Annotated in this window: 45 protein-coding genes and 2 pseudogenes (2 of these 47 cut by a window edge); 24 read left to right on the top strand and 23 right to left on the bottom strand. The window is 72.3% G+C overall.

Features of this window, described 5'->3' with window-relative positions; all coding sequences use genetic code 11:
• The 4 genes from K2224_RS26820 to K2224_RS26805 form a co-directional block, all read left to right on the top strand.
• Positions 1–849, top strand: the 3' portion of a protein-coding gene (locus K2224_RS26820) for an MFS transporter (RefSeq protein ID WP_221909152.1). It extends 801 nt beyond the left edge of the window; 849 of the gene's 1,650 nt are visible here — the last part of the coding sequence; its start codon lies beyond the left edge, outside the window; it ends in the stop codon at positions 847–849.
• Positions 846–1,511, top strand: coding sequence for a TetR/AcrR family transcriptional regulator (locus K2224_RS26815; protein WP_221909151.1), 666 nt, complete (start codon positions 846–848; stop codon positions 1,509–1,511). The genes K2224_RS26820 and K2224_RS26815 overlap by 4 nt, the downstream gene beginning before the upstream one ends.
• Before the next feature lie 307 nt (positions 1,512–1,818).
• Positions 1,819–2,739: an endonuclease/exonuclease/phosphatase family protein gene (locus K2224_RS26810; protein WP_398198771.1), complete on the top strand. Its 921-nt coding sequence runs from the start codon at positions 1,819–1,821 to the stop codon at positions 2,737–2,739.
• Positions 2,740–2,927: 188 nt separating this feature from the next.
• Positions 2,928–4,163: an MFS transporter gene (locus K2224_RS26805; protein WP_260693347.1), complete on the top strand. Its 1,236-nt coding sequence runs from the start codon at positions 2,928–2,930 to the stop codon at positions 4,161–4,163.
• Between the two features lie 21 nt (positions 4,164–4,184).
• On the opposite strand, the gene K2224_RS26800 is transcribed toward K2224_RS26805, so the two are convergent.
• Both K2224_RS26800 and K2224_RS26795 read right to left on the bottom strand, forming a co-directional pair.
• Positions 4,185–5,939, bottom strand: coding sequence for an NAD+ synthase (locus K2224_RS26800; protein ID WP_221909149.1), 1,755 nt, complete (start codon positions 5,937–5,939; stop codon positions 4,185–4,187).
• A gap of 89 nt (positions 5,940–6,028) precedes the next feature.
• Positions 6,029–8,074: a multicopper oxidase family protein gene (locus tag K2224_RS26795; RefSeq protein WP_221909141.1), complete on the bottom strand. Its 2,046-nt coding sequence runs from the start codon at positions 8,072–8,074 to the stop codon at positions 6,029–6,031.
• A gap of 367 nt (positions 8,075–8,441) precedes the next feature.
• Here K2224_RS26795 and K2224_RS26790 point away from each other — a divergent pair, with 367 nt between their 5' ends.
• From K2224_RS26790 to K2224_RS26775, 4 genes are all read left to right on the top strand, one after another.
• Entirely contained in the window at positions 8,442–9,221 is a 780-nt protein-coding gene (locus K2224_RS26790) for a DUF998 domain-containing protein (protein WP_399019786.1), read from the top strand.
• Complete coding sequence (locus K2224_RS26785) at positions 9,218–10,069, top strand: alpha/beta fold hydrolase (protein WP_221909140.1); 852 nt, start codon at positions 9,218–9,220, stop codon at positions 10,067–10,069. Before K2224_RS26790 ends, K2224_RS26785 begins: the two co-directional genes overlap by 4 nt.
• A 309-nt stretch (positions 10,070–10,378) precedes the next feature.
• Entirely contained in the window at positions 10,379–11,740 is a 1,362-nt protein-coding gene (gene glnA, locus K2224_RS26780) for a type I glutamate--ammonia ligase (protein WP_221909138.1), read from the top strand.
• Between the two features lie 52 nt (positions 11,741–11,792).
• A complete protein-coding gene (locus K2224_RS26775) occupies positions 11,793–14,816 on the top strand; it encodes a bifunctional [glutamine synthetase] adenylyltransferase/[glutamine synthetase]-adenylyl-L-tyrosine phosphorylase (RefSeq protein ID WP_221909136.1) in 3,024 nt (1,007 codons plus the stop codon).
• A 52-nt stretch (positions 14,817–14,868) separates the two neighbouring features.
• Here K2224_RS26775 and K2224_RS26770 read toward each other — a convergent pair whose 3' ends face one another.
• The 3 genes from K2224_RS26770 to K2224_RS26760 all read right to left on the bottom strand — a co-directional run bounded on the left by K2224_RS26770 (position 14,869) and on the right by K2224_RS26760 (position 18,576).
• The gene (locus tag K2224_RS26770; RefSeq protein WP_221909134.1) at positions 14,869–15,720 is read right to left on the bottom strand and encodes a phosphatase PAP2 family protein; all 852 of its coding nucleotides are present in this window, start codon (positions 15,718–15,720) and stop codon (positions 14,869–14,871) included.
• A gap of 116 nt (positions 15,721–15,836) precedes the next feature.
• On the bottom strand, positions 15,837–16,901 hold the full coding sequence (locus K2224_RS26765) for a LacI family DNA-binding transcriptional regulator (protein WP_221909132.1): 1,065 nt from the start codon (positions 16,899–16,901) through the stop codon (positions 15,837–15,839).
• A 25-nt stretch (positions 16,902–16,926) separates the two neighbouring features.
• Complete coding sequence (locus K2224_RS26760; protein WP_221909130.1) at positions 16,927–18,576, bottom strand: glycoside hydrolase family 13 protein; 1,650 nt, start codon at positions 18,574–18,576, stop codon at positions 16,927–16,929.
• A 221-nt stretch (positions 18,577–18,797) separates the two neighbouring features.
• Between K2224_RS26760 and K2224_RS26755 the strand changes: the two genes are divergently transcribed.
• From K2224_RS26755 to K2224_RS26735, 5 genes are read left to right on the top strand one after another with little or no spacing between them, the layout of a single operon-like run.
• Entirely contained in the window at positions 18,798–20,078 is a 1,281-nt protein-coding gene (locus tag K2224_RS26755; RefSeq protein ID WP_221909129.1) for an extracellular solute-binding protein, read from the top strand.
• Complete coding sequence (locus tag K2224_RS26750) at positions 20,075–21,010, top strand: carbohydrate ABC transporter permease (RefSeq protein ID WP_221909128.1); 936 nt, start codon at positions 20,075–20,077, stop codon at positions 21,008–21,010. Before K2224_RS26755 ends, K2224_RS26750 begins: the two co-directional genes overlap by 4 nt.
• 2 nt (positions 21,011–21,012) lie before the next feature.
• Positions 21,013–21,849, top strand: a complete 837-nt coding sequence (locus K2224_RS26745) for a sugar ABC transporter permease (protein WP_221909121.1) — start codon at positions 21,013–21,015, stop codon at positions 21,847–21,849.
• Between the two features lies 1 nt (position 21,850).
• Positions 21,851–23,461, top strand: a complete 1,611-nt coding sequence (locus K2224_RS26740; RefSeq protein WP_221909120.1) for a glycoside hydrolase family 13 protein — start codon at positions 21,851–21,853, stop codon at positions 23,459–23,461.
• Entirely contained in the window at positions 23,449–24,501 is a 1,053-nt protein-coding gene (locus tag K2224_RS26735) for a LacI family DNA-binding transcriptional regulator (protein WP_221909119.1), read from the top strand. The genes K2224_RS26740 and K2224_RS26735 overlap by 13 nt, the downstream gene beginning before the upstream one ends.
• Here the strand turns inward: K2224_RS26735 and K2224_RS26730 are convergent.
• Positions 24,473–24,724 carry a DUF397 domain-containing protein gene (locus K2224_RS26730; RefSeq protein ID WP_221909117.1) on the bottom strand — a complete coding sequence of 84 codons (252 nt, stop codon included), beginning with the start codon at positions 24,722–24,724 and terminating at the stop codon, positions 24,473–24,475. The two genes, K2224_RS26735 and K2224_RS26730, sit on opposite strands and share 29 nt — an antisense overlap.
• Complete coding sequence (locus K2224_RS26725; protein WP_221909107.1) at positions 24,721–25,566, bottom strand: helix-turn-helix transcriptional regulator; 846 nt, start codon at positions 25,564–25,566, stop codon at positions 24,721–24,723. Before K2224_RS26725 ends, K2224_RS26730 begins: the two co-directional genes overlap by 4 nt.
• Before the next feature lie 156 nt (positions 25,567–25,722).
• Between K2224_RS26725 and K2224_RS26720 the strand changes: the two genes are divergently transcribed.
• Positions 25,723–26,175, top strand: coding sequence for an ATP-binding protein (locus K2224_RS26720; RefSeq protein ID WP_260693346.1), 453 nt, complete (start codon positions 25,723–25,725; stop codon positions 26,173–26,175).
• Between the two features lie 12 nt (positions 26,176–26,187).
• On the opposite strand, the gene K2224_RS26715 is transcribed toward K2224_RS26720, so the two are convergent.
• Entirely contained in the window at positions 26,188–27,060 is an 873-nt protein-coding gene (locus K2224_RS26715) for a cyclopropane-fatty-acyl-phospholipid synthase family protein (RefSeq protein WP_221909081.1), read from the bottom strand.
• 281 nt (positions 27,061–27,341) lie between these two features.
• Between K2224_RS26715 and pulA the strand changes: the two are divergent.
• Positions 27,342–29,951, top strand: a pseudogene (pulA, locus tag K2224_RS26710) (pullulanase-type alpha-1,6-glucosidase); the annotation flags it as partial.
• Between the two features lie 61 nt (positions 29,952–30,012).
• Here pulA and K2224_RS26705 read toward each other — a convergent pair.
• The 8 genes from K2224_RS26705 to K2224_RS26670 form a co-directional block, all read right to left on the bottom strand.
• On the bottom strand, positions 30,013–30,525 hold the full coding sequence (locus K2224_RS26705) for a GNAT family N-acetyltransferase (RefSeq protein ID WP_221909070.1): 513 nt from the start codon (positions 30,523–30,525) through the stop codon (positions 30,013–30,015).
• A 50-nt stretch (positions 30,526–30,575) separates the two neighbouring features.
• Positions 30,576–31,277, bottom strand: coding sequence for a TetR/AcrR family transcriptional regulator (locus tag K2224_RS26700; RefSeq protein WP_221909062.1), 702 nt, complete (start codon positions 31,275–31,277; stop codon positions 30,576–30,578).
• Between the two features lie 99 nt (positions 31,278–31,376).
• Entirely contained in the window at positions 31,377–32,645 is a 1,269-nt protein-coding gene (locus K2224_RS26695) for a PDR/VanB family oxidoreductase (RefSeq protein ID WP_260693345.1), read from the bottom strand.
• A gap of 1 nt (position 32,646) precedes the next feature.
• Entirely contained in the window at positions 32,647–33,600 is a 954-nt protein-coding gene (locus K2224_RS26690; RefSeq protein WP_260693344.1) for a metal-dependent hydrolase, read from the bottom strand.
• 85 nt (positions 33,601–33,685) lie between these two features.
• Entirely contained in the window at positions 33,686–35,686 is a 2,001-nt protein-coding gene (locus K2224_RS26685; RefSeq protein ID WP_221909060.1) for a hypothetical protein, read from the bottom strand.
• Between the two features lie 91 nt (positions 35,687–35,777).
• Positions 35,778–36,023 carry a DUF397 domain-containing protein gene (locus K2224_RS26680; protein WP_018539589.1) on the bottom strand — a complete coding sequence of 82 codons (246 nt, stop codon included), beginning with the start codon at positions 36,021–36,023 and terminating at the stop codon, positions 35,778–35,780.
• A gap of 252 nt (positions 36,024–36,275) precedes the next feature.
• Positions 36,276–36,923 (bottom strand): response regulator transcription factor, encoded by a 648-nt coding sequence (locus tag K2224_RS26675; RefSeq protein WP_221909059.1) that lies wholly within the window; start codon positions 36,921–36,923, stop codon positions 36,276–36,278.
• Complete coding sequence (locus K2224_RS26670; RefSeq protein WP_221909051.1) at positions 36,914–38,185, bottom strand: histidine kinase; 1,272 nt, start codon at positions 38,183–38,185, stop codon at positions 36,914–36,916. The genes K2224_RS26675 and K2224_RS26670 overlap by 10 nt, the downstream gene beginning before the upstream one ends.
• A 128-nt stretch (positions 38,186–38,313) precedes the next feature.
• On the opposite strand from K2224_RS26670, the gene K2224_RS26665 reads away from it, so the two are divergent.
• Both K2224_RS26665 and K2224_RS26660 read left to right on the top strand, forming a co-directional pair.
• A complete protein-coding gene (locus K2224_RS26665) occupies positions 38,314–39,129 on the top strand; it encodes a GNAT family N-acetyltransferase (protein ID WP_221909049.1) in 816 nt (271 codons plus the stop codon).
• A 137-nt stretch (positions 39,130–39,266) separates the two neighbouring features.
• Positions 39,267–40,061, top strand: a complete 795-nt coding sequence (locus tag K2224_RS26660) for a 1-acyl-sn-glycerol-3-phosphate acyltransferase (RefSeq protein WP_260693341.1) — start codon at positions 39,267–39,269, stop codon at positions 40,059–40,061.
• Here K2224_RS26660 and K2224_RS26655 read toward each other — a convergent pair.
• The 3 genes from K2224_RS26655 to glnII form a co-directional block, all read right to left on the bottom strand.
• Complete coding sequence (locus K2224_RS26655; protein ID WP_221909047.1) at positions 40,037–40,699, bottom strand: winged helix-turn-helix domain-containing protein; 663 nt, start codon at positions 40,697–40,699, stop codon at positions 40,037–40,039. The genes K2224_RS26660 and K2224_RS26655 overlap by 25 nt on opposite strands.
• A gap of 438 nt (positions 40,700–41,137) precedes the next feature.
• On the bottom strand, positions 41,138–41,860 hold the full coding sequence (locus tag K2224_RS26650) for a rhomboid-like protein (protein ID WP_221909046.1): 723 nt from the start codon (positions 41,858–41,860) through the stop codon (positions 41,138–41,140).
• Positions 41,861–42,134: 274 nt separating this feature from the next.
• Positions 42,135–43,157 carry a glutamine synthetase gene (gene glnII, locus K2224_RS26645; RefSeq protein ID WP_221909045.1) on the bottom strand — a complete coding sequence of 341 codons (1,023 nt, stop codon included), beginning with the start codon at positions 43,155–43,157 and terminating at the stop codon, positions 42,135–42,137.
• Between the two features lie 505 nt (positions 43,158–43,662).
• Here glnII and K2224_RS26640 point away from each other — a divergent pair.
• From K2224_RS26640 to K2224_RS26625, 4 genes and pseudogenes are all read left to right on the top strand, one after another.
• Positions 43,663–45,237, top strand: coding sequence for an AMP-binding protein (locus K2224_RS26640; protein WP_221909044.1), 1,575 nt, complete (start codon positions 43,663–43,665; stop codon positions 45,235–45,237).
• A gap of 182 nt (positions 45,238–45,419) precedes the next feature.
• Complete coding sequence (locus K2224_RS26635) at positions 45,420–45,692, top strand: hypothetical protein (RefSeq protein WP_221909043.1); 273 nt, start codon at positions 45,420–45,422, stop codon at positions 45,690–45,692.
• A gap of 832 nt (positions 45,693–46,524) precedes the next feature.
• Positions 46,525–48,546: a restriction endonuclease gene (locus K2224_RS26630; protein ID WP_221909041.1), complete on the top strand. Its 2,022-nt coding sequence runs from the start codon at positions 46,525–46,527 to the stop codon at positions 48,544–48,546.
• A gap of 38 nt (positions 48,547–48,584) precedes the next feature.
• Positions 48,585–49,562, top strand: a pseudogene (locus K2224_RS26625) (mobilization protein); the annotation flags it as partial.
• A gap of 92 nt (positions 49,563–49,654) precedes the next feature.
• Here K2224_RS26625 and K2224_RS26620 read toward each other — a convergent pair.
• The 4 genes from K2224_RS26620 to K2224_RS26605 form a co-directional block, all read right to left on the bottom strand.
• Positions 49,655–50,233: an HAD domain-containing protein gene (locus tag K2224_RS26620; protein WP_221909040.1), complete on the bottom strand. Its 579-nt coding sequence runs from the start codon at positions 50,231–50,233 to the stop codon at positions 49,655–49,657.
• Between the two features lie 28 nt (positions 50,234–50,261).
• Positions 50,262–50,954 (bottom strand): bifunctional 2-polyprenyl-6-hydroxyphenol methylase/3-demethylubiquinol 3-O-methyltransferase UbiG, encoded by a 693-nt coding sequence (locus K2224_RS26615; RefSeq protein WP_221909038.1) that lies wholly within the window; start codon positions 50,952–50,954, stop codon positions 50,262–50,264.
• Positions 50,955–51,866, bottom strand: a complete 912-nt coding sequence (locus K2224_RS26610) for a phosphotransferase (protein WP_221909036.1) — start codon at positions 51,864–51,866, stop codon at positions 50,955–50,957.
• Positions 51,867–51,946: 80 nt separating this feature from the next.
• Positions 51,947–52,696, bottom strand: a complete 750-nt coding sequence (locus tag K2224_RS26605) for a hypothetical protein (RefSeq protein WP_221909034.1) — start codon at positions 52,694–52,696, stop codon at positions 51,947–51,949.
• Positions 52,697–52,920: 224 nt separating this feature from the next.
• On the opposite strand from K2224_RS26605, the gene K2224_RS26600 reads away from it, so the two are divergent.
• From K2224_RS26600 to K2224_RS26590, 3 genes are all read left to right on the top strand, one after another.
• A complete protein-coding gene (locus K2224_RS26600; protein ID WP_221909032.1) occupies positions 52,921–54,288 on the top strand; it encodes a tetratricopeptide repeat protein in 1,368 nt (455 codons plus the stop codon).
• Between the two features lies 1 nt (position 54,289).
• Positions 54,290–54,823 (top strand): NUDIX domain-containing protein, encoded by a 534-nt coding sequence (locus tag K2224_RS26595; RefSeq protein WP_221909022.1) that lies wholly within the window; start codon positions 54,290–54,292, stop codon positions 54,821–54,823.
• Between the two features lie 222 nt (positions 54,824–55,045).
• Positions 55,046–57,671, top strand: partial view of an ATP-binding protein gene (locus K2224_RS26590; RefSeq protein WP_221909020.1) — the 5' portion only. Its footprint extends 1,985 nt past the window's final position; 2,626 of the gene's 4,611 nt are visible here — the first part of the coding sequence; its start codon is at positions 55,046–55,048; its stop codon lies off the right edge, out of view.

Raw genomic sequence — 57,671 nt, 5'->3', positions numbered from 1 at the left:
GTGCTGACCGCGTTCGTCGTCCACCAGAAGCGCAGCGACCACCCGTCCATCGACATCGGCCAGTTCCGCAAACCGGCCTTCTCGGCCGCCGTCGCCGCCATCGCGCTGGTCTTCTTCGCGCTGATGGGCGTCACGTTCTTCATCGTCTTCTACGTCCAGAGCGTGCGCGGCTACAGCCCGCTGGAGTCCGGGCTGCTGATCCTGCCGCTGGCCGCCGCCCAGTTGGTCTTCGCGCCCCGGGCCCGGCTCGCGGTGGACCGCTTCGGGGCCCGCGCGGTGTGCACCGTCGGCATGCTGGTGGTGGCCGTCACCATGGCCGGGATGCTGCTGCTGGGTACCGACACCCCGATCTGGGTGCTGGAGCTGCTGTTCTTCCTCCAGGGCACCGGCATGGCGCACATCATGCCGCCGGTCACCGTCACGATCATGCAGTCGCTGCCGCGTGAGAAGGCCGGCTCCGGCTCGGCGCTCAACAACATCTTCCGGCAGGTCGGCGGCACCCTCGGCGTCGCCGTCCTGGGTTCGCTGCTGTCGACCAGCTACCGCACCGGCATCCAGGGCAGCCTCGACGCGCTGCGCGGGGTCCCCGACCCGGTGCGGGCCGCGGCCGGCGAGTCCATCGAGGCCACCCTCGGCCTCGCCGCCCGGCTGCGCCCGCTGCCCGCCCGCGTGCTGACGATCAAGGCCGACGACGCCTTCCTGCACGCCATGCACGTCACCGCGCTGGGCTCGGCGGCCGTCTCGGTGCTCGGGGCGGTGATCGTCGCCGCGTTCCTGCCGGGCAAAATGGGCCCGGCCCCGCACGCCGCGGAGCCGAGGGACGGACGGAAGGCGGGCGCAGCACGATGAGCCGGGTGGCGGAAGACCGCGGACGGGTGGCCGGGGCGCGAGCGGGTGCGGTGGCCCCCCGGCGTCCGGGCCGCCCGCGCAGCGCCGCGGCCGACTCCGCCATCGTCGAGGCGGTGCTCCGGCTGATCGAGGACGGCGTGGCGATAGGCGAGCTGTCCATGGAGCGGATCGCCCGGGAGGCGGGGGTGGGCAAGGCCACCCTCTACCGCCGCTGGTCCGGCAAGAGCGCGCTGATGCTCGATGTGATGCGGTCGCTGGACGCGCCCTGCCCGCCGCTGGACGGCGGTTCGGTCCGCGAGGACCTGGTGCGGCTGCTGGAGTTCCTGCGCCGCCGCGGCCTGTCCCAGCGCAGTTCGGCCGTGCTGCGCACCGTCGTCAGCCACGTCCGGTCCCAGCCCGAGCTGTGGGCGGAGTACCACACGACGGTCGTCCGGGCCCGGCACGAGGCGCTGCTCGCGGTGCTCCGGCGCGGGGTGGCCGGCGGCGAGATCCGCGCCGACCAGGACCTGGAGACCCTCGCCGACCTCTTCGTCGGCCCCTTGCTGGCCCGCGCCCTCCTGCACGAGTGGAAGGAACTGCCCGAGGGGCTCGCCGAGGACATCGTCGACGCGGTGCTGGACGGCGTCCGGCCGCGGGCGACGGCGGAGCCCGGTCGCGTATGACCGGACCATGCCCGTTCTGTCACAGCCGCCGTCACGAACGCCCGCATCGGAACCCGGTGCCACGGGCCCACCGTCCTCTCCAGCGGGAACGCGGAGCCGGATGCGTCGCAAGACGGATCTAAGAACGCGTTTCACGGCCATCACCTAGGGTCGAAGATCACAGGTGAGGCGCACCGGAGCAGGGCGGCAAGGCAGTGAGGACAGCGGTATGGCGCAGGCGTACATGACGGAGCCGGGACAGGGCCGGGGGCCCGAGCGGGCCGGTTCCCGGTCCGGGCGGCTGCGGAACTGGTGGCGCCGCGAAGGGATGTGGCGGCGCGGCATCGTCCTCGCGGTGCTCGCGGTGCTCCTCGGGCTGGCGCTGCTGCTGCACGCCCGGATCCCCAACTCCGTGGGAAACCTGGGGAGTCTGCTGGAGACCTTCCTGCCGTGGCTGGGGCTGGGCATCCCGCTGCTGCTGCTCTGCGCCCTGCTGCGCCGCTCGGCGACCGCGCTGGTGGCGCTGGTGCTGCCGGTGTTCGCCTGGGTCAGCCTCTTCGGCGGACAGATCACCGACAAGTCCGGCACCGGCGGCAATCTGACGGTGCTCAGCCACAACGTCGACGCGGACAACGCCGACCCGGCGGCCACCGCCCGGGACGTCGTGGCGTCCGGCGCCGACGTGGTCGCCCTGGAGGAGCTGACCGGCCCCGCACTTCCCGTGTACCGCAAGGGACTTGCCGCCGCCTACCCGTACCACACCGTGCAGGGCACCGTCGGCCTGTGGAGCAAGCGGCCGCTGGCCGACACCCGCCCCGTGGACATCAAGATCGGCTGGGTGCGGGCGCTGCGCGCCACCGTCAGCGCCCCCGACGGCCGGCAGGTCGCGGTCTACGTCGCCCACATGCCCTCGGTGCGGGTCCACGTCGACAAGGGCTTCACCGCCAACCAGCGCGACGGCAGCGCCCAGGCGCTGGGCGAGGCGATCGCCGCCGACCCGGTCCACCAGGTCGTGCTCCTGGGCGACCTCAACGGCACCATGAACGACCGCTCGCTGGCCCCGCTCACCTCCCAGCTGCGCTCCGCCCAGGGTGCCGCGGGCGACGGCTTCGGCTTCAGCTGGCCGGCCGGCTTCCCGATGGCCCGGATCGACCAGATCCTGGTGAAGGGCATCGACCCGGTCAGGGCGTGGGTGCTGCCGGCCACCGGCAGCGACCACCGGCCGGTGGCGGCCACCCTGAAGATCTGAGCCCGGTCCGCGCGCACCGCCCGCGCCGGCAGGACGGCCCCGGCCGCCCCTGCCGGCGCGGGCTTTTCCTCTCCCGTTTTCACGGCGGAATACTCGGCCTGGGACACTTTGTTCCGAAACAGAACTTGGAAATCCGCGCGCCCGCACCGCGCACCCCCACCCCCACCCCCGCCCCCGAAAGGTTCTCCATGCCCTTGGCGCTGCTCGCGCTCGCGGTATCGGCTTTTGGCATCGGCACCACCGAGTTCGTGATGATGGGCCTGCTGCCCGACGTCGCGGACGATCTGGGCACCTCCGTGCCCACCGCCGGCTACCTCGTCTCCGCCTACGCCCTCGGCGTCGTCATCGGCGCACCCCTCCTGACCGCGCTCGGCTCCCGCGTTCCCCGCAAGCGGATGCTGGTGGCGCTGATGGCGGTCTTCACGGTCGGCAACCTCGCCTCCGCCCTCGCCCCCACCTTCGGCCTGCTGGTCGCCGGCCGGCTGCTGGCCGGGCTGCCGCACGGCGCGTTCTTCGGCGTCGGCGCGGTGGTCGCCGCCCGGCTGGTGAAGGAGGGGCGCCAGGCCCGTGCGGTGGCCACCATGTTCCTCGGCCTGACCATCGCCAACATCGTCGGCGTGCCCGCCGCCACCCTGCTCGGCCAGCACCTCGGCTGGCGCGCCACCTTCCTCGTCGTGGCCGCCGTCGGCCTGGTCGCGATGGCCGCCCTGGCCCGGCTGATCCCGCCGCTGCCGGCTGAACGGCACACCGGCCTGGCCCGCGAACTGCGCGCCCTGGGCGACCGCCAGGTGCTGCTCGGCCTGCTCACCACCGTCTTCGGCTTCGCCGGGATCTTCGCCGTCTACAGCTACCTCGCCTCGATGATGACCGAGGTCACCGGCTTCGCCGCCGGCTCCGTGCCGCTCGTCCTCGCCCTCTTCGGCATCGGCATGACGCTCGGCGCACTGGCCGCCGGACCGCTCACCGACCGGGCCCTGCGCCCCACCCTCTACGGGTCCCTCGGCGCGCTCGCCCTGGTCCTGGTGGCCTTCCACTACACCGCCCCCGTGAAGTGGGCGGCGCTGGTCACCGTCGTCCTCGTCGGCGGCATCGGCTTCCTGACCACCACACCGCTACAGATGCTGGTGATGAACAAGGCGCGGCAGGCGCCGACGCTGGCCGCCGCCTCCAACCAGTCGGCCTTCAACCTCGCCAACGCCGGCGGCGCCTGGATCGGCGGCCTCGTCCTCTCGGCGGGCTGGGGCTGGACCTCGCCCACCCTGGTCGGCGCGGTGCTGGCCGCCGCGGGCCTGGTCGTCGCGCTGCTGGCCGGCTTCCTGGACCGCGGCGCACCCGACCCGGCACGGATCGTGGCCCGCGGCGGCGAGCCCGCGCCGGAGCAGGCGGCCACGGCCGCGACTGCGACGGACGCCGCCGTCCGCTAGGGCCCCTGCGCCGCGCTCGCCTCAGGCGCCCTCGCGCCAGTGGTTGGTGATCGGCAGCCGCCGGTCCTTGCCGAAGCCCTTCGCGGAGATCTTGGTGCCGGGCGGGTACTGCCGGCGCTTGTACTCGGCGTGGTCCACCATCCGCAGCACCCGGGTCACCAGCGCCGCGTCGAAGCCCTGCGCCACGATCTCCGCATGGCCCCGGTCGCGGTCGACGTACAGCTCCAGGATCCGGTCCAGCACCGCGTAGTCCGGCAGCGAGTCGGTGTCGACCTGGCCGGGCCGCAGCTCCGCGCTGGGCGGCTTGGCGATCGTGTGCTCCGGGATCGGCGGGGTCGTGCCGCGCTCGGCGGCGGCCTCGTTCCGCCAGCGCGCCAGCTCGTAGACGACGGTCTTGTAGACGTCCTTGATGGGGCCGTAGCCGCCGACCGAGTCGCCGTAGAGGGTCGAATAGCCGCACGCCAGCTCGGACTTGTTGCCCGGCGCGAGGACGAGGTGGCCCTCCTGGTTGGACAGGCCCATCAGGAGCGTGCCGCGCAGCCGCGACTGGAGGTTCTCCTCGGCGAGCCCGGTCAGCCCCAGCGCCGCCATGTAGGAGTCGAACATCGGGCCGATCGGCACCGTACGGAAGTGCAGCCCCGTGCGCCGGGCCAGTTCGGCGGCGTCGCCGATCGAGTGCTCGGAGGAGTAGCGCGAGGGCATCGCGACCGCGTGCACCTGCTCGGCGCCGACCGCGTCGCAGGCCAGCGCGGCGACCAGCGCGGAATCGATGCCGCCGGACAGCCCCAGCACCACGCTGCGGAAGCCGTTCTTCGCGACGTAGGCGCGCAGCCCGACGACCAGCGCGGTGTAGATCTCCTCCAGGTCGCCCAGGCGCTCGGCCTGCCCGCCGAGGGTCTGCGGCGGGTACGGCGGCAGGGGTTCGGCGGAGAGCACCACGTGCTCCACCCGCAGCCCGTCGTCCAGCACCCCGGACGGCGCCTGTGACGCGGCGGCGGGCAGCTCCAGATCGACCAGGACGCACCCCTCGGCGAACTGCGGGGCGCGCGCGATCACTTCGCCGTCGCCGTCCACCACGATCGAGTCGCCGTCGAAGACCAGCTCGTCCTGCCCGCCGATCATCGCGAGGTAGGCGGTGCTGCAACCGGCCTCGCGGGCCCGCCTGCGGACCAGCTCCAGCCGGGTGTCGTCCTTGTCCCGCTCGTAGGGCGAGGCGTTGACGGAGAGCAGCAGCCCGGCACCGGCGCTGCGCGCGGCGGGCACCCGGCCGCCCTCCTGCCAGAGGTCCTCGCAGATGGCCAGCGCCACGTCGACGCCGTGGACCCGGACGACGGGCAGGGTGTCGCCGGGGACGAAGTAGCGGAACTCGTCGAAGACGCCGTAGTTGGGCAGGTGGTGCTTGGCGAAGGTGAGCGCGACGCCGCCGCGGTGCAGCACCGCGGCGGCGTTCTGCGGGGCGCCGGCGGGCCGGCCGTAGCGGGGCAGCTCCTGCGGGCAGCGGTCGAGGTAGCCGACGACGACCGGGACGTCCCCCAGCCCCTCCGCGGCCAGCCGGGCGGCCAGTTCGGTCAGCGCGGCCCGGCTCGCCTCGACGAACGAGGGGCGCAGCGCGAGGTCCTCGACGGGGTAGCCGGTCAGTGCCATCTCGGGGAACGCGACGAGGTGCGCGCCCTGGCCGGCGGCGTGCCGGGTCCAGTGCACGATCGTCTCGGTGTTCCGGGCGAGGTCGCCGACGCAGGAGTCGATCTGGTTGAGGGCGAGACGTAGTTGAGGCACCCCGTCAGTCTAATCGTCTTTCTGACGCAATGGGGGTGCCGGGGCCCGGCCGGAGCGGTTGGGCGCACCGGGCCCGGCCGGGCCGGCGGTCAGTCCCGCAGGTAGCCGAGGATCGTCATCATCCCCGACTCCGAGTGGTAGACGTTGTGGCAGTGCAGCATCCACAGCCCCGGGTTGTCGGCGTCGAACTCCACCGCGAGGCGCTGGCCGGGCTGCATGACCGTGGTGTCCTTGCGCGGCCCGCCGTCGGGCAGCCAGAAGCTGTGCCCGTGCAGATGCATCGGGTGCCACATGTCGGTGTCGTTGCGGAACACCAGCCGCACCCGCTCGCCGCCCCGGATCGGATAGCGCTGCGACGGGGTGTACGGGCGCCCGTTGATGGCCCAGTCGAACTTCGCCATGGTGCCGGTGAGCTTCATGGTCAGGATGCGGTCCGGCTGCCGCCTCCGGGCCCGTACGCTCTCGTGCGCCCGGAGCCGCTCCGCGGTCATCAGCGGCCCGTCCAGCTCCCTGGGGTGGACCGAGGGGTCCCCCGTGCGGCCGCCCGCGGTGCGCAGCACGGCCAGTGCGGTCTTGTTCCGGCCCTTGCCGTCGGCGACGGCGACCAGCGGGAAGACCCCGGACCTGGCGGTGACCATGACGTCGTAGCGCTCGGCCATGCCGATGAGCAGCTGCTCGGCGCGGACGTGCTCGACCGGGTTGCCGTCGGTGTGCGTCACCGTCATCCGGTGGCCGCCCAGCGCCACCCGGTAGGCGGTGTCGCCGCCGGCGTTGATGAAGCGGATCCGGACCCGGTCGCCGGGGCGGCAGCGGAAGGTCTCCGGGTCCCACTTCGTACGGCCGTTGATGAGGTGGTACGGGTAGTTCACGTTGCCCGGCATGCCGCCCAGCACGCTGCTGCGGCTGCCGGACGGCAGGAGCCGGGACGGCCCGCTGCGGCCGTGCTTGCCGTGCCCGGTGCCGTCGTCGCGGCGCGCGCTGCGGCTCGCCCGTGCGGTGGCCATGGACGCGGCGCCGGCGGACGCGGAGGTGGCGGCGGAGGCGGTCATGCCGTGCGGGGGCACGCTGCCCAGACCGGCGCTGTTCAGGCCCGAGTTCGCCAGGCCGAGGCCCAGGCCCAGGCCGTCCAGGGCCGGACGGTTGACGTGGGGGACGAGGCCGTCCAGGAGCGGCGGGAGTCCGGGGCGCCCGGCCGGGCCGGCGTCCGTCGCCCCGCCGTCGAAGCGGCCCTGACCGCCGTGGCTGACGGGTTCGTGGTGTCTGCCGGTGCCGTGGGCCGCGGCGTGGCTGGAACTGTGGCTGGAGCTGTGGCTCTCGTGGCTCGACGTCCGGCCGTCGGTGTCCTTGCGGGTGTGCCCGGCGCCGGACCCGTGGCCGCTGCCCGAGCTGTTTCCGTCGTGGCCGGAGCCGTGCCCGTCGTGGCCGGAGCCGTTGCCGCCGTGCATGGCGCCCCGGCCGTGGTTCAGCTCGTCCAGCACGGCGTCCGGGTTGCTGCCGTCCACCCCGTCCAGCCAGTCGTCCAGCACCACGACCCACTCGTGGTCGTACTCCAGCGGCTCCCGGGGGTCGTCGACGATCAGCGGGGCGTAGAGCCCGTGGTCCTGCTGGACGCCGACGTGCGGATGCATCCAGTAGGTGCCGGGCCGGGTGACCCGGAAGCGGTAGTGGAAGGAGGAGCCGGGTTGGACCATGCGCTGGGTGACGTCGGGGACGCCGTCCATGTCGTTGCGCAGGTCCAGTCCGTGCCAGTGCACGGTGGTGGACTGCGGGAGGCTGTTGGCGAGCACCACCGACAGGGTGTCGCCCGCGGTGACCCGGACCACGTCGCCCGGCAGCCGGTCGCCGTACACCCAGGTCGGGACGGTCCGGCCGCCGATGTCGATCCGCTCCCTCCGGGCCTCGAGGTACAGCCGCCGCACCCGTCCGGAGCTGGCGCGCCGGCTCTCGGCGTCGGCGACCTCCGGGCCGTGCGGGTCGACGTAGCGACCGCTTGAGGCGCGGTCCTGTTCGGGCCGGCTCTCCGGTGCGGTGGACGCGCCGGAGGACCCGGCGGAGGCGGCGAGCAGACCGCCGCCGGCGACCGCGATGCCCGCGCCGAGCACGGCGCGGCGGGAGTGCGTATGAAGGGAATCCATGGGGGCAGCACCTCGTGGCGATATGGGAGCGGGGGAGGGGCGCAGGTCCGGGGAGGCCGGGGCGGGCCCGGCCGGCGGTCAGAGGCGCGGCGCGGCCGGCGCGGAGACCGGGGATATCGACCAGGGTCCGCGCACCGGGCGGCCGGGCCGGGCGGCGGCCTTGCGCTGTTCACCCATCGCGGACCTCTCGACGGCCGGGGATCTACGGACGCAGCCTTGCTCCCGGGGCGCCGGCCCCCGGAGGTGGCCCATCGCGCCGCGCTCGCCGCGTCCGGTGGACCGTCTGCCTATTCTTGGTCCTCCCACCCCTACGGCATATCCGGCATTTCGGACGCGCCGTCGGGATCACCCGAACACCAGGATGTCCGTGAGCCCGATCCGTGCCGCCGCAGACGCCCGCACCGGCCCCGCCGCACCGGCCGCCGCCGGCCTGCTGCTGCTCGGCGCGCTCGCCTACACAGCCTGGGTGCTGGAGCTGGTGATCGCCACCGGCCTGGACCCGGTGCGCGCCTACGTGAGCGAGCTGGCCGCCGCCGACCAGCCGCTCGGCGGCCTGTTCCGCGCCACCGACCTGGTCGCCGGACTGCTGGTGCTGGCCGGCGCGCTCACCGCGCTGGCCGCGGTCCGCCGCCGGCCCTGGACGGTGGCCGGCCTGGGCGCGCTGGCCCTCTTCGGCGCGGCCACCGCGCTGGACTCCCGGCTGCCGCTGAGCTGCGCCCCCACCAGCGACCCGGTCTGCGCCGCCCGGGAGACCGCCGGACTGGTCCCGGCCACCCACACCGCACACGCCGTCAGCAGCACGCTGGCCATGCTCGGCGCGCTCGCCGCGCTCGTCCTGCTGACCGTCGCCGCCCGCCGCCACGGCCACTGGCCCGCGCTCGCCCGCCTCGGCCCGCCCCTGGTGCTCGCCGAACTCGCCGCCACCGCCTGGACGCTGGCCGAGGTCGCCGCCCTCACCGCGGGCCGGGGCACCTGGGCGCTCGGCGTCGGCCAACGCCTCCAGGTGCTGCTGGTAGCCCTCTACGTCGCCCTGCTCGCCGGCTGCCTGGCCCGCGACGCCCGCGCCGCCCACACCGTCCGGAACACCCGCGACGCCCGCACCCGCACCCCGTCCGCGCCCCAGGACCCGCCCCGAGGAGCCCCATGAACCCCCGCCCCGCCCCCGGCCGGATACTGCGCGTCGGCGGAGTGCCGCTGCACGTGCTCAGCGAGGGCGCGGGCCCGGTCGTGGTGCTCGGTGCCGGCCTCGGCATGGCGTGGTTCGACTGGGACGCGGTCGCCGCCCGGCTCGTCCCGCACCGCACCGTCGTCCGCTTCGACCGGCCCGGCCTGGGCTTGAGTGCGCCGGCCGCCGCGCCGCCCGACCTCGCCGCCGAGGCGGACCGGATCGCCGCCGTCCTGGACGCCCTCGGCCACCAGGCGCCGGCCACCGTCGTCGGCCACTCGCTGGCCGGCTTCCACGCCGAGGCGTTCGCCCGGCTGCACCCCGCCCGCTGCGCCGGCCTGGTCCTCGTCGACGGCAGCATCGAGGAGGACCCCCGGCCGCGGCTGCCGCGGGAGGTCCGCACCGCCTGGGCGCGCGGCGCGGCCGGCGCGCTCTCCGCCGCCGGCCTGCCCCAGCTCCTCGGCCCCGCCGCGCGCCGCCTGCTCGCCCGCGCCGGGACGCTGGGCCGCCACCCGCGGCGGGGCTGGGAACGCGCCGGCTACCGCACCAGCCGGGTGCTGCGGGCCTGCGCCCTGGAGAACGCGAGCTACCCGTACCAGGCCGCGGACCTCGCCGCGCTGCGCCGGCTGCGTCCGCTGCCCGCGGTCCCGGTCACCGTCCTGGCCGCCCACGACGGCAGCGAGTCGCGCAGTGCGCTGCGCTGGCTGGCCCGGCAGCGGGCGCTCGCCGCGGAACTGGGCGGCCGCTGCACGGTCGCCGCGCCCGCCGGCCACCTGGTCATGGCGGACGCGCCGGACGCCGTGGCCCGGGCCGTACTGGACCTGGGCTGAGGGCCGTCCGCGGCGCGCCGCAGACCGGCCGAACACCGCCACACGGACCGCTCAACACCTGGTCAACAGGCGTTCTGCGGCCGTCCAAGACTGGGCCAAGGCCCTCGATTCCCGTGCCTCCGTGTGCTGACCCTGGTCGCGGCGGGGAAGATGCGGGCAGAAGTCGGCGAGGGGGTCACGGTTCGACGGTTCTGATTCAGGCCAAGGGTGCGTAATGTGACGGTAACCCGCCGGCGTGATACTGGTGGGCCCGAACGCGATGATCCCCGCGCGTGGACAGGCCGAATGACCTGCAAGGATTGGTGAACCATGGACAAGCAGCAGGAGTTTGTGCTCCGGACGCTGGAAGAGCGCGACATTCGCTTCGTCCGGCTGTGGTTCACCGACGTCCTCGGATTCCTGAAGTCCGTGGCGGTCGCCCCGGCCGAGCTTGAGCAGGCGTTCGACGAGGGCATCGGCTTCGACGGCTCGGCCATCGAGGGCTTCGCCCGGGTCTACGAATCCGACATGATCGCCAAGCCCGACCCCGGCACCTTCCAGATCCTGCCGTGGCGCGCCGAGGCCCCGGGCACCGCCCGGATGTTCTGCGACATCCTGATGCCGGACGGCTCGCCCTCGTACGCCGACCCGCGGTTCGTCCTCAAGCGCATCCTCGCCAAGACCTCCGACCTCGGCTTCACCTTCTACACCCACCCCGAGATCGAGTTCTTCCTGCTCAAGGACAAGCCGGTGGACGGCTCCCGGCCGATCCCCGGCGACTCCTCCGGCTACTTCGACCACACCCCGCAGAACGTCGGGATGGACTTCCGCCGCCAGGCGATCACCATGCTGGAGTCGATGGGCATCTCGGTGGAGTTCAGCCACCACGAGGGCGCCCCCGGCCAGCAGGAGATCGACCTGCGCTACGCCGACGCGCTCTCCACCGCCGACAACATCATGACCTTCCGGCTGGTGATGAAGCAGGTCGCGCTGGAGCAGGGCGTGCAGGCCACCTTCATGCCCAAGCCGTTCTCGGAGTACCCGGGTTCGGGCATGCACACCCACCTCTCCCTCTTCGAGGGCGACCGCAACGCCTTCCACGAGTCCGGCGCCGAGTACCAGCTCTCCAAGGTCGGACGCTCCTTCATCGCCGGTCTGCTCCGGCACGCCGCCGAGATCTCCGCCGTCACCAACCAGTGGGTCAACTCCTACAAGCGCATCTGGGGCGGCGCCAACCGCACCGCAGGCGCCGGCGGCGAGGCCCCCTCCTACATCTGCTGGGGCCACAACAACCGCTCGGCCCTCATCCGCGTCCCGATGTACAAGCCCGGCAAGATGGGCTCCACCCGCGTCGAGGTCCGTTCCGTCGACTCCGGCGCCAACCCCTACCTCGCCTACGCCGTCCTGCTCGCGGCCGGCCTGAAGGGCATCGAGCAGGGCTACGAGCTCCCGGCCGGCGCCGACGACGACGTCTGGGCGCTCTCCGACTCCGAGCGCCGGGCGATGGGCATCGAGCCGCTGCCGCAGAACCTCGGCGAGGCCATCGAGCTGATGGAGCGCAGCGAACTGGTCGCCGAGACCCTCGGCGAGCACGTCTTCGACTTCTTCCTGCGCAACAAGAAGCAGGAGTGGGAGGAGTACCGCTCCGAGGTCACCGCCTTCGAGCTGCGGAAGATGCTGCCGGTGCTGTGAGCCCGGACCACCCTCCCGTGTCCGAGCCGACCCGCCGTCGAGAGGCCGCCCCATGGCACTACCCGCTCCGCAGGGACGGCGGAGCAGCACCTTCACCCGGCTCCTGAGGCACGGTTTCACCGACCCCTCCGCGGCCGGCACGCTGCTCGACGCCCCCGAACTCGCCCCGGTGCGCGACGACTCGGTGCTGCTGGAGGCGCTCGGCGCCACCCCCGACCCCGACCTGGCGCTGCGCGGCCTGGTGCGGCTGGTGGAGGCGCTGTCGCCGGCGGAGCGGCAGGAGCTGCTGGCCACCGTCGCCGCCGCCAAGCCGCTGCGCGACCGGCTGCTCGGCGTGCTCGGCGCGTCCGAGGCGCTCGGCGACCACCTGGCCCGGCACCCGGGGGAGTGGCGGTCGCTGGTCACCTACGAGTCGGTCGATCTGCACCCCACCACACCGGAGTTCGAGCAGGCGCTCGCCGACGGCGTCTGGGGCGGGCGGGGCGCCGACCGGCCGCGGGCGGACGCCCTGCGCGTCGCCTACCGCCGCTGTCTGCTGGGCATCGCGGCCCGTGACGTGTGCGGCACCACCGACGTCGCCGAGACCGCCGCGGAACTCGCCGACCTGGCCACTGCCACCGTCCGCGCCGCCCTGGAGATCGCCTACGAGGAGCAGCCCGGCGACGCCGCGCAGTGCCGGCTGGCGGTCATCGGCATGGGCAAGTGCGGCGGCCGGGAGCTGAACTACGTCTCCGACGTGGACGTCATCTACGTCGCCGAGCCGCGCGAGGGCGCCGAGGAGGCCAAGGCGCTGCAGGCCGCCACCCGGCTCGCCTCCCGGATGATGCGGCTGTGCTCGGACAGCACCGTCGAGGGCACCATCTGGCCGGTCGACGCCAACCTGCGCCCCGAGGGCCGCAACGGCCCACTGGTGCGCACCCTCTCCAGCCACCTCGCCTACTACCAACGATGGGCCAAGACCTGGGAGTTCCAGGCGCTGCTCAAGGCCCGCCCGATGGCCGGCGACCTGGCGCTGGGCCAGGAGTACGTCGACGCGCTGGCGCCGATGGTGTGGGACGTCGCCGAGCGGGAGAACTTCGTCGCCGACGTCCGCCAGATGCGCCGCCGGGTCGTGGCGAACATCCCCGCCGCCCAGGTCGACCGGGAGCTCAAGCTCGGCCCCGGCGGGCTGCGGGACGTCGAATTCGCCGTCCAGCTACTCCAGTTGGTGCACGGCCGGACCGACGCCACGCTGCGCAGCGCCACCACCCTGGACGCCCTGGCGGCGCTCGCCGCCGGCGGCTACGTCGGCCGCCAGGACACCGCCGCGCTGGACGCCGCCTACCGCTTCCTGCGCACCCTGGAGCACCGGATCCAGCTCTTCCGGCTGCGCCGCACCCATCTGATGCCCGAGGACGAGTCCGAACTCCGGCGCCTGGCACGGTCGTTGGGGCTGCGCACCGAGCCGGTCGAATCGCTGCGCCGGGAGTGGAAGTGGCACGCCCGCGAGGTGCGCCGGCTGCACGAGAAGCTGTTCTACCGGCCGCTGCTGGACGCTGTCGCCCACCTGGAACCCGGCGAGGCCCGGCTCTCCGCCAAGGCCGCCGGGCACCGCCTGGAGGCCCTGGGCTACGCCGACCCGGTCGGCGCGCTGCGGCACCTGGAGGCGCTGGCGTCCGGCGTGACCCGCAAGGCCGCCATCCAGCGCACGCTGCTGCCCGTCCTGCTCGGCTGGTTCGCGGACTCCGCCGACCCGGACGCCGGCCTGCTGGGCTTCCGCAAGGTCTCCGACGCGCTCGGCAAGACCCCGTGGTACCTCCGGTTGCTGCGCGACGAGGGCGCCGCCGCGGAGAACCTCGCCCGGGTGCTGTCCGCCGGCCGGCTCGCCCCCGACCTGCTGCTGCGCGCCCCCGAGGCGGTCGCCCTGCTCGGCGCCGCCGACGGGCTCCAGCCGCGCGGCCGGGCCGCCCTGGAGCAGGAGGTGCTGGCCGCGGTCGGCCGCGCGGACGGCGCCGAGGCGGCGGTGGCGGTGGCCCGCGGGGTGCGCCGCCGAGAGCTGTTCCGGACCGCCGCGGCGGACGTCATCGGCGCGTACGGCACCGAGTCCAGCCCCGCCGAGACCGACCACGGCCACGCCGTCGACACGGTCGGCACGGCGGTCTCCGACGTCAACGCCGCCACCCTCGCCGGCGCCCTGCGGGCCGCCGTCCGCGAACACTGGGGCGACACCCTGCCCACCCGGTTCACGGTGATCGGCATGGGCCGCTTCGGCGGCCACGAGCTGAGCTACGGCTCGGACGCCGATGTGCTCTTCGTCCACGAGCCGCGCGAGGGCGCCGACGAGCAGGAGGCCGCCAGGGCCGCCCACGCGGTCGCCAACGAGATCCGCCGGCTGCTCCAACTCCCCTCCACCGACCCGCCGTTGCCGATCGACGCGGACCTGCGCCCGGAGGGGAAGTCCGGCCCGCTGGTGCGCTCCCTGGCCTCGTACGCGGCGTACTACCGGCGCTGGTCGCTGGTGTGGGAGGCACAGGCGCTGCTGCGCGCCGAGCCGGTGGCCGGCGACGCGGAGCTGGGGGAGCGGTTCGTCGAGCTGATCGACCCGCTGCGCTATCCGGTCGAGGGGCTGGGTGAGGACGCGGTCCGCGAGATCCGCCGGCTCAAGGCCCGGATGGAGTCCGAGCGGCTGCCCCGCGGCGCCGACCCGACCACCCACGCCAAGCTGGGCCGCGGCGGGCTGAGCGACGTGGAGTGGACCGTCCAGCTGCTACAGATGCAGCACGGCTGGGAACTGCCCGGACTGCGCACCACCCGCACCCGGGACGCGCTGGCCGCCGCGCACGCCGCCGGGCTGATCGGCACCGACGACGCCCGGACGCTGGACGAGGCGTGGGTGCTGGCGGCGCGGGTGCGCAACGCGGTGATGCTCGTGCGCGGCCGCCCCGGGGACACCTTCCCGGCGGACGGCCGGGAGCTGGCGGCGGTCGGCCGCTACCTCGGCTACGAGGAGGGGCACGTCGGCGAGATGGTCGACGACTACCGGCGGATCACCCGGCGGGCACGCGCCGTCGTCGAGGAGCTGTTCTACGGGGCGTGATCCGCCCGCGGCCCGCAGCCGTGCCGTGTGCGGGGTCACACCGCGCGCGGGGTCATGCCCGGAGGGGCTCGGCCACCACCGCGTAGCGCGCCAGCCGGTGCGGCAACCGTCCGTACCAGGCGCGGGCCAGCGCGTAGCCGAACGCCAGGCACAGTACGCCGCCCAGCGCGTCCAGCCAGAAGTGGTTGGCGGTGGAGACGATCACCGTCAGCGTCGTGGCCGGGTAGAGCAGGCCCAGCACCCTCGCCCACAGCGGCTTGGCCAGCAGCGCGATGGTGATGCCGCACCACAGCGACCAGCCGATGTGCATCGACGGCATCGCGGCGTACTGGTTGGACATCGATGCGAGGTTCCCGGACGCCATCGAGCCCCAGGTGCCGTGCTCGATCAGGGTGTCGACGAAGCCGCCGTCCGGCATCAGCCGGGGCGGCGCCAGCGGATAGAAGTAGTAGCCGACCAGGGCGACGCCGGTGGTGGCGAAGAGCGCCAGCCGGGCCGCCGCGTACCGCCCGGGATGCCAGCGGTAGAGCCAGACCAGCACCCCGATGGTCACGATGAAGTGCAGCGTCGCGTAGTAGTAGTTCATCGAGACGATCAACCATGTGACCGAGTTCACGGCGTGGTTGACGGTGTGCTCGACGGCGATGCCCAGGGCGTGCTCGGCCCGCCAGATCCAGTCGGCGTTCCGCAGGGCCTGCGCCTTCTGCTCGGGCACCGCGTTGCGGATCACCGAGTACGTCCAGTAGCTGACCGCGATCAGCAGGATCTCGAACCAGAGACGGGGTGCGCGGGGGGTCCGCAGCCGGGCCACTCGCCCCTTGTCGACCGGACGCTCCGTGTGCTCCCCACTCGCCGGTGGGGCGGCTGACAGGTCGTCCAGAGTCGTCACGTGCGCTTCACCCATGGGAGGACAGTCTGCCAGAAAGGGTTCAGCGCCCGATCATCCTCCGGTCGGGTAAACGACACCTCGCCTCGACCTGGAGGAGGACCGGAGATCCCCAGGGCCCGTAAGGGGCGCCCCTACCGTGCGGCCCGCTGCGGCCGGGGCACCTTCGCGGTGCCGGACGCCGGGGCGGGCGCGGACGCCGTGGAGCCCCGCACCACCAGCTCGGGATGGAAGACGAACTCGCTGTGCGGCGCCGGGGTGCCGCCGATCTCCTCCAGCAGCGCCCGCACCGCGGCCTGCCCCATGGCCTGCACCGGCTGCCGGATCGTGGTCAGCGGCGGATCGGTGAACGCGATCAGCGGGGAGTCGTCGAAGCCCACCACGGACATCTCCCGCGGCACGTCCAGCCCGCGCTGCCGGGCCGCCCGGATCGCGCCCAGCGCCATCATGTCGCTGGCGCACACGATCGCCGTCACCCCGCGCTCGATCAGCGCCGCCGCCGCGGCCTGGCCACCCTCCAGGGTGTAGAGCGAGTGCTGGACCAGCGGCTCCGCCTCCGCGGCGGCCATGCCCAGCTGCTCCTGTGCGCAGCGCAGGAATCCCGCGATCTTCCGCTGGACCGGCACGAACCGCTTGGGCCCCACCGCCAGACCGATCCGCCGGTGCCCCAGCGCGGTGAGATGGGTCACCGCCAGCTCGACCGCGGCCCGCTCGTCGGGGGAGACGAACGGGGCCTGCACCTTGTCGGAGAAGCCGTTGATGAGGACGAACGGCACACCCTGGCCGCGCAGCTGCTCGTAGCGCCCCATGTCGGCGGAGGTGTCGGCGTGCAGCCCGGAGACGAAGATGATGCCGGCCACCCCGCGGTCCACCAGCATCTCGGTGAGCTCGTCCTCGGTGGAGCCGCCCGGGGTCTGGGTGGCCAGTACCGGGGTGTAGCCCTGGCGGGTCAGGGCCTGGCCGATGACCTGGGCGAACGCCGGGAAGATCGGGTTCTCCAGCTCCGGCGTGATCAGCCCCACCAGCCCCGCGCTGCGCCGCCGCAGCCGCACCGGCCGCTCGTAGCCCAGCACGTCGAGGGCGGCCAGCACGGACTGGCGGGTGGTGGCGGAGACACCGGGCTTCCCGTTGAGAACCCGGCTGACGGTGGCTTCGCTGACACCCGCCTGTGCTGCGATGTCGGCCAGCCGTGCGGTCATGGGAGTGGACTGTACCGGGCGCATGTCAGATTGCCCACCAGGTGCAGCTGTCCCCCGGCAGCACCGCAAAGGCGCCGTCGACCGCCACCGGCGCACTGGCGAGCAGCAGTTCCCCGGGCAGCGGGATCTCGGCCTCCTGGAGACGGGTGTTGACCGCGCACAGCACCCCTGGCCGGCGGAACGCCAGCACACCCTCGGGGGCCGCCTCCCAGGTCATCTCCCCGTCGCCCAGGCCCGGCAGACGGCGCCGCAGCTCCAGCGCGCTGCGGTAGAGCTCCAGGGTGGAGGACGGGTCGCCGGTCTGCGCCGCGACGCTCAGCGGGGCCCAGTCGGCGGGCTGCGGCAGCCAGCTGCCGCCCGGCCCGAAGCCGTACGGCGGCAGTTCGCCGGACCAGGGCAGCGGCACCCGGCAGCCGTCCCGGAAGCCGTCCTGGCCGCCGGCGCCGGAAGCGCCGTCCGCCTCCTGCCCGTCGCCGCCGATGCGGCCGCGGAAGAACGCCGGGTCCTGGCGCACCTCCGCGGGCAGGTCGGTGACCTCCGGCAGCCCCAGTTCCTCGCCCTGGTAGAGGTACACGGACCCGGGCAGCGCCAGCATCAGCAGGGTGGCGGCGCGGGCCCGGGCCAGGCCGCCGCCGAGGCGGGTGGCGTGCCGGACGACGTCGTGGTTGGAGAGCACCCAGGTGGTGGGCGCGCCGACGGCGACGCCGGCGGCGAGCGAGGAGTCGACGACGCCGCGCAGCGCCGCGGCGTCCCACGGGGTGCTCAGGAACTGGAAGTTGAACGCCTGGTGGAGCTCGTCCGGGCGGACGTAGAGGGCCAGCCGCTCGACGCTGGGCGCCCATGCCTCGGCGACCCCGATGACGGCCCGGCCGTGGGCCTCGCCGTAGGAGTCCAGCAGCCGGCGCCAGTTGCGGTGGATGGCGTGCACACCGTCCTGGTCGAAGAACGGCAGCACCTGACTGCCGATCAGCCGGGCCTGTTCGCCGTGGCCGATGTCGGGCAGGCCGGGCGCCTTGACCATGCCGTGCGCCACGTCGACCCGGAAGCCGTCCACGCCCAGGTCCAGCCAGAAGTGCATGATCGCGGCGAACTCCTCGTGCACCTCGGGCCGCTCCCAGTCGAGGTCGGGCTGCTCGGGCGCGAAGAGGTGCAGGTACCAGTCGCCGCGGTCGGTGCGGGTCCAGGCCGGGCCGCCGAAGACCGACTCCCAGTCGTTGGGCGGGAGTTCGCCGTGCTCGCCGCGGCCGGGGCGGAAGACGTAGCGCTGCCGGGCCAGGTCCGGGTCCTGGAACCACGGGTGCCGGTCGGAGGTGTGGTTGGGGACGATGTCCACGATCACCCGCAGCTTCAGCTCGTGCGCGGCGCGGATCAGCTCGTCGGCGTCCTGGAGGGTGCCGAAGAGCGGGTCGACGGCGCGGTAGTCGGCGACGTCGTATCCGCCGTCGGCCTGCGGGGAGGCGTAGAACGGGGTGAGCCAGACGGCGTCCACGCCCAGTGCCTTGAGATAGGGGAGCCGGTCGCGCACCCCGCGCAGATCGCCGATGCCGTCGCCGTCGCTGTCGGCGAAGGAGCGGACGTAGACCTGGTAGATGACGGCGTCGCGCCACCACCCCTGGGATCGGTCGTGTCCGGCGGCCTGGGGGGCGGGGCTGGGGGAAGTGAGCTCCTGGGTCATCTGCCGTCCCTGTCAGGTCATGAGGCGAAGGTGTTTCCACGGAGTCAACGCTCGGCGGGGCGGGGGGTGACGGTGCGTCGGCACTCGGGAGGGCCCGTTCCGGCCAAGGGGCCGCAATCCCTTCCAGAATTCTTGCAGAAAAATCTCGCAACATCTTTCGGATTGTTTGCGGCGCTGTTACGTTCCAGACCGCCAACCGAGGCTTTCCCAAAGGAGTTCACATGCGGCGTGGCATACGTGGCACTCTCGCCACCGCGCTGGTAGCGGGCCTGGCACTGGCGGCGTCGGGGTGCGGGAGCGGGGGTGACGGCGGCGGCGCGGCGGGCGGTGAACTGTCCGGAACGGTCACCTTCTGGGACACCTCCAACGACGCCGAGAAGGCCACCTACCGGAAGCTCGCCGAGGGTTTCCAGAAGGAGCACCCCAAGGTCCACGTCGCCTATGTGAACGTCCCCTTCGGCGACGCCAACGCCAAGTTCAAGAACGCCGCGGGCGGCGGCGACGGCGCCGGCGCCCCCGACGTGATGCGCACCGACGTCGCCTGGGTCGCCGACTTCGCCAACCTCGGCTACCTCGCCCCGCTCGACGGCACTCCCGCGCTGGACGACACCGGCGACTACCTCCCGCAGGCCGTCGGCTCGACCAGGTTCCACGGCAAGACCTACGCCGCACCGCAGGTCATCGACACCCTCGCGCTCTTCTACAACAAGAAGGTCCTGGAGGACGCCGGAGTCCCCGTCCCCAAGACCTTCGCCGAACTCGGCGCCGCCGCGAGGAAGATCAAGGCGAAGACCGGCGCCACCGCCCTCTACCTGCGCGGCGACGACCCCTACTGGTTCCTGCCCTACCTCTACGGCGAGGGCGGCGACATGGTCGACGCGGCCCACAAGAAGGTCACCGTCGACAACGCCGCCGGCGTCCGCGCGTTCCGTACCATCAAGCAGCTGGTGGAGTCCAAGGCCGCCGTCACCGACGCCACCGACGGGCAGGAGAACCAGCTCAAGGCCCTCAAGGACGGCACCGTCGCGATGGCGGTCGACGGCCCCTGGGACATCGAGGGCGCCCGCGCCGGCAAGGCGTTCCAGGACAAGGGCAACCTCGGCGTCGCGCCCGTGCCCGGCGGATCCACCGCCCAGGGCGCCCCGCAGGGCGGCTGGGACCTCTCCGTCTACGCCGGCAGCAAGAACCTCCGGGCCGCCTACGCCTTCGTCAAGTACATGAGCTCCGCGCAGGTCCAGCGGGAGACCACCGACAAGCTCAGCCTGCTGCCCACCCGCACGTCGGTCTACAACGACCCCGCGGTCAAGCGGAACGAGATGGTCGCCTTCTTCAAGCCCGCCGTCGACCGCGCCGTCCAACGGCCCTGGATCGCCGAGGGCAACTCCCTCTTCGAGCCGCTCAAGGTCCAGATGAACAAGGTGCTCACCGGCGCCGCCACGCCCGAACAGGCCGCCAAGGCCGTCGGGGACGCCTACCGGAAGCTGCTCAAGGACTACACGTGACGCTCACCGCCCGCATCCGCCGGGCGTTCGGCACCCACTGGTACGCCTGGACGATGGCCGCCCCGGTCGTCCTCGTCATCGGCGTCATCATCGGGATCCCCCTCGTCCGCGGCGTCTACTTCTCGCTGACCGACGCCGACGAGGCCAATGTCGAGCGCTCGATCGGCATGAACCACATCCCCGCCACCTACCACTTCACCGGCCTGGACAACTACCGGGCGGTGCTGACCGACGGCGTCTTCTGGAGCCGCCTCGGCTGGACCGTGATCTGGACCGTCGGCTGTGTCTCCCTCACCTTCCTCACCGGACTCGCCCTCGCCACCCTGCTCAACCGCCGCCTGCGCGGCCGCACCCTCTACCGCCTGGCGCTGATCCTGCCCTGGGCCATCCCGGCCTTCGTCTCCGTCTTCACCTGGCGGATGCTCTACAACGAGAAGAACGGCCTCCTCAACAAGCTGCTGGCCGGCGGCGGCATCGACGCCGTGCCCTGGCTCAACGACCCGACCTGGGCCAAGCTCTCGGTCATCGCGGTCAACGTCTGGCTGGGCGTGCCCTTCATGCTCGTCGCGCTGCTCGGCGGGCTGCAGTCCATCCCGGGCGAGCTCTACGAGGCCGCCGAGATGGACGGCGCAAGCCCCTGGCAGCGCTTCCGCCACATCACCGTGCCCGGGCTGCGCGCGGTCAGCGGCACCGTGATCCTGCTCTCCACCATCTGGACGTTCAACATGTTCCCGGTGATCTTCCTGCTCACCCGGGGCGGACCCGGCGACGCCACCGAGATCCTGGTGACCTACGCCTACCGGCTCTCCTTCGTCGACAGCCCCCGCAACTACTCCGCCTCCGCCACCTGGGGCGTGGTCATCCTCGCCGTCCTCGCCCTCGTCGCCGTCGGCTACCGCCGGGCGCTGCGCAAGCAGGGAGAGGTGTGGTGACCATGGCCCGCACCCGCTCCCGCCGGCACTGGTCGGCCTCCGTCGGACTGCACCTCGCCCTCCTGCTCGCCGTCGTCATCGCGGTCTTCCCGCCGCTGTGGCTGCTGGTGACCTCCTTCAAACCCAGGAACGACGCCTTCACCACCGGCCTCGTCACCCACTTCACCCTCGACAACTACGCCCACGTCCTGACCGGCACCTCCTTCCTCACGTGGTTCGGCAACTCCGTGGTCGTCGTCGGCCTGACCACCGTCATCGGCGTCCTCACCGCCGCCACCACCGGCTACGCCGTCAGCCGCTTCCGCTTCCCCGGCATGCGCCCGCTGCTGTGGCTGCTGCTCGTCACCCAGATGTTCCCGGTCGCGGTGCTGATCGTCCCGCTCTACAACCTGCTCGCCTCCCTCGGCCTGCTCAACCAGCCGCTCGGCCTCGTCCTCACCTACCTGACCATCGCCGTGCCGTTCTGCGCCTGGATGATGAAGGGCTTCTTCGACACCATCCCGGTGGAGATCGACGAGGCGGGCCGGGTGGACGGCCTCAACCCCTTCGGCACCTTCTGGCGGCTGGTCCTCCCGCTCGCCCGCCCCGGCCTGGCCGTCACCGGCTTCTACACCTTCGTCACGGCCTGGGCCGAGGTCGCCTACGCCTCCGCCTTCATGACCGGCGAGGACAACCTCACCCTCGCCGGCGGGTTGCAGACCTTCGTCAACCAGTACACCAACGACTGGGGTTCGATGACCGCCGCCGCCGTGCTCATCGCCGTACCGGCCGCGCTCGTCTTCGCCTTCGCCCAGCGCCACCTCGTCGCCGGACTGACCGCCGGCACCACCAAGGGTTGATATGACTCACCAGCACAACGAAGCTCCTGAGAGCGCCATCCGGCCCACTGACTGGTGGCGTGACGCCGTGATCTACCAGATCTACCCGCGCAGCTTCGCCGACGGCAACGGCGACGGCATGGGCGACCTGCCGGGCATCCGCGACCGGCTGGGCCACCTCCGCGACCTGGGTGTGGACGCCGTCTGGCTGAGCCCGTTCTACGCCTCCCCGCAGGCCGACGCCGGCTACGACGTGGCCGACTACCGCGCCGTCGACCCGCTCTTCGGCACCCTCGCGGACGCCGAGGCGGTGATCGCCGAGGCCCACCGGCTGGGCCTGCGCCTCATCGTCGACGTCGTCCCCAACCACTGCTCCGACCAGCACGCATGGTTCCGCCGCGCGCTCGCCGAGGGCCCCGGCTCCACCGTCCGCGAACGCTTCCACTTCCGCAAGGGGCGCGGCGAGAACGGCGAACTGCCGCCCAACGACTGGGAGTCCCTCTTCGGCGGTCCCGCCTGGACCCGGGTCCCGGACGGGGAGTGGTACCTCCACCTCTTCGCCCCCGAACAGCCCGACTTCAACTGGGACCACCCGGCCGTCCAGGACGAGTTCCGTTCCATCCTGCGCTTCTGGCTGGACCTCGGCGTGGACGGCTTCCGGGTGGACGTGGCCCACGGCCTGGTCAAGGCCCCCGGCCTGCCCGACATGGGCCACACCGGCGAGCAACTGAAACTCCTCGGCAACCAGTCCCTCCCGTTCTTCGACCAGGACGGGGTGCACGCCATCTACCGCTCCTGGCGCACCGTCCTCGACGAGTACGCGGGCGAGCGGATAGCCGTGGCCGAGGCATGGACCCCCACCGCCGACCGCACCGCGCTCTACCTCCGCCCCGACGAACTCCACCAGGCATTCAACTTCCACTACCTGAACACCGGTTGGGACGCCACGGAGCTCCGGAACGCGATCGACTCCTCGCTCGACGCCATGCGCCCCGTCGGCGCCCCGACGACCTGGGTCCTCTCCAACCACGACGTCGTACGCCACCGCACCCGCCTCGGCGGAGACCTGGCCCGCGCCCGCGCGGCCACCCTCCTGATGCTGGCGCTGCCCGGCTCCGCCTACCTCTACCAGGGCGAGGAACTCGGCCTCCCCGAGGTCACCGACCTCCCCGACGAGGCCCGCCAGGACCCGTCCTTCTTCCGCGACACCGGGCAGGACGGCCTCCGCGACGGCTGCCGGGTGCCGCTGCCCTGGAGCGGCACCGAGCCCCCCTACGGCTTCGGCGACGGCGGCAGCTGGCTGCCCCAGCCGGACGACTGGGCCCCGCTCACCGTCCAGGCCCAGACCGGCGACCCGGCCTCCACCCTGGAGCTCTACCGCAGCGCCCTCGGACTGCGCCGTACGCATCCCGGCCTCGGCGCCGGCGACACCGTCGAATGGCTGGACGACGCCCCCGACGGCGTCCTCGCCTTCCGTCGCCCCGGCGGCCTGGTCTGCACCGTCAACACCACCGACACCCCGGCCCGGCTGCCCGTCCCCGGCCGGCCGCTCCTCTCGTCCGGCCGGCAACTGCCGCTGCTGGACGGCGACTTCATCCTTCCCGCCGACACCACCATCTGGTGGGAGGAGTGACCCGTCCGGCTCCCCGGCCCGCCCCGCGCCTCTCCGACATCGCCGCCCAGGCGGAGGTCAGCGAGGCGACCGCCAGCCGTGTCCTCAACGGCCGGCCGGGCGTGGCGGCGGGCACCCGTCAGCGGGTGCTCGCCGCGCTCGACGTCCTCGGCTACGAGCGCCCGGTCCGGCTGCGGCGGCGCAGCGCCGGTCTGGTCGGCCTGGTCATCCCGGAGCTGACCAACCCGATCTTCCCGGCCTTCGCCCAGGTCATCGAGCAGTGTCTGGCCGGCCATGGCTACACCCCGGTCCTGTGCACCCAGACGCCGGGCGGAGCCACCGAGGACGAACTCGTCGAGCAGTTGGAGGAGCGCGGCGTCACCGGCATCGTCTTCCTGTCCGGCCTGCACGCCGACACCGCCGCCGACCCCTCCCGCTACACCCGCCTGACCTCCCGGGGCGTGCCCTACGTCCTGATCAACGGCTACAACGACCGGGTCGACGCGCCCTGTGTCTCGCCCGACGACCACGCCGCGGCCCGGATGGCCGTGCGCCACCTTGTCGAACTGGGCCACGAGCGCATCGGTCTGGCCGTCGGCCCGGCCCGCTACGTGCCCTCCCGCCGCAAGGCGGAGGGCTTCACGGCGGCCCTCACGGAGTCGTTCGGCCTGCGGAGGGGGCAGGCCGAACGACTCGTCCAGCACACCCTGTTCAGCGTCGAGGGCGGCCACGCCGCGGCCGCGGCCCTGCTCGACGACGGCTGTACGGGCATCGTCTGCGGCAGCGACCTGATGGCGCTGGGCGTGGTGCGGGCGGCCCGGCAGCGGGGGATCGACGTCCCCGGTCGGCTCTCCGTCGTCGGCTTCGACGACTCCCCGCTGATCGCCTTCACCGCCCCGCCGCTGACCACGGTGCGGCAGCCGGTCCAGGCGATGGCGACGGCCGCGGTGGGCGCGCTGATCGAGGAGATCCAGGGAAACCCCGTCCAGCGCACCGAGTTCGTCTTCCAGCCGGAACTCGTCGTACGGGGATCTACCGGCCCCGTGCGGCGGCGTACGTGACGAACGCCGCCCAGGCCCCGGCCGGAACTGCGAGCCGCGGACCGCCCTTGTCCTTGGAGTCCCGGACGTGAACGGTGGAGGGGCAGGCGGCGATTTCTATGCAGTCGCCGGAGCTGCCGCTGCTGTAGCTCGACTTGCGCCAGGAGAGGGCGACCTCTACGCAGTCGTCGCCCGAGCTGCCGCTGTAGCTGCTCTTGAACCAGGTCAGTTCGGGGGTGCTCATAGCGCTCCTCGGATCTGCTTCAGCAGGCTCCCGGAGTCTTCGGGGGTGAGAGCCTGTGAAAGCAGTTTCGCATAGCGCATGTAGAGGGTGCTGACCGTCTGTGGGTCGGTGATGAACTGGCTGCTCTCCTGTCCCTCGCAGTAGCCGAACCACTGGTTGTCCGGCGTCTCCAGCAACTGCATCGGCCCGTCCAGCCCGGGGTGGACGCCCCGCCTCAACGGCATCACCTGCACGTCCACGTTCCGGAGCGTCATGCACTCCAGGACATGGTCGATCAGCCCCCGGACGGTGTCCGGGCCGCCGGTGGGGCGCAGGAACACATGCTCGTCGATGAAGAAGCTGAAGGTCGTGTTCGGCCGGTCCCGCAGCAGTTTCTGCCGCTCCAAACGGGCGGCCACTTGGGTCTCAACCTCCTCCTCGGACAGCAGCGGGACGCGGTTCTCGAACAGCGTCCGCGCGTACGGCTCCGACTGTAAAAGCCCAGGGACCAGGCGGCATTCATAGGTGTAGAGATTGATCGCCTGCTTCTCCAGCTCCGCCCACTCCCGGAACCACCTGGCCAGCCCCGGCTGTTTGGACAGCCGCCCGGCCGCCTTCCGCAGCACCCCGTTCGCGCACAGCGCCTCCTCCGAGCGGTCGATGAACTTCTTCGACGGGAGGCGGCGGCCCTGTTCGACGGAGCCGATGTAGTGCGCCGAGTACCGGATCACCGGCGACAGGGCCTCCTGCGTGAATCCCGCGTTCTCGCGAAACCCTTGATACACGGCGCCGAAGGTCCGCAGACTGCCGGAGGGCTCCGGTTTGCCGCCGTCGTAGTTGTCGGTGCTGCTGCTGTCTTCCATGTCGGGTGCTCCCGATGTCAATGGTGCTGACGTCCCCGCAAGTCACACATGGTTACGGCCCGTTACCCGACCCGTCCACGTACTCAACTCGTACAGTTCCCGAAGTACGACCTGAGTTCCTGGCGTACGAGGTCGCTGACCAGCACCGTTTCCCCCATGTCAGCCCAAGTAGCAGCCCCCGCACGCATGTTCACGCAGCGTTTCAGTGCCACCCGGCGGGGCGCCCGCCTCGCGCGCTATCTCGCCGTCCAGCAACTCGACGTGTGGGGCTTTCCGTACGACGGCGAGGTCTCGGACGCCGCCTCCGCTATCGTCGGCGAACTCGCCGCCAACGCGGCTGTCCACGGGCGGGTGCCCGGCCGGGACTTCGAGCTCCGGCTCGTCAGGCTGCCGGGCCCGGCCCGGTCGGGCACCCTGCGGATCGAGGTCGCCGACACCCGGACGGAGCGGCGCCCACCGGCCCCGGGGGCGCTCGTTCCGCCGTCGGTCGACTCCGAGACCGGCCGTGGGCTGATCGTCGTCGCCGCGCTCGCGACCAGCTGGGCCGTCCTCGACCGGCCCCCGGTCGGCAAGATCGTCCGGGCTGATCTCGAACTCCCGGAGAGGTGAGACGACGCAGCCTCAGGCGGCCGGGCGGCGCGCGTGGAAGACGCCCCAGCGCAGCAGGCCGCGACCGGCGATGTCCGCCCAGAGGGGGAGATTGGCCCGCAGCTCGTCCACGTAGGCCGGGCTGATGACGTTCCGCAGCTCGGCCGCGCGTCGGTGTACGTCCTCGTCGAGGCGCGCGTAGTGGGTGGCGAGGTCCGGGGTGCGGTCCTCGAAGTCGATGTCCTTGAGGCCGAGTTCGGAGAGCTGCTCCAGATAGAAGGACGGTGTCGCCGGGGTGTCCACGCCCAGGCGGGAGAATGCGGGCCGTACCGCCTCGGCGGGCGTCTCCTCGGCCGCCATGATGTCCGAGAAGACCAGGGCGCCACCCGGTTTCAGCACGCGTACCGCCTCGCGCAGCGCGCCCTCCCGGTCCGCCACATGGCACAGCACTTCCAGCGACCAGGCGACGTCGAACCGCTCGTCCTCGTAGGGCAGGTCGTTGAGGGAGCCGGTGGTGACCTCGATCAGGCCGTCCAGCCCGCGTCGGGCGTTGGTCGCACGGTGGCGCCGGTTGTGCTCCTCGCTGAGGTCGAGGGCGACGACGTGGCAGCCGAAGCGGGCGGCCAGTGCGCGGGACGAACCGCCGTATCCGGAGCCGAGGTCGAGCACGGTGGCGTGCGGGCCGAGCAGGTCGGCGGCCTTGTCGGCGGCGCGCTCGACGGTGCGGTGCGAGGCGTCCGCGATCGGCTCGTCGTCCTGGGTGTAGATGCCGACGTGGATGTCCTCGCCGCCCCACACGGCGTCGTAGAAGGCGTCGACGTCGCCGGTGTCGTAATAGCCGCGGGTCGCGGCGTCGTGGTGCCGGTGCGGTGTGCCGTCGTGGGTGTTCTCGGAGACGTTGATCATGACGAGGGGATTCCCCGCTGTCGGCCGGGCAATTCGCCCTGCCTGCCGGAGGGGTGACTATGCGCCAACGGGCGCCGCCTGGTGGCCGGTCCGGTCGGCCGGGCGCGTAAAGACCGCCGTGCGGGTGGCCCTCCGGCCGGCCGGACCGGCTCGCCTGGGAACGTAACACCGTTGCAATCTCTTGCGAAAGGTCTTGCAGCAAGCGTTCTCCACGACTAGAACCAGGGGCCATGCCCTCCACCGCGCACCGCGCCCGCCATCGGGCCGTCGCCGTCCTCGCCCTGCTCGCCGGCGCCGCCGCGCTCGCCCTCCCGTCGCAGCCGGTCGCCCGGGCCGCCCCCGCCGGAGGGCAGGCCAAGGCCGAGGCCCAATGGATCGACCGCGCCACCGTGGTCTGGAAGGGCGCCCAACGCGCCGACGCCCGGCTGGAGTTCGGCGAACCAGGACACCCCGCGGGCCGTATCCGGCTCACCCCCGGCACCCTCACCCCCGCCGAACGGGCCGCCTACCCCCACCTGGCCGGCTACCCCGCCTTCACCGTCGACCCCCGCGACCGCGCCCTCGCCGCCACCGCCCTCCGGCAGCGGCTGACCGCCACCCAGCGCACCCCCGACGGACCGCACACCACCGGCGTGCAGATCCCCGGCGTCCTCGACGACCTCTACGGTGCCCGAGCCCGACACGCCGCCCTGGGGCCGGTGTTCCACCGCGGTGTCCCCACCCTCTCCGTCTGGGCGCCCACCGCCCGCACCGTCGCGCTCGAACTCGCCGGCCGCCGCGTCCCGATGCACCGCGACGAGGCGACCGGGGTGTGGAGCGCACGGGGCGACCGGCACTGGACCGGCAAGCCCTACCGCTACCTCGTCACCGTCTGGGCCCCCGACGCCGGCCGGACCGTCACCAACGCGGTCACCGACCCCTACGCCACCGCGCTGACCACCGACTCCGCCCGCAGCCTCGTCGTAGACCTCGCCGATCCCGAACTCGCCCCCAAGGGCTGGGCGCAGCTGCGCAAGCCCGCGCCGGTCCCGCTGCGCCGGGCTCGCATCCAGGAACTCCACATCCGCGACTTCTCCATCGCCGACCCCACCTCCCGCCACCCCGGCCAGTACCTCGCCTTCACCGACACCGGCTCCGCCGGCATGCGGCACCTGAGGGCCCTCGCCGCCGCCGGCACCACCCACGTCCACCTGCTGCCGGCCTTCGACTTCGCCTCCGTCCCCGAACGCCGCGCCGACCAGCAGCGCCCCGACTGCGATCTGTCCGCGCTGCCCGCCGACTCCGCGCGCCAGCAGGAGTGCGTGGCGCGGACCGCCGACCGGGACGGCTACAACTGGGGCTACGACCCGCTGCACTACACCGTCCCGGAAGGCTCCTACGCCTCGGACCCCGACGGAACCGCCCGGACCGTCGAGTTCCGCCGCATGGTGCAGGGCCTCAACGGCATCGGCCTGCGCACCGTCATGGACGTCGTCTACAACCACACCGCCGCGTCCGGACAGGACGACCCGCACTCCGTCCTCGACCGCATCGTCCCCGGCTACTACCACCGGCTGCTCGACGACGGCACCGTCGCCACCTCCACCTGCTGCGCGGGCACCGCGCCCGAACACACCATGATGGGCAGGCTCGTCGTCGACTCCGTCGTCACCTGGGCCAGGCAGTACAAGGTCGACGGCTTCCGCTTCGACCTCATGGGCCACCACCCCAAGGCCAACATCCTCGCCGTCCGCAAGGCCCTCGACGCCCTCACCCCGGCCCGGGACGGCGTCGACGGGAAGTCGATCGTCCTCTACGGCGAGGGCTGGAACTTCGGCGAGGCCGCCGACGACGCCCGCTTCGTCCAGGCCACCCAGCGCAACATGGCCGGCACCGGCATCGCCACCTTCAGCGACCGGGCCCGCGACGCGGTCCGCGGCGGCAGCCCCTTCGACGCCGACCCCCGCGTCCAGGGCTTCGCCTCCGGCCTCTTCACCGACACCAACTCCTCACCCGCCAACGGGAATCCCGACGCCCAGCGCGCCCGCCTCCTGCATTACCAGGACCTGATCAAGCTCGGCCTCACCGGCAACCTCGCCGACTACACCTTCACCGACACCACCGGCCGCCGGGTCAAGGGCTCGCAGATCGACTACAACGGCGCCCCCGCCGGCTACGCCGCCGCCCCCGGCGACGCCCTGGCCTACGCCGACGCCCACGACAACGAGACCCTCTACGACGCCCTCGCCTACAAACTGCCGCAGGCCACCTCCCCGGCCGACCGCGCCCGGACGCAGGTCGTCGCCCTGGCCACCGCCGCCCTCTCCCAGGGCCCGGCGCTCTCCCAGGCCGGCACCGACCTGCTGCGCTCCAAGTCCCTGGACCGCAACTCCTTCAACAGCGGCGACTGGTTCAACGCCCTGCACTGGACCTGCACCGACGGCACCAGGGACGGCAACGGTTTCGGGCGCGGTCTGCCGCCGGCCGCCGACAACAAGGACAAGTGGCCCTACGCCGAGCCGCTGTTGGCCGACCCCGCCCTCCGCCCGGACTGCGCCACCCGCACCGCGGCCTCCGCCGCCTACCGCGACCTGCTCCGCATCCACGCCGCCGAACCGGCCTTCGGCCTGTCCACCGCCGCGGCCGTCCAGTCCGCCCTCTCCTTCCCCCTCTCCGGCCCGGACGAGACCCCGGGCGTCCTCACCATGCGCCTGGCCGACCTCGTCGTCGTCTTCAACGCCACGCCCCGACGGCAGACCCAGACCGTCCCGGCCCTGGCCGGACGGCCCTACACCCTGCATCCCCGCCAGGCCCACGGCGCCGACCGCATCACCGCCACCGCGGCCTACGACCGGGCCTCGGGCACCTTCACCGTCCCGCCCCGCACCGTCGCCGTCTTCCGCCGCAGCTGACGCGGGGGAGAAGCGGGGGAGGCGCAAGGGAGCAGCGGGCGGGGACGGGCCCAGGGTCCGGCTACCCGACCCGCTTCTCCAACAACGTCACGGCATACCGGCTCCCCCCGCTCCCCTCCTTGGCCGGCTGCTCGCCCACGACCGCATAGCCCGCGCCCTCGTAATACGTCCGCAGCCGCGGATTGCTCGCCACGCAGTCCAGCCGTGCCCAGGGCCGCCCCGACTCCGCCATCCGCCGCTCGGCGTGGGACAGCAGCGCCCGCCCGGTCCCCGCCGGAGCCCACGAGCGGTCCACCATCAGCCGGTGCACATACCCCGCCACCGGTGGCTGCGGCCCCCACGCCGGCTCGTCCTCCCACCACAGCTCGAAGCCGCCGACGACCCGCCCGGCCGCCTCCGCCAGCCAGACCTCGCCCTCCTTGATCCGCAGCCGGAAGTGCTCCTCGTCCTTGCCGCCCGGCTTCCACTGGTCTATGCCGTGCGCCACCATCCACCGGGCCGCCGCGTCATACAGCCCGACCAGAACGGCCGGGTCGCTCCCCGCCTCGGCCGGCCGGTACATGATCTCGTCCATGCCCGGGATTCTGCCGCAGCCCGGGCCCGGCCCGGCCGGGTGCGCCGGCCTCACGCCGTCTGCGGAAGCTCCAGCAACCGCCCCACCAGATCCGCGAACATCCCGTCCGCGGGCTCGTCGGCCAGCATCCGGCGCACCACCTGCGCCATCCCCTCGTCGTACGCGGCGCTGACCGCGGCCAGCGCCGCGAAGTCGTGCACCAGCTGCCGTTCCAGCTCGGCGCGCGGCACCCGCCGTCCGTCCAGCCACAGCAGCGCGGTGGTCTCGGCGAGCGAGATCCAGGACCGGACCACCAACTCCAGCCGGGGCGTGGGTGCCTGGGCGTCCACGTCGAGGTGGGCGAGGATCTGGGCGTAGGCGGCCTGGCGTACGCCGTCTATCATCGCGCCCGTACGGGACGAGCCGATCGCGGGGCCGCCGCGCATCAGCGCCGAGAAGCCGGGCCCGTGCTCGTCCACGAAGTCGAAGAAGCGCTCCATGACGCGCAACAGGCGGGCGCCGAGCGGCCCTTCGTGCGGTTCGACGAACCGGGCCGTCAGCTCGTCCGCGGCGCGCCGCAGGGCCGCCTCGTAGAGCTGCTGCTTGCCCGGGAAGTAGTGGTAGACCAGCGGCCGCGATATGCCGGCGGCCTCGGCGATCTCGTCGATCGAGACGTCGTCGGGGGAGCGGTGACTGAAGAGGCCGAGTGCAACGGCTATCAACTGCTCCCGTCGCTCCTCGACCCCCATCCTGCGGCGTGCCCCGGTGGCCATTCGCCCACCCTAACGACCGCCCGCGCCACGGCACCACCGCCCGAAGCTCCCCTCCGTCGGCGGGCGGGGCGGCCGGCGGCCGCTCGCCCGCGTCCGGATTCAAAGATCCAGGACCAGCCGCTCCCCCGGCTTCGCCCGGGAGACGCAGATCAGCAGCGAGTCCTCGCGTTCCGCGTCCGTCAGCAGCTCGTCCCGGTGGTCCACCTCGCCGGACACGACCCGCTGCCGGCAGGTGCCGCAGAAGCCCTGCTCGCAGGAGTACGGCAGGTCCGGCAGGGCCTCCTCGCGGAGCGCGCGCAGCACGCTGGTGCCGGCCGGGACCGTCACGCTGCGGCCGGTCCGCCGCAACTCCACCTCGAACGCCACGTCCTCGCCGGGCCCGGCCCCCGCCTCGGACGCCGCCGGGGCGAAGCGCTCCGTGTGCAGCGTGCGGCCCTCCGGCCCCTCGGGGAGCAGCCTGGCCACGGTGTCCATCAGGGGCTCGGGCCCGCAGCAGTACACGGCGGCGTGCGGGGGCGCTTCGGCGAGCGCGGCGGCCAGATCGGGCCGTCCGTCCTCGTCCTCCGCGACCACCGTCAACCGCCCGCCCCCGGGCGTCCCGACGGTGCCCCCGGCCAGCTTCCCCACCTCTGCCAGGAACGGCATCGACGCCCGCGACCGCCCCGCGTACAGCAGCCGCCAGGGCACCCCCTCGGCCTCGGCCCGCCGCACCATCGGGAGGATCGGGGTGATGCCGATACCGCCCGCTATGAAGAGGTAGGCGGGGTGGTCCTCCAGCGGGAAGCGGTTGCGCGGGCCGCGCGCCTCGACCGTGGTGCCGGCGCGGAGCGCCTCGTGCACCTCCCGGGAGCCGCCCCGGCCGTCCTCGATCAACCGGACCGCGAGGGTGTACGACCCGCCGTCCGCCCGCACGGCGTCGGCCGGTTCACCGCACAACGAGTACTGCCGCACGGTCCCCGAGGGCAGCACGAGGTCGAGGTGCGCGCCCGGTTCCCAGGCGGGCAGGTGCTCGCCCTCCAGGCGCAGGGCCACCACGCCCTCGGCGGCCTCCGTCCGCTCGGCCACCCGCAGCCGCAGGGCGGTCGACCGCCGCTCCTCGGGCGCGCCGGCCGCCCGGAGCGCCTCCCGGCCCCTCCCGGAGATCGGCTGCTCCAGCGCGGGCAGCGGCCACAGCGGCGAGCGCCGGATCCGCCGCCGCAGGGCCCTCCGGACCACCAGGACGGCCCCGGCGACAGCCAGCACGGTACGGAGGCGCGGCAGGCCCGCTCGGGACCCCGCGGCCGTACGGGACGCCGTCGGCAGCGCCGGGCCCGTACGGAGCGGGCCGCGGCGGCCGGCGGACGTGGACACACGGACGGGCACGGGCACTTCAGACTCCTTGGGAGGCGGCATCAGGCTGTGCGGCGGCAGCCGCTCCAGTGGAGCCGGTGCTTGCACCGGGGGTCGCGGCGGGCGAACGGTCCAGATAGGCGAGGGCCTGCTCGGTGCTCCCGTGCTGCGAGGGGTGGTAACCGCGGCTCAAGTACCGGGGTATGGAACGGATCATCGCCCCGGGGGTCGGCAGCACACCCTGCCGCCCACCGCGGACGAAGTCCTTCAGCGCGGCCTTCCGGCCCACGAGCGTGGGGTCGTTCTCCATGAAGAACCGGATGCCGCGCTGCCACAGGAACACCAGCGTGGAGAAGGCCGTCGCCCAGGTGCGCGCCCGCCGCCGGTAGCCGCCGTCCAGATGCATGAAGAGGTCGAACGCCACCGACCGGTGCTCGACCTCCTCCGCGCCGTGCCAGCGCAGCAGGTCGAGCATGGTCGGATCGGCGCCCCGGGCGTCCAGCGCCCGGGCGTTGAGCACCCAGTCGCCCAGGAAGGCCGTGTAGTGCTCGATCGCGGCGATCAGCGCCACCCGCTCCTTCAGCCACCACTCGCGGGCCCGCCCCGGCGGCAGGGTCCGGTCGCCGAGCAGCTTCTCGAAGAACCAGTCGACCTGCGCGGTGTACGGGGTGGGGTCCAGCCCCTGCTCCTTGAGGTGCGGCAGGACGTCGTCGTGCGCCTGGGAGTGCATGGCCTCCTGGCCGATGAACCCGATGACGTCCGCACGCAGTTCGGGGTCGCGGATGTAGGGCAGCACCTGCTTGTAGACGTGCACGAACCAGCGCTCGCCGGCCGGCAGCAGCAGGTGCAGCACGTTGATCGTGTGGGTGCTGGACGGATCGCCGGGGATCCAGTGCAGAGGGGTGTCCGCCCAGTCGAAGGCCACGTTGCGGGCCTTGAGCGGGGTGTGCTCGGACGCGACCGGCTGGGGCCGCAACGAGGCCGTATTAGACATGGCGTCAATGTACTGGCGGGTAAGGAATGTCGATACCCCCTGGACGCGGAAAGAACGCGTCCGCCCCACCGCTCACGCCCGTCCCTCACCGCAACGCCCGCACCGTCCCCCCGCCCGCCACCGTGCCCTTCAGGTCGGCGTGGGCGCCCGCCGCAGCCGGGACGGCCAGCAGCCGGCCGGACGCGTGTCCCCGCACCCCGCCGCTCGCACCGATCGACGTGACCCGGTCGCTGCCCGCCGCCAGCAGCCACCACCGGCCACCGGCGCTCTTCCACAGCACACCCGACAGCACCCGGGGCTCCCGCGGACCGCAGGCCGCACCGCTGCCGGAGCGGGCGGTCACCGAGCCCGTCGCGTACGGCTGCCCGCTCGGCGCCGGCGCCTGGAACTGCGCCAGCGCCCCGCCGCCCGCCCCGCGCCAGGTCTCCGCCCGGGTGCACAGCCAGTCCGCGACGCCCGCGCCCCCGGGGAGCGGCTGCTCGGCGAACCGCCAGGTGTTCACCGTCCGCACGCCCTGCGAACGGAGCGCGGGCAGCTGGCAGGCGGTCCGCGCCCAGGCCGTACGGCCCGCCGTCCCCGACACCGCGCCCGGGCCGCCCGGCGGACCGTAGGTGAGCCGGGCGGGCGTCAGTTCCCCGAGGTCGGTCAGCAGCTCCCCGGCGGACCGGCCGCCCGGGACCCCGCCCGGCTGCCCGTCCAGATGCCCGCCGACCCGGAGGGCGGGCCACCGCGTGCACTCCTCCGGGGCGCGCGGCGCCGGGACGGGGGAGGTCAGGCCGTCGGCGCCGACCGCGACCGACTGGGCCGCCGCGTCCGGCTTCAGCAGATCCACCAGGCGTACCGACGTCACCCAAGGGGCCGTCAGATAGCGGACGTTGCCCTCCGTGCGGTTCACCACCAGCAGGCCGGCGGAGTCCGCCGTCGCGTCGTCCGTCCGCGCGAAGTCCAGGGACGCCCCGGAACCGTCGCCGCGCCCCTGGCCGTCGGTCGCCTCGGCGTACCGCACCACCCGCAGCCCGTCGTGGAAGAGCACCACCACCGCGTGGTCCACCACGCCGGCGAAGAGCAGCTGCGGCGGGCCGGCCGCGGGGCCGACGGGTGTGCCGGGCGTCGCGGTGACCGGCACCCGGTCGCCTGGCCGGGCCCACACCGCCAGCGCCCGCCGGAGCAGCGCCCGGTCGCCGGTCCGGTCGCCGCGGGCCGGCCAGGCCGAGAAGTCCGGCCGGGCGGCGGTCTTCCAGGCCGTCGCCGAGGAGACCGTCAACCGGCCCGGATCCAGGGCCGCTTCGACGGCGGCGTTGCGGGCGTACGGCGGGGCCGCGGCGCCGTACGGGCCCCAGCCCTGGCCCGGCAGGCCCAGCAGCGCCCCGCACACCAGCACCGCCGCCCCGGCCGCCAGCGCCGCCCGGCCGTTCTGGCGGCGCCGGATCAGGTCCGTCGGCCGGGCCTGCAGCGCGCACGGGTCGAACTCCACCGACTCCAGCAGCGCCCGGTCCCGGCTCCCGGCCGGCAGCACCGCCCCGTCCGCCTCGGCCAGCGCCTCCCGGGCGTCGGCGACCCCCGCCGCCTCCAGCACCCGCCGGGTCTCCTGGACCGAAAGCCGCTCCAGATCCCGCAGGACGAACGCGGCCCGGGCCGGGCCGGAGAGCGCCGACAGGGCCTGGTCCAGGGCGAGTTCGTCGGCGCCCCCGGAGCGCGGGAACAGCCGCAGGCCCCAGACCTGGGGGAGCGGTGTCGGCGGCCGCAGGCGGCGCCGCCCGGCGGTCAGCGCCGTTTTCAGTACCCGCAGTCGCATCAGCGCGTAACCGGGGTCGACGGCCGGATCCGCGCCGCGCTGGGCGGGCAGCGTGGCCGTCGGGCCGGGCCGCCTGGGCAGCGCCCGCTGCACCGCCGCGTGCGCGGCCAGCACCCGCCGCCCGCGGGTGGGGGCCGGCGGCAGCACCAGATAGGCCAGCCGGGCCAGCCGGGGGTAGTGCTCGACCAGGGCCGCCTCGGCCTGCTCGACGTCGATGGGCTCAACCTCGTCGGCGGGCCCGACGGGGGAGGCGCGGTCCGGGCGCGGGGTCACCGCGTGCTGCTGCTCCACGTTCCGTGGAACGAGTGAATCCTGTGATGGTCACCGGCGGCCGGGCCCGCCCGGACGGGTGACGCACCCCGCGCGGGCCCGGCGGCGGCCGTCAGGCCGTGTGGTGCCGGTCCAGGTCGAACTCCCCGTCCCGGGCGCCCAGGACGAACGCCCGCCACTCCGCCTCGGTGTAGCGCAGTACGACCTCGGGCTCCTTGGAATTGCGCATCGCCACCGCGCCGCGCTCCAGGAAGGCGATCTCCACCGCCTCCGCCTCGGGGTCGCCGGGCGGGCGCTGCCAGGTGGCGTCGGAGATGTCGAGGCTGTAGAGCCATTCCTTGTCGGCTGCGGTGCCCATGTCCTGCTCCCCTTACTCGCGTGAGCTGTGGCGGTCAGCGTACGCGGCGCCCGGACGAGCTTCCACCGGCGTGGACGGGGCGTTCCGCGCCGCCCGCCAGGGGAGTTGGCGGCGCGGCCCCTGCCCGGCGGAGCGGCGCCGGCGCCGGCGGCCCGCACCGCCGATTGGCCGGATCTCGACGTGGGGCGGGGAGTTGTGTGCGAGGCCCACCCGGGAGGCTCGCCCGCCGCCCTCGCCGCCCGGCCGGGCGCTTCAGCCCCGGTCCAGATAGGCCAGCACCGCCAGCACCCGGCGGTTGTCGTCGTCCGACGGCGGCAGCGCCAGCTTCCCGAAAATGTTGGAGGTGTGTTTGGCGACCGCCCGCTCGGTGATCACCAGCCGGGACGCGATCGCGGCGTTGGACCGGCCCTGCGCCATCAGCTCCATCACCTCCACCTCCCGCGGCGTCAGCCCCGCCATCGGCCGGTCCCGCGCCCGACGGGCCAGCAGCTGCGCGATGACCTGCGGATCCATCGCGGTGCCCCCGGTCGCCACCCGGCGCACCGCGTCCACGAACTGCTCCGCGTCGAAGACCCGGTCCTTGAGCAGATAGCCAACCCCGCCGCTGCCGTCCGCCAGCAACTCCCGGGCGTACAGCTGCTCCACGTGCTGCGAGAGCACCAGCACCGGCAGCCCCGGCCGGGCCCGGCGGGCCTCCAGCGCGCACTGCAGCCCCTCGTCGGTGAACGACGGCGGCAGCCGGACGTCCACCACCGCCACGTCCGGCTCCCGTTCGGCCAGCGCCCGGCGCAGTTCGGGCCCGGACGCGACCGCCGCCACGATCTCGAAGCCGAACGCCTCCAGCATCCGGACCAGCCCGTCCCTCAGCAGGAAGAGGTCTTCGGCGATGACTACGCGCACGGGATCTCCATCGTCACCAGCGTCGGGCCGCCGGCCGGGGAGCTGACGGCGAGGACGCCGTCGAATGTACCGAGCCGGCGCTCCACCCCGCGCAGCCCCGACCCCTCCGCGCCCCCGCCCGCCCCGGCGGGACGCACCGCGGCGCCGCCGCGCCCGTTGTCGCCGACCGTGACCAGCAGCCGCCCGCCGGTGTGCCGGACGTCCACCTCGATCCGGTCGGCGCCGGAGTGCTTGGCGGCGTTGGTCAGCAGCTCGCCGACGGCGAAGTACGCCGCCGACTCCAGCGGCGCCGCCAGCCGCCGCGGCAGCTGCACCGTCACCTCCACCGGGATCTCCATCCGCAGCGCCAGCGCCCGCACCGCGTCGCCCAGGCCGCGTTCGGCGAGCACCGGCGGATGGATGCCGCGCACCAGGTCGCGGAGTTCGGTCAGGGCCTCCGCGGACGCCTCCCGGGCCCGGCCCACCAGTTCCTTGGCGCGCGCCGGGTCCTTCTCGATCAGCGTCTCGATCGTGCCCAGGCTCATCCCCATCGCCACCAGCCGGGCCTGGGCGCCGTCGTGCAGATCGCGCTCGATCCGGCGGAGTTCGGCCGCGGAACCGTCCACCGCATCGTGCCGGGTCTCGGTCAGCCGCGCCACCCGGGCCGCCAGCTCCGCCTTCGGCGGGGTCAGGAACACCGCCGCCAGCTCGAAGTGCGCCCGCAGCAGCGCCGGGTTGGCGCGCAGCGCCAGGGCCAGCAGCCCCGCGCCGAGCACCGGCGAGACGGCCAGCAGCACCGGGTGGTCGGTGGTCAGCGACCCGAACCCCAGCAGCTGGCCGCCCAGCCCGGTCAGCCCCTGCGCCACCGGCAGCAGCACGAACCCGGCGCCGTAGACCACCAGCGTCGACGGCAGCAGCGCCAATACCAGACCCAACGTCAGATCGACCGGCAGCCAGAGCAGTTCGCGCCAGGTCGCCGGGTCCCGCAGCAGTACCGCACAGCGCTGCCACCGGCCCGCCGGCCCGCGCCGCAGCCGCGGCGGGAACGGCCGGTACCCGGCCGGGATCCGCACCCCCGTCTGCTCGTACGCCCACACCCGCCGCAGGTCGGCGTACCCGCGGGCCCACGACAGCACCAGCGGCGTGGTCAGGAACCCCACGCCGATCACCATGAACGCCAGCGACAGCAGGATCAGCACCAGCAGGGCGACCGATCCCGCCTCCACCACCACCGCCAGCACCAGCCCCCGCCCCGCGGCGACCAGTGTTCTGCGGACCCTCATCCGTACGCTCCCTGGGCTTCACGTGCCCGGCCGTCGGGCGCGGGGACAGTCTGCCCGGTAGGAGAACGCCAGGTCATTGGGTTGCGCACCCCGCAGGGGTGTACCCAGCACCACCTACGGAGGCTCTGATGAGCACGGCACCTACCACGACCCCCGGTTCGAACGCCCCGGACACCTCCGCCCCCGTTGCCCCATCCACCGGAGCGGCCGCCGCCGCACGGCCTGCCGGCCCCGACTACGCCGCCCTGATCGCCGACACCCCCGACCTGATCCGGGCCGCCCAGCGCCTGCGCCACCAGGTCTTCGGCGACGAGCTGGGCGCCGCCCTCGACAGCCCGCTCCCCGGACACGACATCGACGCCGTCGACGACCTCGCCGACCACCTCGTCGTCACCCACACCCCGACCGGCGCGGTCGTCGGCACCTACCGGCTGCTGCCCCCGGGCCGCAGCCAACGCCTCTACTCCGACGGCGAGTTCGACCTCACCGCCCTCGACGCGGTGCGCCCCGCCCTCATCGAGGCCGGCCGGTCCTGCGTCCACCCGGACCACCGCAACGGCGCCGTGATCAACCAGATGTGGGCCGCCCTGGCCCGCTACACCCTGCTCTCCGGCCACCGCTACCTCGCCGGCTGCGCCTCCGTACCGCTCGCCGACGGGGGCACCGCGGCCGCCCACGCCTGGGCACTGGCCCGCACCCGCCACACCGCGCCGCCCGCGTTCCTGGTCACCCCGCGCCGCCCCTGGCACCCCACCGCACCGCTGCCCGAGCGCCCGGCCCTCGCCCAACTGCCGCCCCTGCTGCGCGGCTACCTCCGCATCGGCGCCTGGATCTGCGGCGCCCCCGCCCACGACCCGGGTTTCGGGGTCGCCGACTTCTTCACCGTCCTGGACATCGAGCAACTCGGCGACCGCTACCGCCGCTTCTTCCTGGGGGAGCGGTGAACGGGCCCCGGCCCGGGGGAGCGCCGGACGGCCCCTTCGACGTCCGTGCGGTGTGCACCCCGGGTTGTGCCGCGCACGCCGTTCCGCGCCTTCCGCTTCCCGGAGCCGCCCGTCGCACCGCCGCGTTCACCGGTGCGGTGGGACGTGTCCTGGCGGCGGGCCCGCGCCTGGCGGACCCGGTACACCTCCGGGGGCACGCCCGGGCGCTGCTGGCGGCGCTGTCGGTCGGGCTGGAGGTCCGCGGCGCGGCCGACGCGCCGGGTCCGCTGTCGGTGCCCGGTACGGAACCGGTGGCCGGGCCGACGGAACGCGCCCCCGGAGCGGCCCGCGCCCCGGGCACCCTGATCGTCCTCAACCACGTCTCGTGGCTCGACATCGTCGCGCTGCTCGCCGTGGAACCGGCCACCCTGCTCGCCAAGCGCGAGGTCGGCCGCTGGCCGCTGGTCGGCGGTCTGGCCCGGCGCGCCGGCACCCATTTCATCGACCGCACCAACCCGCGCAAACTCCCGCACACCGTACGGGAGTTGACCGCGCTGCTGGCCGCCGGCCGCTCGGTCGCGGTCTTCCCGCAGGCCACCACCTGGTGCACCGCCGAACAGGGCGCCTTCCGCCGGGCCACCTTCCAGGCCGCCCTGGACGCCGGCGCCCCCGTCCGTCCGGTGACCGTCGCCTACGCCCAGCAGGGCCGCCCCAGCACGGTGGCCGCCTTCTGCGGGGACGACACCTTCGCCGCCTCGCTGCGCCGGGTGGCCACCGCCCGCGGACTGACCGTGCGGGTCACCGTCCATCCGGCGCTGCCCACGGCGGGCCGCGGTCTGGACCGCCGGGCGCTGGCGGCCGCCGCCGAGCGGGTGGTCCTCGGCGGCGGCCGGGTGCCCGGCGCCGGCCGGTCACCGGCCCGGGCCGGTCAGGAACTCGGGACGTACTTGTAGCCGACCCGGCGGACGGTCACGATCGAGCCGCGGTGCTTGGCGCCGAGCTTCCGCCGCAGCCGGGCGACATGGACGTCCACGGTGCGGCCGTCGCCGACGTGCCCGTAGCCCCACACCGTGGTCACCAACTGGTCGCGGGTGTGCACCCGGTGCGGATGCGCGACCAGATGGGTCAGCAGCTCGAACTCCAGGTACGTCAGGTCCAGCAGCCGGCCGTCGACGTACACGGTCCGCCGCTCGGGGTCGATCCGCACGATCTCGTCTCCGGTCCCGATGGCCGGGGCGGGCCCGGCGGGCGGCTGCGGCGGGGCGGGGGCCTGCTCGGCCGGTACCAGGACGAGGTAGCCGACCATCGGCGGCCGGCCGGGCAGGGCGGGCAGGCTGTGCTGCGGAGCCGGGAGCCAGGTCGCGCCGGAGGCCAGCAACTCGGCGACCTGCTGGGGCTCGGCGATCTGCTGGGGACTGTGGCGCGCGACGTCCCGGCCGGGGACGGTGGTGGGCTGGGCGTACCGCCCGGTGGTGGCCGGTGGGTGCAGGGCCTCGTCGGGCGCCACGGCGCGCAGCCGCTGGCGGGGATGGGGCAGCGGGGGAACGTGGGCGGTGGCGGAACCGGCAGGAAGGGTACGGAGATTGGTCATCGAACGTCAGCTCTTTCGCGCAGGGGGCCGTCGGGGGGCGTGCGCGCGGGCAGGGCTGGGACACCGGTTCAGAGGTGTCGGCGAGGAGAGTGCGGGCCCGCGCTCAGAGTGCGCGGCAACACAGACGGTCGAAGGCGTGCGCCTGCCGGGACGGCCAGAACGGCTCGAGGTCGCTGCGACCCGTCGCGGTGTCTGTGAGGCTGGCCATGGCCCTATTGAACCAGACGGTCATAGATCTGTCTTTCGCACCGGGCCCCACTGTGACGCGATCCTGCCGCGGGCAGGCTCCACGGCCCCACGGGCTGCTCCTGCGACGACTCCGACTGCCGCTCACTGCACGGGAGTTGCGTGCGACACCGCCTCGACGGCACGCCACCCGGTGGCCGGAAATCGCCCCTGGAGGGCCGGTCATCGAGTCGACGCCGCCGTCCCCCGCCCTCATGTCGCCGTGCGTGGTGCCCGTATCGGCGTCCCCGCGGCTCCGGCTCCCCTGGCCACTCCGATCGCCACCCCGAGGGACAGCGCCGTCAGGTGCCCGACGTCGGTGAACGTCCGGCCGCGGCGGACCACCGGGGCCGCACCCAGGGCCAGCAGCCCGCCGGTCGCCGCCGCCCGCGCGCCCCGGTGCGGCAGCGAGACGGCCAGTGCGCCGAGGGTGGCGTAGAAGCCGTAGCTCGCCCCGACGTCGACGGCGTGCGCGGTGCCGCCCCCGGCGGGTCGGGCCTGTGCACCGGGGCCGGTCGAGTCTGCCGCCGCCCGTTCCGCCGCCGCCCCGCGGGCCCGGTTGCGCGCCCGCAGGCCGGCGTGGACCAGCAGGCTGGCGCCGACGTGCCCGGCCGCGAACACCGCCGCCGCGCGCCCGGCGCCCCACCGCGCCTCGGCCGTCCCGAGCGTGGCCAGCAGCGCCGCCCCGTACGCCACCGGCAGCGGCTCCTCCACGAAGGCCGCGCTGGTGGCCAGCGTCCCCCACCGGCCGGCCCGCAGATTGGCCACATTGGTGGAGTGCGCCCGCAGCAGCTCCGTCCGCCGCCGCACCGGCAGCCGGGCGGTGGCACACGCACCGAGCTGCAACGCACCCACATACAACGGCGCCACCCAGGGCAGCGCCCCGCTCCGTGCCCCGCCCCGCGACCCGCCTTCGCTCCGCATCCTGCTCCGCATGTCCTGTCCCCCTCCGCCACCGGTCGTCCCGCGCCCCTCCTCGCCGCCGCACGGCCCGGACCCGGTCCGCACGGTGATCGCGGCATGGTTCCAGCGTGCCATCCGCCACTGACAACGACCGCTGCCGCCCGGCCCGGTGGCGCCGGTCGCCGGTACGGGTGCGCCACCGCCATCACTGCCCACCGCCGTCCACCGCCGCCATCGCCCGGACACGCGGACGGGGCCGGACCCACCGGTCCGGCCCCGCTCACTCCCCGCTCCCGCGGGCGGTCGGTCACACCTGTGCGCGCCGCTCCAGCTCCGTGCAGCAGGTGTCCACCATCAGTCGGGTCACCACGTAGGGGTCGACGTTGGCGTTCGGCCGACGGTCCTCGATGTAGCCCTTCTTCTCGACCTCGACCTGCCACGGGATGCGCACCGAGGCACCGCGGTCCGAGGCACCGTAGGAGTACTGGTCCCAGGGCGCGGTCTCGTGGGCGCCGGTCAGCCGCTCCTCGATGCCGGTGCCGTACTGGCGGACGTGCTCCAGCGGCTTGTCGCCCTCGCCCAGCGCCTCACAGGCGGTGATGATCGCGTCGTAGCCCTCGCGCATGGCGCGGGTGGAGAAGTTGCTGTGCGCACCCGCGCCGTTCCAGTCGCCGCGCGCCGGCTTGGCGTCCAGGGAGGCGGTGACGCCGTGCTCCTCCGCGGTGCGGTGCAGCAGCCAGCGTGCCACCCACATGTGGTCCGAGACCTCCAGCGGCGACAGCGCGCCCACCTGGAACTCCCACTGGCCGGGCATCACCTCGGCGTTGATGCCGGACAGGCCGAGGCCGGCCGCCAGGCAGCGGTCGAGGTGCTGCTCGACGATCTCCCGGCCGAAGATCTCGCCGGCGCCGACACCGCAGTAGTAGCCACCCTGGGGCGCGGGGAAGCCGCCGCCCTCGGGGAAGCCCAGCGGGCGCTCGCCCTTGAGGAAGGTGTACTCCTGCTCGATGCCGAAGAGCGGCTCCTGGCCGGCGAAGCGCTCGGCCACCGGGCGCAGCAGGGCCCGGGTGTTGGAGGAGTGCGGCGTGAGGTCGGTGTTGAGCACCTCGCACAGCACCAGCAGGTGGTCGCCGCCGCGGATCGGGTCCGGGCAGCTGAAGACAGGGTCGAGCACGAGGTCCGAGGAGTGGCCTTCGGCCTGGTTGGTGCTGGACCCGTCGAAGCCCCAGCGCGGCAGCGAGCTCCCGTCCGTGAGGATCTTGGTCTTGGAGCGGAGCTTGGCGGTCGGCTGGGTGCCGTCGATCCAGATGTACTCGGCCTTGATGGTCACGGGGTCCTCTTATACGGGTCGGTGCGGGTACGCGTGCGGGCGTACCGGAGCACTCTCGCAACAGGCCGTTTCCCGTCCGTTGCCCGTATGTGAACCACAGGTTACTCAGTCGGACATCCTCTGATTCTGCGACGATTCACCGCAAAATGCCTGGCATTCCCTTGTGTGGGTGCTCGGTCATGCTCCCGCAACAGCCCCTCGAACCCCAAGTGCCGCACCCTGCGCACGAGTTCCCCGACGTCGATGCCCAGAGTGGCCGCGGTGTTCCCGGCATGCCATCCATGGGCGTCCGGCTGCCGCGGCAATGCCCGCGCCGCACCTGCTTCTCGGAGAGCCGCCCCGCCCCCTGCCGCCCCCTCGCAAGCCGTCCCGAGGCCCTTCATAACCCCAACAGCATGACCACATGGCGGATTTGGTCATGGAAGGCATGACCGACCACGCCTAACGTCACAACCGTCCGGCACACCGGGCCGCCCACCCGTACGCCCACCCAGGGGGAGCCGCCATGCCCACCACCACCCCGCCCTTCACCAGCTACGTCGACCTCGTGCTCGCCGCCCTCGCCCGCGACCCCGACCGCCCCGTCGTCACCACGGCCGACGGCCACGACATCGCCGCAGGTGCCCTGCACGCCACCGTCCACCGCATGGCCGCCGTCCTCGGCACCCACGGCGTCGGCCGCGGCCGGACCGTCGCGGTCCTCAGCCGCAACCGCCCCGAGGCGCTCGCCGCCCGCTACGCCGTCAACCTCCTGGGCGCGCGGGTGGTCCTCCTCTACGACGGGATGGCCGCCGAAACGCTGACCCGGGTGACCGAGAGCGCGGAGACCGACCTCCTCCTGGCCGACCCCGACCTGTACGACACCGTCCGCGCCCTCCTGGACGGCTGCACCGGCTCCCGCCCCGAGGCCATGACCTTCGGCCCGCCCCCCGCAGGCGCCGCCCCGCTCGGCCCCGACCTGCTCGCCGCCTGCGCCGCGCTGCCCGCCACCCCCGCCGTCCCCGGCGCGGCCCGCGCCGAGGACGACTGGTGCATCCGGCACACCGGCGGAACGACCGGTGTGCCCAAGGGAGTTCGGATGACGCACCGGGGGATCGCCGCGATGCTCGGCGGCACCTCCTGGGAGACCGCAGGCGCCCCGCCCCGTTTCCTGGCCTGCACCTCGCTGGCCCACCTGGCGGGCATCGTGGCCGACGCCACCCTCGTGGCCGGCGGCAGCGTCGTCCTCCACCGGGAGTTCGACCCCACCGCCGTCCTGGCCACCGTCGCCCGCGCACGCATCACCCACCTCTGGCTGCTGCCGCCACTCCTCTACCGTCTCCTGGACGACCCCACCCTCCCGTCCACCGACCTCGGTTCCCTCACCCGCATCACCTACGGGGGCTGCATCGCCTCCGCGTCCCGGATGCGCGAGGCGGCCGAGGCGTTCGGCCCGGTCCTCCACGGCTGGTACGGCCAGTCCGAGGCGATGTCGATCACCGAGGCCGGCCCCGCCGACCACGCCGACATCCGCACCGACCGCCCGATGACCGTCGGCCGCCCGATGCCCGGCGTCACCCTCGCCGTCCGCGACACCGAGGGCCGCGACCTGCCCCCGGGGCAGCCGGGCGAGATCCATGTCCGCTCCGCCGGCGTGATGCGCGGCTACTGGAAGCGCCCCGACCTCACCGCGGAGGTCCTCCGCGACGGCTGGCTGCGCACCGGCGATGTCGGATACCTGGGCGACGACGGCCGCCTCTACCTCGTCGACCGCCTCAAGGACGTCGTCATCGTCGTCGGCGGCCACGTCAACCCCTCCGAACTGGAGGACCTGCTGCACACCCACCCGGCCGTCGCCCACGCCGCCGCCTACGGCGTCCGCCTCCCCGACGAGACCGAGGAGGTGCACCTCGCCGTCGTCCCCGCCCCCGGCCACTCCGCCGACGAGGTCTCCCAGCCCGCCCTCCGCGCCTTCGTCACCGCCCACAAGGGCGCCCTCTACGCCCCCGCCGCCGTCCACCTCCTCGACACCATCCCCCTCACCCCCGTAGGCAAGCCGGACAAAAACCTCCTCCGCACCCTCCCCGCCCCAACCTCCTGAACCATCCCCCTGACCCACCCCGGCCCCCGCTACCGGCACCGGCCCGCACCCCCACCGTCAGCCCGCCCCACCCCCGCTCCCACCCCACCAAATCCCCCCTGGCCAGGGGCTTTTGTCAGTGCCCGGCAGTAAAATGGGAACCAGTAAGTGAGGGTTCATCGAAGCTCCAGGAGGTCCGCCGGATGGCGACTGCCACACTCATGACGAAACCCCTCCCGGCCCACCCGCTGCCCAAGAAACCGCTCCCCGCCGGCTGGCCCCGGGAGCGGTACGAATCCCACAACCGTCGCCTGAAGGCCATGCGCCTGGCCATAGCCCTGCTCGACACCGGCGTCTACCGCCCCGAGCACGCCACCAACGCCACCATCCGCACCACCGCCCGCGCCATCGGCGTCCACCACCCCTCCGACACCACCTGCCGCCTGGTCCGAGCCCTGCTCTACGACAACTGCTGATCCCGCGCAGGAGTTGACCTCTTTCCGGCCGGCCCGCGGCGCGATGCCGCGGGCCGGCCGCCTCCGCTCACCCTCGCCGCGGCTCCACAAAAAGGCCGTCGGCCGCACCCTCCCGGAAGGGAAGGCACGGCCGACGGCCCACAGACGCCCCAGGAGAACGGAAACCGCTCCGACCTGCGGCGGTCCTAGATGTCGAAGTAGAGGTAGAGAAACGCTCTGACCTGCGTAGATCGGTCCTTGATGGAGCATGGGTGCACACCGGGTGCACGCTGCTGATCGGTGGCATGTTCGGGGCGGGTGATCGCCCCCCCCGCTCTGGCGCAGAGCTGGTTGCCGAGTACGTGTCGTACGGTCAACCCTTGATTCCTCCCTCGCGCTTGAGACGGTTCATTCCTTAGCACCGGGTCGGCTGGGTACCGGCGGAGTGGCTGTCGGAGGTCCGGTTTGGCCGGGCGGAGCCGCAGGAGGCTATAGCTGTGGTCGTCCGGCACGCCGGCGGAGCGGTCACCGTGTTCACGTCGCCGCGCGGGAGGGTCCGGCAGTTGAGCGAAGGGTTCACTGCGGGGTTGCCCGGCAGCAGTGGCGACAGGATGCGACGCATTCGATCCGGATCGGCTACTGATCGGGCAATGCAGGTTTCCTGATGGGGAGCCGGACATCGCCTGTCAGTGGTGGGAAGTAACGTGCGCGCATGGCAGGAGCCTCTGCCGAATCACCCCAGTGCTATGAACGGAACGGCCACGCCAGAATGACTCCGGACCTCTTCAGCGAGACCAGCCAACCGGCCACCGCCCCGAGCGCGCCCACCCTCGGGGCGCAGCGGAGCAGGTGGATGCAGCAGGCGTCATCCGTACCGAACCTCCAGTGCGGGAAGGACGAGATGTTTCGGCTCGCCCTTGAGCTCGTTCGCCGGATCGGCGCTGGTGAGGCCACGGATCTCGACACGCGGCCGCAGCTGTTGAGTGTGGAGTCGTCGAGGTCCTGGCGGCAGTACTCGTACGCGCTGCGTCCGATGGGGTTGGTCCAGAATCGAAAAGGAGTTCTTCAACTGACCCCCGAGGGCTCCGAAATGCTCGCGGATGAGTCGCGCTCACGTCTCGCCTCGTTGATGGCCGAGCGGATCCGGCTGTTCGCCGAGGTGCTCGGGCTCCTCGTGCGCGAGCCGCTGACGGTCGAAGAGGTCAATGCTCAGTTGATTGAGTCGTACAACCTCGACTGGACGAGCGTCAACAACACCCGTGTCCGCATGACCTGGCTCGAAGTCCTGGGGCTGACCGAATGGCTGGGAGAGCGGAAGCACAGCGCGACCGCTGAGGGACGGTCGCTCTTCGCCACCTGGGAAGTCGTGACGCCTTCGGCCCTGGCCATGCACGACTCGGATGAAGCGGTCGACATTCCCGAAGCCCCAGAAGAGATCGCCGCACTCCTCGCGCACCTGGCCGCGAACGACGGCGCCCAGGAGACCAGGAACACCTACAACATCTGGGTTCCGAGCCCGAAAGAGGACCCCAACAAGATCGAGAACTTGCGGACGTGCATCGCGGCCGCAGAGGACCAGATGGAGAAGGGCGCACTGCTGGGCTTCATCGCGGACCGGTTCGGCCTGAAGCGCAGCAGCGTCGACAGCATGCTGCCGTTCATGCGGGCCGCCGGGCTGCTTCTGGAGGTCCGCCGCGGGGTGTTCACGGCAACGCCGGCCGCCAAGGCGTGGCTGCGGTCGGGATCGGACATCGACTTCATCCGGATCCTTCACGCGAACATGAAGTTCGTCGGCGAGCTGATCCGTGCGGCAAAGGCCAATGTTCCGAGGAACGACGTGTACGGGCAAGGCATCACATACGGCTTGAACAAGGACAAGGTGCGGTGGCTCACGGCCTTCATGGTCGAATCGGGCCTGCTCATCGAGACGTCCTGGTCGTCGGTCCAGGCTACGGCGACCGGGCTGCGTCTCATCGAGACACTCCCCCTTGCCGAACCGCACCTGCCGGAGGCCGCCGTGGAGCTGGAGCTGTCGCCGGACCTGGCGCAAAGCACGTCGTGCGCGCCGTGCGAACCGGACAAGCTCTCGCTCATCGTGGAATCACTGACGCGCAGTTCCGTCGACCCAGGCGCCGATGGCTTGGCACCCGGTGCGGCGTTCGAGGCGTACATCGAGAGCGCGTTCAGGCACATGGGCTTCCGCGCCCAGCGCATCAGTGGTTCCGGTGACACCGACATTCTCGTGCAGTGGTACGACGGCAACGGGTCGTTGCGGACCGCGATCGTGGACGGAAAGTCGACGTCATCCGGTCGGGTCACGCACAACAATGTGAGCGACGTGGCAATCGACACGCACAAGGAGAAGCGTTCCGCGGAGTACGTCGCTATCATCGGCCCAGCCTTCGGCGGCGACACGATCAAGAACATGGCCAAGCGGAAGCAATGGGCGCTCATCACCGCCGACGAGTTGGGCCAGGTCGTCAGCTCCGCCGAGGCCCTCGGCTTGCGGCCGGCGGATGTCGGGATGTTGTTCGAGGCGCCGGACGGGCTGTCCAGGCTTGCCGGGCTCATCGACACGCGGCAGCGTGAGCTCGACATCCTGTCCCTCGTTATCTCCCGACTCAAGACCGAGTCGGAGACAGAGGAGGCCGTTTCGGCACGCGATGTCTCGCTGATCGAGCGCGGGTCGCCGTTGGCGCCGAACATCGACGAACTGCTCGACACGTTCAGGCTTTTCGACCGCCTCGACCTGGACATCGTGCGGAGCATTGAGGACGTGCAGGATCCGCGCTATGCGACCTACCGGATTGGTGACGCGCGATCGGCGGCGAAGCGCCTTCGCGCCATCGCGACTTCGATCGAGAGGGGCCTCTAGCCTCGAACTTTCGTGACGGTCCACCAGTTGACCTGCCCCGCATCAGCGCCAAGACCGGCGAAGTGGACGGCTACAGTCTGGCGTCCCCTGGTGACACCATCTTCTTCGGCGGCTCCAAGCTCGCCCCCGACCTGTCCTTCAATCGCCTGTGCGAACGCCTCCCCACCCAGGAGGTGGCCGACCGCCCGCAACCGGTGGCGGACCCGGCCGACTCGTGGCGCCGTACCGAATCCGCCGTGCGCACGGCTCGCACGGTTCTCGATGCGGGCGACGATGCCGTGGCCCAAGGGCACCTGGAAGCCTTCGGTGACACCCTGCACAACCTCGCCCGCGCCACACCCGGCCCGCATCAGGAGCAACTGCAAGCGGCAGCCCAGGCGTTCAACCGCGCCCGCCGCTCGGTGATCCGGGCCGACCACCAAGCCGCCACCGAACTGCGCCGAGCCGCCAAGGAACTCGCGTACGCCCCCAACCTTCCCGGCGGCCTGGCCATCGCCGTGGTCTTCGCGGCCCTGCACGTGGCCCGCGCCGCCGCCAAGTGGCACGAGCAACGCGGCCACGAGCAGCAGGCCGCCGCAGCCGAACAAGCCGTCTGCCACCTGCAAGCCAGCTACCAGCAGGCCGCCGAGCCCGTCCTGGCGGACCTCGCCCGACGTGCCCCACGTCCCCAGACCGTCCAGCGCTTCGAGGCCGCCGTGCGCCAGGCCGTTCCCGACCACGCCGACCGCATCCTCACCGACCCTGCCTGGCCCGCCCTTGCCACGACCCTGGCACGCGCCGAATCCGCCGGCCACAACCCCCGCCACCTGCTGGCCGAAGTCAGCGCCCGCCGGGAACTCGACTCCGCCGAACGCCCGGCCGAGGTCCTCAACTGGCGCATCACCGCCCAGCCGAACAAGCGCGCACAGGCAGCACGCACGCCAAGCACTCTCAACACCACACGCGCTACGCAGGCACCGCAGCCCGTGGCCACACCGGTGAACATCAGGCCCGAGGAACGAGGACGACGCCGATAGCGCCCCAGACTCGTCGGTGCCGCTGATCCAGCCTGGTGCCCTCACCGCTCCCCGCGGTGAGGGCACCATCAGCACCCTGCCCTGTGATTACGTCAGGCTGCTTCGGTTCCGTGCGAAGCACCGGACCCGCAAGCTGGCGTTACAGGCAAGTGCCCGGCCCATTCCAGAGCCTCGACCAGGTGCTCAGCCTGCAGCCCGACACGAGGATCGGGCTGTAGAAGAAGGGTTGCCGCGCTGTGGGCAGTGCGTTCCGCGGCCCAGGCATGGTCGAGGCTGGTGAAGTCATCGTCGATCCACACGGCCGGTGCGTCGCCCAGCCAGGCATCGACGTGGTCACGTTTCCAGAGGTAGCCGTTGGGGTGGCTGGTGGTGATCTGCGGCCGGGGAAGATCGACGTACGGCAGGGGCGGGAGGCTGAGGAGCGGCCCGATCAGGGTGGTGGCGTCCTGGCGCCAGCTCGTGCACCAGACCGGAGAGACCAGCCCGCTGCGGATCACGTCCATGAGCATGGGGCCGTCGGCAGCGTTGAGCCAGACCGTGACCGGATCGTCGGCGTGGCGGCCGGTGGGGACGACGTCGTGGCGGGCGTGGGTCGTTGGGGTCTTCCCGTGGTCGTCGGGGAACGGTATGAGGACGCCGTCGATATCGAGGAGCAAGTAGGGCAGGCGCATCGGTTCCTCCAGAGGAAGCCGGGCGAGATCAGAGCTTGCGTGCGGTGATCAGCAAGGTGGTGGGCCAGCCGCCCGCGCGGGCGTCGTGGAACTCCCGGGCTGAGGTGAGCCAGAGGCCCGCGCGGTCGAGGTGCTTTTCCCAGCGGCCGGTGTCGAAGTCCCAGCGGGCGATCGGGAGCCGGGTGCGGTCGGGCAGGGTGACGTAGTCGCGGCAGGGCCGGTCATCAGTGGTTGGTCGTCTGCCGACGCGCTGGGGGTGGGGAGTGGAGAAGGCCAGGGTGCGGCCCGGTTTGAGGTGCTGGGCGATGGCGGGTAGCAGGAGTTCGGGGGCGACGAGGCCGACCGCGCCGAAGACGGAGTAGATCGCGTCGAACCGCTCGTCGGATGCCTGTAGGTAGTGCAAGGCGTGGCCGGCTACGAACGTCAGGTTGCTCAGCCGTCCGTAATGCGAGCGGGCTCGACGGACCTGAAGGCCGACCAGGTCGACGCCGGTGACTCGGGCTGCGTGGCGAATGGCGAGGTAGGCAGCGTTGTGGCCGGGGCCGCAGCCGAGTTCCAGCACCCGCTTGCCGCCCAGGTCCACGCCGAATATCTCGGCGCCAGGGCCTCGGCCGGGCCGCGTGGTCCACTCCATCCGCGCCGGCACGGACAGTGGTTCGGCGGGGCCGGCCTCGGTGCGCTGGAGAGCGTGGACGTACCACGGGGAAGCCTGGGCGAGCATCTAGATCTCCAGGAGCTGGAGGACGTCGGTCAGGTGACGGCGGACGGTCTGGATGTATGCGGGGTCGGTGGCCGGGTCGTTGATCCAGCGGACGGCTTGCTCCATGAACCACTCGACGGCCCACATGCGGTGCCAGCCCAGCGCCCACTTCTCGGCGGCGAGCCCACCACGCTCAGAGAGGGCATCGGGAGTGCCACCTTCGGTGACGTACACCTCCAGGAAGACGCGCAGGCGTACGGGGTCTGGGGTGTCGAGGGTGCCGTGCCAGCTGGCGAGGTCGAGCAGTCCGGGGCCGGTGAAGGAGCGGGCGAAGTCAAGCAGTTTCCAGCCGCTCTGGCTGATGTGGAGGCTGGTGGGGTGGAACTCTGAGTGGACCCAACCGAACGGTGCCACCGCCGCCCCGGCCGAACGGGCCTCAGCGGCGCGGACGATCCGATCGAGGGCGTCCTCGATGTCGTCTGCCGCCGGCCACCGTTCCTCCTTCCGGAGTTGATCGAGGTGGTCCAGGGCACGGCTCGGCAGTGAACGCAGCCGTGCCCGGTCGAGGACGGGCAGCGCGGCAGCCGTAGAGGTGCGGTGGAGCACCACTGCCGCCGCGGCGCCGTCAAGGTCGTCGGCCTCGCGGATGGCAGGGCCGAGGTCTTCCAGCAGCATCCCGAGCCAGCCGCCCAAGACGGCAGAGGCATGGACCTGCGGGACCGGAATGCCGTGAGTGTGGGCCAGACGGAGGGCCCGGTCCTCGTTGTCGAACGGCTTCTTGGCGTACTTGAAGATGGCGGTGGTACCGTCAGGGAAGGTCAGTCGTTCGACGCCGGACATGGACCACACACGCACCCTCTTGCGCGTTGGGGCGGGGCGGTCGGCGATGGTGAGCAGGTTGTCCAGGAGTTCGGCGTTGAGGTTCGCGTCCATGTGGGGGCTCCGGTGTGGGGTTGGAGGCGTCCGGGGCGGGCGAGTGGTGCCGACCCGCCCCGGAGCCTGGTCGAAGGGGACTACGCGGCAGGGCTCACGCGGCGGGCGTAGACCTGCTCGATCCAGCGGGCCTTGAAGGCCGCGAGGTCGTCGCGGAAGGTGGCCATCGACGCACCGTAGGGCGCCACGACGCCGCCGGACTGGTCCGGCACGGACTGGCAACCGTGCACCAGCCGGCCGCCGAGGGCCGCGTGCGCCTTGATGGACTCGATGCGGCGGTGCTCGCTGAACCAGCCGCCGTGGTAGACCTCGTCGAGCAGCCCGCCCATCTCCTCGTCCAGGTCGAAGACGACCGAGGTGGCGGCGGGGAAGAACCAGCACGGACCGACGTTGGAGATGTGCCCGTCCAGTTCCACCTTGTTCAGCGCCATCAGCGTCGCCGCCTCACATAGCATCCGCAGGTGCTCGGTGGTGATCTGCGGCAGGCCAAGGCTGGCGAGGTGCTCGTCCCGGAACAGATACGCGTATACCTCGTACGCGGTGGCCAGGACGTGGGCGGCGTCCGACGTGGACTGGCCGTGAGCCTTGATGAAGTTCAGCGCGAGCTGCTCGACCGCGCTCTCGGTCGTCTCGTTCACCGTCAGGAGCTGGGACTTGACCAGCTCCCAGTCGGCGACGAGCCAGGTGCGGGACTCGAAGCGGAAGAAGTACTCGGTCGGGTCGATGGTGATGCGCCGGCCGTCGACCTGGATGCCGGGCAGACGGCTCCATCGGTCGTCGAACGCCTCGGGAAGCTCGACCGTGATGGCCGTCGTGTCGATGGTGGTCACCGTGTCTCCGTCTCTGTTAGGCCGGTTTCAGGCACAGGGGTGCCCGAAGCCGGTGTAGGCGTACGGAACTTCGGGAAACCGCCCGGCCCAAGGGGGAGCCGTGGATCACGGTCGCGCCGTTCCGGGCGGCTGGTGATGAGTGAACCCTCCCTCACGCACAGTGGGTACGGTGAGAGGGAGTTGAAGCGGTATACGCGGTTTACAGCCCCGACTCGGAGGCGATCGTGACAGCGCAGAAGGACCGGCCCAAGGCGCCCAACTCCCGCCTGCGCGAGACCATCGACGCGATCGGCTGCACCCACGAGGCCCTGGCCAAGGACGTGCGGCGCGTCGCCGCGGAGAACGGCGAGATCGTCCAGACCAACAAGTCGGCCGTCTCCCACTGGGTGAACGGCACCCGCCAGCCCACCGGTCACACCGGCCAGTACCTCGCCGAGGCCCTGTCCCGCCGAGCAGGCCGCACGATCACCCAAACCGAGATCGGCCTGCGCCCAGCCGACGCCGAAGCGCCAACGGAATCGGATCCCGTCCTCGCCGCCACCGACCTTGGCCGCGCCGACGTCGAACGCCGCCGCTTCCTCGCGGTAGCCGCCTTCACCACTGCCGGCGTCGCCATGCCGCTCGCCTACGACCACGAAGCCACCGCCCGCATGCTCCGCGCACGCACTGCCACGGCCCTGGTCGGTGCGGAGGACGTCGACGTCGTCCGCCAGATCACCACCGCCTTCAGCGCCGCCGACGAACGCCTCGGCGGCGGCCATGGCCTGACTACTGTCACCGCCTACCTCGCCGACACCGCAGCCCCCATGCTCCACGGACGCTTCCCCAACGAAGCCTTACGCCGAGCCGCCTTCAGCGCGGTCGCCGAACTCGCCTACCTGGCCGGCTGGAAGCACCACGACCTCGGTCAGGAAGGTGCCGCCCAGCGCTACTACCAGGTTGGCTACCAACTCGCCTGCGAAGCCGACCCCCACGGCCACGCCGCCTGGATGATGCGCGCCCTCGCCCACCAGGCCCTCAGCCTCAAACAGCCTCACCACTGCGTCGACCTAGCCGCCGCCGCGCTCACCCGCGGCCTCGGCCGCATCGACGGCCAGACCGAAGCCCTCCTCCACATCACCCACGCCCGCGCCTACGCTGCCATTGGCGAGAAACCCGCCGCAGCTCGCGCCCTCCTCGCAGCCGAAGACGCCCTCCTCCGCGACGACGGGCCTCAGCCCAGCTACTCCCGCGTCAGCGGCCCGGCCGCCGGCACCGTCGCCAGCCACACCGCGCGCACCCTGACCGACCTCGCCGACCACATCGGCACCGAGCAGCAGCACCGCGACGCGCTCGTTCGCTGGGACCCGGAGAAATACAGGCGCGTCCACGTCCTCACCTACGCCGACCTCGGCGACAGCCTCGCCGCCCAGGCCCGCGCCGACGAAGCCGTCGCCGCCTGGTCCCAGGCCCTGACCCTCATGGAAGGCATGACCTCCGACCGCACCCGCAAGGCCATCACCTCCCTCCGATCCACCCTCGCCATCTACCAGCGACGCAAAGTACCGGGCGCCGCCGAACTCGTCCGCCGCGCACGCGAAGCGCTGGCTTAAGTTGCCCAGCAACCGGCCGACGAAGGGATCCACCGTGGCTCAGCCGACCACCGACGACCAGCCCAAAGCACTCAAGCCCGCCCTCGACTCCATGACTCTGCTGGTCGCTGCCGTCATCGTCCACGACAAGGCCACCAACCGCGTCGTCCTCCTCCAACGCAGCCAGAACGCCAAGTTCGCCCGGGGCATGTGGGACCTCCCCGTCGGCAAGAGCGAACCTGGCGAACCGATCACTGAGACAGCGGTGCGCGAGCTGCAGGAAGAGACCGGCCTGATTGTGAAGCCGGAGTCCCTGAAGGTCGCCCACGTCATCCACAGTGCCTGGGGCGTCGAGGCACCCAATGGCTTCCTCACGGTCGTCTTCGCCGCCCACGAATGGATCGGTGAACCCGAGAACCGCGAACCCCGCAAGCACTCACAGGTCCGCTGGACCGACGCTGAGGCCATCCCGAAGGAGTTCGTCGACACCACAGCCAGTGCCCTCCACCGGTACCTTACTGACGGTCCCCAGGTATCGCTTGACGGCTGGGCGTAGGCGAGACCTACTCGGTGGTCAACCAGGGCAAGGCGTGGTCGCCGTGTGGGGCCAGCACACAATCGCTTGGGTTGGAGAGCAACTCGTTCGAAAGTTCGCCTGAGTCAGTAGCCAGGTCTGTCCCCAGATCATTGCGGGCGCTGGCCTGAAAACATTGCCCAACCTTCCATCGAATCGAGACACAGCGTCTCGTTGTCAGTGCCGTGCCTCACCATGCTGGCCATGACTGACTACGCCCTCGCCTCCCTTGGCCCACACAGGTTCGAGGAGCTGTCTCAGGCTCTTGCCCTCAAGACGCTTGGGCCGACCGTGGAAATCTTCGGAGATGGCCCTGACGGTGGACGCGAAGCCTCGTTTCAGGGCCTGAGCCACTTTCCTACGCCCGATGCTCCCTGGACAGGCTACGGGGTGCTACAAGCCAAGTTCCGCAAGCGCCCGGAAGGCACTGCCAAGGACGCCGAGTGGCTGGTCGATCAGATCAACTCGGAACTTCGCGCTTGGGCCAATTCACAATCGAACCGCGTCCGAAAGGGACGTCTGCCGGAGTACCTCCTCATCACCACCAACGTCGTCCTTTCCCCGGTTCCGGGCAGTGGAGGCATCGACCGCGTCCAAAAGGCACTGCAGGAGCGCGTGCAAGAGCTGCAGCTCCCGCTCAAGGGGTGGGAGATCTGGCACTACGACAAGATCTGCCGACTACTAGACAACAACGAGGACGTTCGGCATGCCAACGCCGACGCCGTGCTGCCTGGCGACGTCCTGGCGCGCCTGCACGAGCGCGTTCAGCAGATGGAAGCTAGCCGCCCTCTGCCCAGTGGGCGGCCCATTCCAAGCCTTCCGAGGGAGTTGCGCCCCCTGTTCGGGCGCGAGGCGGAGATCAACGAGGGGCGAAGGCTGCTACTAGGGAGGCCAGACGGTGACAGCGGGCCGACGATTGTGGTGACCGGCCCGCCCGGGATCGGGAAGAGCGCCGTCGCACTGCGTCTCTCCCGGCTCGTCGCAGACACCTATCTGGAGGGGCAGTTCCACATCGATCTCGCCCTGGCTGCCGGGGAGGGGGAGCCCGCCGATCTTGTGCTGGCGCTCTTGCGGACACTGCGCCCCGGAGAACCGCTTCCCGAAGGCCGTGCACAACAGCTCGCTGACCTTCGCGCGACGCTGTCCGACAGCAAGGTCCTGCTGCTCATCGACGACGTGGTATCCGAAGAGGCGCTTCTGGACGTCATCCAGATAGACGGGCCTTTCGCCTTGGTGTGCACCAGCCGGGCAAAGCTCAGCGGCTTGACCGGGCTGGTCCACCTCATCGAGCTCGGTCCGTTGCCGGACGGCCACAGCGAAGAGCTGGTGAGGGCGGTTGCCGGAGCTGCTCGGCTGACTGACGAGCAAGCATCCGCGCTGGCGCAAGCATGTGCCGGACATCCTCTCGCACTGCATGTTGCAGCCGCTCATCTGGCACGTCGCCCCAAGGTCAGTGTCGACCGGTTCCTCAACGACATTTCCAACCCTGACCGGGGTGTGCGAGCTCTGCGAGCCGGCCAAACCGCACTGGAGCCTGTACTAGAGCGTAGCTATGCCGCACTCAGCCCGGAGCAGGCAGAACTTTTCATGACTCTTGGGATCCTGCCGCACATGTCCGTCACCTCGGACGTCGTCACGGTGGCCATCACCCCCGAGGCTGAGCTGGACGAGGCCCAGCTCGATGCCGCAACTGAGCTGCTGGACTCGCTGTTCGAGCTAAGCCTTATCGAGCAGATCGACGAGGACCGGTATGTGTTTCACGAGATTCTGCACCGATTCGCCCGCCTGAAATCGACCGCGGCTACAACTGAGCTTCGGGAGACCGTTATCCGGCAAACCTGCCTCATGCTGGCTGTTCGGGTTGAGTCCGCGACGGAGTCGATCGGCTTCGTGGACAAGGAAGCGAAGGTGCCGGCGCAGGGTAATGCGGGCGCCCTACACCAGTTGAATGCAGATCGCCCAGGAGCTGTTTCCCTCATCGAGATGGCTCGGCAGCACCAGATGTGGGGGCCACTCGTCCATCTCGCTTCGAACCTCACTGCCTCGCTGTGGCACGGCAGCCACTGGAAGGATCTGGATCGCGTCTATCAGTCCGTCCTCGAAGCCGGCACCCAGTCCGAAAACTCTGAGTGGACGGCATCTGCTCTGTACAACCTGGGCATGGTTGCCAGTCACCTCGGCGACACGCAGCGCGCCACTGACCTGTATCAGCGCAGCGCCGAGACTGCGCACGGGGCCGACAATCCCTACCAGATGCATATGGCGCAGCTCGCGCTGGGATCATTGCTCATCAACCTAGGGCGGGCGCGCGATGCGATTCCGTACCTACGCAACGGATTGCCATTTTGGCGGATCATCAAGGACAACCAGGTGCTGGCCCATGCTCTGGGGAACTTGGGGCAGGCCCACCTGGCCATCGGCCAGATGCGCCGAGCCGAGCAGTACCTCCAAAACAGTACGAACTTGTCCCGTACCGACGATCGTACAGAGCTGTGGAATCGCGGAACACTCGCGGCACTGCTGCGCAGGACGGGTCGGTTCTCTGAGGCCGCCCAGGAGGCATCAGTCGACATCGAGCGAGCACGGGCTGTCGGGAGTCGGGATTGGGAGGCAAAGGCGCTAATGGAGCTCGCCGAGACTCCCTTGGAGGAGCGGCCGGACTCAGCGCCCAGTCAACCCCTTGAGGCCGCCTTGGCCATCTATCGGGACACCGGCGACGCTCAGGGACAGGTTCGGGCTCTCTTTCGACTCGGTACTCGGGCCGCGAAGCAAGCAGATATTCACCAAGCAGCCCAACACCTCAGTGAATGCGCCAATCTCGCGGCCGGGA

It is taken from the genome of Streptomyces sp. BHT-5-2 (assembly GCF_019774615.1).
Taxonomy (GTDB): Bacteria; Actinomycetota; Actinomycetes; order Streptomycetales; family Streptomycetaceae; genus Streptomyces.
Note: the sequence above shows the minus strand (reverse complement) of the source record. Positions and strands in the feature narration are given on the sequence as shown.

Bases quoted from the DNA above. Each gene is read 5' to 3' on its own strand.
- K2224_RS26815 (WP_221909151.1), top strand. From the start codon at position 846: ATGAGCCGGGTGGCGGAAGACCGCGGACGGGTGGCCGGGGCGCGAGCG.
- K2224_RS26810 (WP_398198771.1), top strand. From the start codon at position 1,819: ATGTGGCGGCGCGGCATCGTCCTCGCGGTGCTCGCGGTGCTCCTCGGG.
- K2224_RS26805 (WP_260693347.1), top strand. From the start codon at position 2,928: ATGCCCTTGGCGCTGCTCGCGCTCGCGGTATCGGCTTTTGGCATCGGC.
- K2224_RS26795 (WP_221909141.1), bottom strand. From the start codon at position 8,074: ATGGATTCCCTTCATACGCACTCCCGCCGCGCCGTGCTCGGCGCGGGC.
- K2224_RS26785 (WP_221909140.1), top strand. From the start codon at position 9,218: ATGAACCCCCGCCCCGCCCCCGGCCGGATACTGCGCGTCGGCGGAGTG.
- glnA (WP_221909138.1), top strand. From the start codon at position 10,379: ATGGACAAGCAGCAGGAGTTTGTGCTCCGGACGCTGGAAGAGCGCGAC.
- K2224_RS26775 (WP_221909136.1), top strand. From the start codon at position 11,793: ATGGCACTACCCGCTCCGCAGGGACGGCGGAGCAGCACCTTCACCCGG.
- K2224_RS26770 (WP_221909134.1), bottom strand. From the start codon at position 15,720: ATGGGTGAAGCGCACGTGACGACTCTGGACGACCTGTCAGCCGCCCCA.
- K2224_RS26765 (WP_221909132.1), bottom strand. From the start codon at position 16,901: ATGACCGCACGGCTGGCCGACATCGCAGCACAGGCGGGTGTCAGCGAA.
- K2224_RS26760 (WP_221909130.1), bottom strand. From the start codon at position 18,576: ATGACCCAGGAGCTCACTTCCCCCAGCCCCGCCCCCCAGGCCGCCGGA.
- K2224_RS26755 (WP_221909129.1), top strand. From the start codon at position 18,798: ATGCGGCGTGGCATACGTGGCACTCTCGCCACCGCGCTGGTAGCGGGC.
- K2224_RS26745 (WP_221909121.1), top strand. From the start codon at position 21,013: ATGGCCCGCACCCGCTCCCGCCGGCACTGGTCGGCCTCCGTCGGACTG.
- K2224_RS26740 (WP_221909120.1), top strand. From the start codon at position 21,851: ATGACTCACCAGCACAACGAAGCTCCTGAGAGCGCCATCCGGCCCACT.
- K2224_RS26730 (WP_221909117.1), bottom strand. From the start codon at position 24,724: ATGAGCACCCCCGAACTGACCTGGTTCAAGAGCAGCTACAGCGGCAGC.
- K2224_RS26725 (WP_221909107.1), bottom strand. From the start codon at position 25,566: ATGGAAGACAGCAGCAGCACCGACAACTACGACGGCGGCAAACCGGAG.
- K2224_RS26720 (WP_260693346.1), top strand. From the start codon at position 25,723: ATGTCAGCCCAAGTAGCAGCCCCCGCACGCATGTTCACGCAGCGTTTC.
- K2224_RS26715 (WP_221909081.1), bottom strand. From the start codon at position 27,060: ATGATCAACGTCTCCGAGAACACCCACGACGGCACACCGCACCGGCAC.
- K2224_RS26705 (WP_221909070.1), bottom strand. From the start codon at position 30,525: ATGGACGAGATCATGTACCGGCCGGCCGAGGCGGGGAGCGACCCGGCC.
- K2224_RS26700 (WP_221909062.1), bottom strand. From the start codon at position 31,277: ATGGCCACCGGGGCACGCCGCAGGATGGGGGTCGAGGAGCGACGGGAG.
- K2224_RS26690 (WP_260693344.1), bottom strand. From the start codon at position 33,600: ATGTCTAATACGGCCTCGTTGCGGCCCCAGCCGGTCGCGTCCGAGCAC.
- K2224_RS26680 (WP_018539589.1), bottom strand. From the start codon at position 36,023: ATGGGCACCGCAGCCGACAAGGAATGGCTCTACAGCCTCGACATCTCC.
- K2224_RS26670 (WP_221909051.1), bottom strand. From the start codon at position 38,185: ATGAGGGTCCGCAGAACACTGGTCGCCGCGGGGCGGGGGCTGGTGCTG.
- K2224_RS26665 (WP_221909049.1), top strand. From the start codon at position 38,314: ATGAGCACGGCACCTACCACGACCCCCGGTTCGAACGCCCCGGACACC.
- K2224_RS26655 (WP_221909047.1), bottom strand. From the start codon at position 40,699: ATGACCAATCTCCGTACCCTTCCTGCCGGTTCCGCCACCGCCCACGTT.
- K2224_RS26650 (WP_221909046.1), bottom strand. From the start codon at position 41,860: ATGCGGAGCAGGATGCGGAGCGAAGGCGGGTCGCGGGGCGGGGCACGG.
- K2224_RS26640 (WP_221909044.1), top strand. From the start codon at position 43,663: ATGCCCACCACCACCCCGCCCTTCACCAGCTACGTCGACCTCGTGCTC.
- K2224_RS26635 (WP_221909043.1), top strand. From the start codon at position 45,420: ATGGCGACTGCCACACTCATGACGAAACCCCTCCCGGCCCACCCGCTG.
- K2224_RS26630 (WP_221909041.1), top strand. From the start codon at position 46,525: ATGCAGCAGGCGTCATCCGTACCGAACCTCCAGTGCGGGAAGGACGAG.
- K2224_RS26620 (WP_221909040.1), bottom strand. From the start codon at position 50,233: ATGCGCCTGCCCTACTTGCTCCTCGATATCGACGGCGTCCTCATACCG.
- K2224_RS26615 (WP_221909038.1), bottom strand. From the start codon at position 50,954: ATGCTCGCCCAGGCTTCCCCGTGGTACGTCCACGCTCTCCAGCGCACC.
- K2224_RS26610 (WP_221909036.1), bottom strand. From the start codon at position 51,866: ATGGACGCGAACCTCAACGCCGAACTCCTGGACAACCTGCTCACCATC.